The sequence below is a fragment of the Streptomyces sp. NPDC058231 genome, assembly GCF_042882275.1.
Classification (GTDB): Bacteria; Actinomycetota; Actinomycetes; order Streptomycetales; family Streptomycetaceae; genus Streptomyces.
Window position 1 is genome coordinate 57,672 of sequence record NZ_JBHVWN010000022.1, and the last position, 49,837, is coordinate 107,508.

A 49,837-nucleotide genomic window follows, 5' to 3' on the forward strand; every position below is an offset into this window, starting at 1 on the left:
CACACCGGCGCCACCACCGACACGGTGGCCGCGCTGGGGGAGGCCTGGGACAACGGTGCCACCACCGTGGCCATCACCAATTTCCCGCGTTCGCCGATCGCCGGCGTCGCCGACCACGTGCTGACCACCGCGGTGCGTGAGACCACCTTCAGATCCGGCGCGATGTCCAGCCGGATCGCCGCGCTGACCCTGGTGGACTGCCTGTTCGTCGGCGTGGCCCAGCGCAACCACAGCCGCACGACACGTGCCCTGGAACGCACGTACACGGCGGTGCACCGGCGGCGCGGCCCGCAGTGACCGCTCAGCCGCGACGAGGAAGCCCCGCGACCCGGAGGACCGGGTCGCGGGGCTTCCTCGTCCCGTCTCAGGCGAAAGTGCGCAGCGCCGCGCGGACGCTCCCGTCGCCGGCCTCCAGCGCCGCGCGCGACCGCTCCGGGGAGCAGTCGGCGAGCAGGCTGACCAGTGCGGTCTTCAACTCGCCCGCCGCGTCGGCGAGGGCGGCTCCGCAACGGTCCTCGTCCAGCCCGGTGGCCTCCACCAGGATGTTGAGGACCCGGCCGCGCAGCTTCTCGTTGGTCGCGGCCACATCGACCATCAGGTTCGAGTACGTACGGCCCTGCGCCACCATCACCGCGGTGGAGAGGCTGTTGAGGATCAGTTTGTGGGCGGTGGCGGCCTTCAGCCGGGTGGAGCCGGCGATCGCCTCCGGACCCGTGTCCACGCCCAGGTGGACATCGGCCTGATCCGCCAGCCCGGCCCGGGGGTTGGCGCTCACGAGCGCGGTGAAGGCACCAGCCGCCCGTGCAGTGCGCAGGGCGCCGCCGACGTAGGGGGTGCGTCCGCTGGCGGCGATGCCGACCGCGACGTCCCCCGCGCCCACCTCGGCCGCGGCGGCCGAGCCCGCGGACTCCTGGTCCTCGACCCCCTCCACCGGTTCGATCAGCGCCCGGGGGCCGCCCGCGTGATGCGCGACCACGATCCCGGGCGGGAGGCTGAAGGTGGGGATCAGCTCGGCGGCGTCCATCACCGCGAGGCGGCCCGATGTGCCCGCGCCGAAGTAGTGCAGTCGGCCGCCCGCCCGGATCCGGCGCGCCGTCTCGTCCACCAGCCGGGCCAGGTCGGGCAGTACCGCGGCAACGGCCTCGGCCGGGATCCGGTCCTCGGCGTTGAGCAGCCGCAGTACCTCCAGAGTGGGTACGTCGTCGATATCGCGGGTGCGAGGGTTCCGGCGTTCGGTGGGGGCGTCGATTCGTACCGGAAGCTGCGGGTGCATCACGGTTTCCTCTCGGTCGGAGGGCATCGGGGGGCAAGGGCGAACCAGCGCCCGTAACTTTGCCACATGCATAGGCTGTTGAGCGTAATTTGTTGCCTACCCGTGGTCGCCGTGCCGACTCGCGTGCCCTCACGAGGCGCAGGCGCGGCCGGTCGTCGGGGTCTGGCGAAAAATTACGAACTGGATTCGGCCAACGCAATTCATTGACACACCCCTCACGCCGCTCCTACGGTCTGCTCACCCCCCAGACCTTCTCCACCACTCCACTCCTGCCTGCCGATCGGAGACCACGCGCTATGGCACGGTTCAAGCACTTTGTCGCAGCGTCTGCCGCACTGGCGACGCTCGGCTCCCTCGCCGCGTGCGCACCGGATTCCGGTGCCAAGAACGATGCCAAGGGCGGTGGCGTCTTCACGACGGTCGACGCCAACAACCCGATCACGGCCGGCGCGCCGATGAACCCCTTCAACGCCGCGGGCAACACGTTCCTCGGCTACAACACGATGCACCTCGGGTTCGACAAGAAGAACGCCCTCGACCCGAACGACTACCTGCCCGGCCTGGCCAAGAGCTGGAAGGCCACCGACACTTCGCTGATCATCCAGCTCCAGGACGGCGCCAAGTGGTCGGACGGCACCCCGGTGACGGTGCAGGACGTGAAGACCTCGCTGGCCATCGCGCTCACCCAGGGCAACGCCACCGTCGGCGCGGGCACCCTGACCCAGGGCCTGAACGTGGCCTCGGTCGAGGCATCCGGTGAGCACGGCGTCGAGATCAAGCAGGTCGCCGGCACCCACAACCTGGGCTTCACCAAGCGCGTCCTCGACCAGACCATCGTCGCCGACAAGGTGTACGGCAAGCTGCTGCCCGCCGACATCTGGGACACCATCGCGGCCAGCCAGCAACTGGACGAGGCCAAGGCCAAGGACGCCCAGGCCGCGGTCGACAAGCTGACCGAGATCGGCAAGAAGGTCTCGTCCTTCGCCCCCGCCAAGGACGTCTCGGCCGGTCCGTTCGTGGTGGCCCGGGTGAACCCGGGTTCGGCCGTACTGGACCGCAACAAGAACTTCTACGGTGTGAAGAAGATCGGTCCGAGCCGGGTGGTCATCCGCCACTACTCCGGCAACGAGCAGATCTGGGGATTCATGAAGAGCGGCGAGCTCGACTCGGCGCCGTTCACCGCGATCCCGACCAACGTGCTCAACCAGATCGAGCGGGCCGGCTACAAGCGCGTCGACTCGGTCAGCTACGTGGACGCCTCCATCGCGTTCAACCAGAGCAAGGCGCCGTACGACAAGAAGGAGGTGCGCCAGGCTCTCGCGCACATCCTCGACCGCGTCGCGGCCACCAAGGTCGGTCAGCCCGTCGGCGGTATCGCGGCCACCGCCCCCACCGGCATGATCCGGACGGCCGCCGAGAAGTGGCTCACCCCCGATCAGCTGAAGGGGCTCGACCCGTACGCCCACGACGACGCCAAGGCCACCGAGCTGCTGGAGAGCGCGGGCCTGAAGAAGAAGGACGGGCAGTGGATCCTGCCCAACGGGAAGCCGTGGACGATCACGCTGCAGACCGTGAACGGGTTCAGCGACTGGATCTCCGCCTCCACCGTGGTCGCCAACCAGCTGACCGCCTTCGGCATCAAGACCAAGCCCGCCCTGACCGCCGACTTCGCCACCTACAAGACGGAGATGGCGGCCGGCAAGTACGACGTCGGCTGGTGGCTGACGGCACTGGGCCCGCACCCCTACAGCACCTTCCAGCGGCTGTACGGCGCGGACAACGGCTTCACCGCCGTCGGTGACAAGGCCACCCACAGCGACAAGAAGGGCTCCGGCAACTGGATGCACGGGCCGGTCACTTACAACGTGGGCGGCGAGACGATCAACCCCGGCAACCTCACCGCGCAGCTCAACAGCCTGACGATCGATCAGCAGAAGCCGCTGGTGCAGAAGCTGGCGATCGCCACCAACCAGGAAGTCCCCGTCGTTCCGATCTGGGACTACACCAACGTCAAGTTCAACGTCGAGAAGCGCTTCACGAACTTCCCGAAGCAGGGCCAGGACGACCTCCTGAGCAACTCGCCGGGCGTCTGGATGATGCAGGGCTACATCCAGAGCAAGTAAGCCCGACCCGCGGTCAGGGGCGGCGGCCTGCCGCCGCCCCTGACCGGTTCCCCCGACAGCAGATCAACCGTTCACGGAAGGAGGTGATGACGTGAAAGGACTCGCCCGCACCCTGCTGGTGAAGATCGTCGGCGGCGTGCTGATGGTCTGGGCCGTGGCCACGTTCACGTTCTTCCTCGTCCATGCGCTGCCCGGCAAGCCGGGCGACGCGCAGTACGAGGCATACCTCATGCAGGGCATGTCCCCGGAGCTGGCCAAGGCCAAGGTCGCCGCGGTCTACGGCTTCACCTCGCAGGACTCGCTGTTCCACCAGTACACCGGCTACATCGGCGAACTGCTCCACGGCCATCTCGGCACCTCCATCTCCTACAGCGGTGTGCCGGTCAGCGACGTCATCATGAACGCCCTGCCGTGGACCATCGTGCCGGTGCTCAGCGGACTCCTGATCAGCTTCCTGATCGGCGTCACCGCGGGCGTGGTGGCGGCGGTGCAGCGCTCCAGCCGCTGGGGCGGTGCGCTCAGCCTCACCGGTTCCGTCGTGGCCGGCGTGCCCTCGTTCGTACTCGCGCTGCTGCTCGGCTTCATCTTCCACACCCAGCTCCAGCTGCTGCCGTACGGCGAGACCAACGACCCGATGCTGGACCCCGGGTTCAACGGTCCGTACATCGCCTCGGTCATCCAGTACGCCGTGCTGCCGGTGGCCACGTACACCCTCATCAGCTACGGCGGCTGGCTGCTCACCATGCGCTCCAGCGTGGTGTCCGTGCTCGGCGACGACTTCATCCTCGCCTCGGAGCTGCGCGGCATCGCCCGCACGACCCGGATGCGCTACATCTCGCGCAACGCGATCCTGCCGCTGTTCACCGTCCTCGCGCTCTCCTTCGGTTTCATGTTCGGCGGCGCGATCCTGATCGAGAACTCCTTCAACTACCCGGGCCTGGGCAACCTGTTGCTGAAGAGCATCGGTTCGCGCGACTACCCCCTGATGACCGGTGCCTTCCTGCTGATCACCGTGGCGGTGGTGCTGGCCAACATCATCGCCGACCTCCTCTATTCCGTGATCGACCCCCGAGTGAGGCGCTGACCATGACCACCGCTGCCCTCCTCGAGACGCCGAAGCCCACCACGGGCCGGCGCAGCCGCTGGACCTCCGTACGCCGGGTGCTGCTGCGCAAGCCCGGCCGGGTCATCGGCCTGACCATCCTGGTGTTCTTCACCCTGATGGGGACCGTCGGGCCGATGTTCTACCCGTCCGAACTGACCGTGGACCCGGACGCCATCTACCAGGCGCCGAGCGCCGCCCACTGGCTCGGCACGGACTTCGCGGGCTCCGACGTCCTGCAGGCCACCGTGGTCGGCTCCCGCTACGTGCTCCTCACCTGCAGCATCGCGGCGCTGTTCGCCGCGGTCCTGGGCACCGTCGTCGGTCTGCTGTCCGGTTTCTACCGGGGCGCCACCGATTCGTTGCTCATGCGGATCACCGACTTCGTGCTGACCGTACCCGGACTTCCGCTGCTGGTGGTGCTCACCACCGTCTGGGAGTTCGGCAGTCCGTTCGAGATGGGCCTGGTCCTCGGAGTCGTCGGCTGGGGCGGGATCGCCCGAGCGGTCCGCTCCCAGGCGCTGACGTTGCGCGAACGCGGCTTCCTCGAGGCCGCCCGCGGACTCGGTCTGCCCGGCCGGCACATCATCTTCCGCGAGCTGCTGCCCAACATCGCGCCGTACGTGGCGATGCACCTGCTGCTGTCCGTGGTCGGTTTCGTGGAGGCGCAGGTCGGCCTGTTCTTCCTCGGCATCGTGCCGTTCACCAGCACCAACTGGGGCGTCATGATCAACCAGGCGGTGTTCTCCGGCGGTGCGATGCAGAGCCCCGAGGCCCTCACCTATCTGCTGTCCCCGCTGTTGTGCATCCTTCTGTTGATCATGGGCGTCGTGCTCTTCCTCGACGCGATCGACGAGCTCTTCAACCCGCGACTGAGGGAGCGGTCATGACGGACACCATCCAGCCGCCCCCGGCCGAACGCGCCCCCGCCGAGGTCCGGGTGCGCGACCTGTCCGTCCACTACCGGGTGGACGGACAGGAGTACCGCGCCGTCGCCAACGCCTCCATCGACCTGCGGCGCGGTGAGATCACCGGGCTCGTCGGCGAATCCGGCTCCGGCAAGTCCACCCTCGCCCTGGCCCTGATGAACGCCGTGCCGCAGCCCGGCCGGATCAGCAGCGGCAACGTCCACGTGGACGACATCGGCGATGTCACCCAGCTCAGCGGCAAGGAGCTGCGAGCGGTACGGGGTTCGGCGCTCGGCTACGTCTTCCAGGCGTCGCAGAACTCGATGAACCCGCTGAAGACCATCGGCAAGCAGATCCTCGACCTGGGCCGCTCGCACAACGTCAAGGATCTGCCCGCCCTGCTCGCCCGCGCCAAGCAACTCGCCATCCGGATGGGGCTGGACGGGGACCGGGTCCTCGACTCGTACCAGCACGAGCTCTCCGGCGGCATGCGCCAGCGGATAGGCATCGTGCTGGCGCTGGTCCTCAACGCCAAGGTACTCATCCTGGACGAGCCGACCACCGCCCTGGACGTACTGTCCCAGTCCGCGGTGCTGGAGATCATCCGGCAGGTCCACGACGAGAACAACCTCAGCACCCTGATCGTCACCCACGACATGGGCGTGGTCTCCGAGATCGCCGACAACCTCGCGGTGATGTACGGCGGCCGCGTCGTCGAGCACGGGCCGACCCTGGACCTGCTGCGCAACCCCACCCATCCGTACACCCGGGCCCTGATCGGCGCCACCGCCCGGATCACCGGCGACATCGCGGCGGCCCGCGCCCTGCCGGGCAGGCCGCCGGACCTCACCACCATCCCGCGGACCGGATGCGTGTTCCGCGAGCGCTGTGTGTTCGCCATGGACATCTGCGCCGAACAGGAGCCGCTGCTCACCGACTTCGCGGTCGGTCACCGCCGCGCCTGCCACGCGGACGCCGCTGCGGTGAGCCCCGCCCCGGCGACCGCTCCCGTCCCCGCGACCGCCGCCGCCCCTTCGGCCGGCGCGGGAGCAGTACCCCGGAAGGGAGACGCGTCGTGATCGAGGCGCGCGGCATCACCCGCATCTACCGCACCCGCGGAGCCTTCACCGGCGAGCGCACCGTGCACGCCCTGCGCGGAGTGGACTTCACCCTCCCCAAGGGCGGGGCGGTCTCCTTCATCGGTGAGTCGGGCTGCGGCAAGACCACCCTCGGCAAGATCCTCACGGGGATCGAGACCTTCGACGGCGGCGAACTCGTCATCGACGGCGTGGAGCTGTCGAAACTCAAGCCGCGCAAGCGAGCGCCGTACTTCCGGCGTATCCAGATGATCCATCAGGACCCGTACTCCGCGCTCAACCCGACCCGGACCATCGAGCAGATCCTCGGGGACCCGCTGCGGATGCGCGCCAAGGAGACCGGGGCGTCGGCCTCCGGGGTGCGGGAGCGCGCCGCGGAGCTCCTGGAACTTGTCGGGCTGGAGCCGGAGGGGGTGCTGCACAAGTACCCGCACCAGCTGTCCGGCGGCCAGCGGCAGCGCGTGGTCATCGCCCGCGCGCTGACCGTGGACCCGGAGGTGCTGATCGCCGACGAGGCCGTCTCGATGATCGACGTGTCGATGCGGCTGGGCATCCTCAGCCTGCTGCACGACCTGCGCGCACGCCTCGGCATCTCGCTGGTCTTCATCACCCACGACGTGGCCACCGCCCGTTACGTGGGAGAGGGCGGCGAACTGCACGTCATCTACCGGGGCCAGGTGATCGAGCGGGGACCCACCGACGACATCATCCAGGCACCCGTGCACCCGTACACCCAGTGCCTGCTGTCGGCCGTCCCGATCATGCGCGGCCTGGAGGAGCCCGGCCCCGACCGGCTGGCCCCGCTGGCCCCGCTGGACGAGAAGGTGGCCACCGAAGGCTGTCTGTTCGCGCCTCGCTGCCCCTTCGCCACCGACCGCTGCGCCACCGAACGGCCGGTCCTCGAAGCGGTGGGCGGTGCCGGTCAGCACCACGCCTGCTTCCACCCCGAGGCGCGGCGCGTGGTCGGCGTCGAGATCGAGCCGGCCGCGGTCTGACCGCGCCCCCGGCACCGGGCGGGTCCGCCCCCTCCACGGGGCGGACCCGCCCACACCCATGTTCAGGAAGGAACCCTGTGAGAGTCCTGGGACTCAGCTCCGGCACCTCGCACGACGCGATCGATGCCGCCGTCGTCGAATTCGGCCTCGACGGTGACACCCTGCACGGCACCCTGGTCCACTCGGCTGCCCATCCCTACCCGGCCGGGCTGCGCGCCGAGATCCTGGACGCGCTGCCCCCGCGGGCCGTGTCACTGGCCGCGGTCTGCCGCCTGGACACCTTGATCGGGCAGTCCTTCGCCGACACCGCGAGCGCCGTGGTGACCGCGGCCGGTCCGGTCGATCTGGTGTGTTCGCACGGTCAGACCCTCTATCACTGGGTGGACGACGGGACCGTGCGCGGCACCCTGCAACTGGGTCAGCCCGCCTGGATCGCCGAGCGCCTGGGCGTGCCGGTCGTCTCCGACGTCCGGACCGCGGACGTGGCGGCGGGCGGCCAGGGCGCGCCCCTGGTGTCGCTCCTGGACACACTGCTGCTCGGCGGACTGCCGGGCCCGGCGGGGGCGCTGAACCTCGGTGGGATCGCCAATCTGACAGCAGTCGGTCAGGGGGCGCCGGTCGCCTTCGACACCGGACCCGCAAACGCGCTGATGGACGCGGCCGCGCTGGCCGGGACCGGCCGCCCGTACGACGAGGACGGCCGGCTCGCCGCCGCCGGACGGGTGGACCCGGCACTGCTCGCCGCTCTGCTCGCCGAACCGTACTACCGGCGCGAGCCGCCGAAGAGCACCGGCAAGGAGCTCTTCCACGCCGACTACCTGGACGGGTACCTGGCCGGAGGTCCGCCGCTCCCGACCGAGGACCTCCTGGCCACCCTGGCCGAGCTGACCGCCCGCACGGTTGCGGACGCGGTACGGGAGCATGGCCTGCGGACCCTGGTGGTGTCCGGCGGCGGCGCGGACAACCCGGTGCTGACCGAGCGGATCGGGGCACTGCTGCCGGGGGTCGAGCTGCTGCGCTCCGACGCGCTCGGACTGCCCTCGGCCGCCAAGGAGGCGGTTGCCTTCGCGCTGCTCGGCTGGTTCACCGCGCACGGCCTGCCGGGCACCCTGCCCAGCTGCACCGGCGCGTCGGGAGGCCGGTTGCTGGGCCGGATCACCCCGGGCCACGGGCCGCTGCGGCTGCCGGAGCCACTCGCCGAGGCCCCGACCGCCGCCCGTTTCACCTGCTGATCCCGCTCACCGGAAGCGGGCGACGGCCCGGAACCGCGGGTCCGTGACGGATACTTCCGCGGTCCCGGGCCGCTGTCGGGCGCCGCCTGGGCGGACCGTTCGGGGCCGGCCCGAGCAGCCCCTCGTCGTCCCCGCACAGCCGGTGGGAGACGCCGGGCAGCGCTGCCTCGCCTCCCCCACGGCCGGTGCGAGGAGGCGGGACAGCGCTGCCCGTCCGACGGGCCGTCCGGCCGTGAACGCCCGCGCGCCTGCGGACCGGACGGCGGATCGGCCCTGCGTCAGCGACGCTCCGCCGAGAGGGTGTCCGAGAGGTCGACGCGGATGCCCATCGCATGTCCGTACAGTTCCGCCTCGGCGCGCAGTGAGGCGCTCACGCTGGACGCCTGGCGGAAGCCGTGCCCCTCGCCCTCGAAGAGCAGATAGCGGTGCCACAGCCCGCGTCGGGCCACCGCGTCGACGATGTGTTCGGCCTGGTCGGGGCGGCAGATGAAGTCGTCCGCTCCCTGCAGCATCACCAGCGGGCTGGTGATCTGCCCGGCCTTGCGGATCGGCGACACCCGGTCGAACCGCTCCTGGTCCTCGGGCAACTTCCCGACCAGATACTCCATGTAGCGGGACTCGAAGTCATGGGTCTGTCCGCAGATCCAGGTCTCCGGGTCACTGATCGGGTAATACACGGCCCCGCAGCAGAAGGCGTCGGTCGAGGTGAGCGCCGCGAGGGTGGTCCAGCCGCCCGCCGAGCCGCCACGGATCGCGGTACGCGCGGGATCGGCGAGTCCGGCGGCCGCCAGCTCCCCGGCGACCGTGACCGAGTCCTCCACGTCGGTGACGCCCCAGGTGTGCCGCAGCCGGTCGCGGTAGGCGCGGCCGTAGCCCGTGGAGCCCCCGTAGTCGACGGCGGCGACGGCGAAGCCCCGGCTGCAGAAGAGGGAGAACTCCCCGTCGGGCGCAGCGCCGTTGGAGCTGGTGGGCCCGCCGTGCACGTGGATCAGGAGCGGCGGTGCCTCGTCCGCCGGACCGGTGCAGTCCGGGTTGGTGGGCGGGTAGTAGACGTACTGCACCTCGCGGCCGTCCGCACCCTTGGCGATCCGTCGCTCCGGTACCGACCGCCAGGCGTCGTACGCGGTGTCGCGCTCACCGTCGCAGCGCACCGGGTCCCCGCCGTCCAGAGGTACGCGCAGTACGGCGCGCCCCAGTGTGGGCGAAGCCGAGAGCACCACCGCCGCACGGTCGTCGGCCCACAGATCGGCGCCGAACTCCGTCCATCCGGGCGCCAGGTCGCGCAGGGTGCCGTCCGTGGGATCCCACAGGGCGAGCCGCTGTTCGCCGACACCGTGCCGCAGCACCACTCCTGCCGCGGTGGCCGCGAACCAGCTCGCGCCGACCCGCCACAGGGCGCCCGCGCACTCCTGTTCCATGGGCAGCACGCACTCGGCGTGCCACGTCCCGTCCGGCGCAGGGGTGAGACGGAAGAGGTTCGCCCAGCCGTCCGGGTCGGCCATCGCGTAGAGCGTGCCGTCGGGCGCCCAGGCGGCCTGCGACACGGAGACCGCACCGCCGCCCAGTGCCCGTACCGGCTCGCCGGCGACGCCGTCATTCAGCGGCGCGACCATGAGGTCGGTGGTCTCCCACGGCATCCGCGGGTGGTCCCAGCCCAGCCAGGCCAGGTGCTGCCCGTCCGGGGAGATCCGGGGGGTGGACAGGAAGTGGTGGGAGCGGCCGACCACCCGCAGCCGGTCCGGTGCGGTGGCGGCCGAGCCGTCGAGCGGCACGGCGACGATGTCGCGGCCGGTGCGCGGCGCCGGGTCCTCGTCCGGTCGCCGGGCCGCCCGGGTGACCTCCCGGACGAGCCAGACCTCGGTGCCGTCGGGCGTGAACACCGGGTCCGCCCAGCAGGTCTCGTACCCGGGCTGGTCGGCGGGGGTCAGCGGGACCGGAACGCTCGTACCGCCCGTTCCCAGCGGGGCCGTTCCGGCCGAGTAGAGCCGCTGGTCGCGGTGGTCGGAGAAGACCAGCAGGTGCGGGGCTCCGTCGGAGCCTGGCCGGACCGCGTACGGGCGGCCGCCGTAGCCGAGCGAACGGTTGCGCACGCTGGCACCGACCGGCAGCACCGGCTCAGGGGCATGCCCGGGGGCGGTGCGCAGCAGCCTCACGGTGGCGGTCGCCGGGTCGTTGGCGCACCACCAGGTCTCCTCGCCGACGCCGGAGGGCCAGCTCTTGCCCCCGGAGCCCGTCGCGACGGATTCGGCGGTCAGCGGCGAGGGCCACTCACCGTGGGGGAGGACGCGCTGTTCGCTCATCGGAAGTCTCCTCACAGGTCTATGCCGGCGCCCGCGCCGTCGCGGAGCAACAGGTCGGCGGGGGTCTCGCGACGCACCATCAGGCGCGCGCGTCCGTCACGGACGGCGACCACGGCCGGGCGCGGCTGGAAGTTGTAGTTGCTGGCCATGACGTGGTGGTACGCGCCGGTCGCGGGCACCGCAAGAAGATCGCCGGCGGCCAGGTCGTCGGGGAGTGCGATGTCGGGGACGACGATGTCGCCGCTCTCGCAGTGCCTGCCGACGACGAGGGAGTGCACCGGCCGGCCGGTCGGCCTCCGGTTGGCCGTCCAGGCGGTGTACGTGGCCTGGTAGAGGGCGGGGCGCAGGGCGTCGCTCATGCCGCCGTCGACGGAGACGAAGCGGCGCTTGAGCCCCTGCTTGACCACTCCGACCTCGTAGAGCGTGACGCCGGCGGTGCCGATCAGCGAACGGCCCGGCTCCACGGCGAGCCGGACGGAGGCCGGATCGATCTCCTCGGCGACACCGGCGCGCAGCGCGGCCACGAAGTCGGCGGGCGCGAGCCTGCTGGAGCCGGGTACATACGCGATCCCGGCGCCGCCGCCGAGGTCGAGTTCGTCGATGCGGATACCGTGCCGTTCGGCCAGCAGGCGGACGAACGCGGCGACCCGCGAGGCCGCCTGCCGGATACCGGACGGGTCCAGGATCTGTGAGCCCAGGTGGGAGTGGATGCCGGCCAGGCGCAGCGAGGGAATGCCGGCGACGGTGAGCACCGCCCGTTCGGCGAAGCCGCCGTTGACCGGGAAGCCGAACTTCACGTCGTCGCTGCCGGTCGCCATGTAGTCGTGGGTGTCGGCGGCGACGCCCGGCGCGATCCGCAGATACACGTCCTGGACGTGGCCGGCGGCGGCCGCGAATCCGGCGAGCCGCTCGATCTCCTCGTCGCAGTCGACGACGACGACTCCGACGCGGTGGCCCACGGCCGAGCGGAGTTCCGAGGGGAGCTTGTTGTTGCCGTGCAGCACGATGTGAGCGGGGTCGAAGCCCGCGGCGACGGCGAGTTCGAGCTCGCCGAGGCTGCACACGTCCAGGTGCAGCTCCTCCTCGCCGACCCAGCGGACCATCTCGGGGCAGAGGAACGCCTTGGACGCGTAGTGCACCCGGTCGGCGCCGGACTCGCGCCACTGGCGGGCCCGTTCACGGAAGTCCGCCTCGTCCACGACGTAGAGGGGGGTGCCGCACGCCTGGGCGAGGTCCGCCATCGGCACGGAACCTATCTGCAGTTCACCATCGATGTCCTTGGCCGTGAGCGGCCAGACTTCCGGGGCTTCGTCGGGACCTGCGGCGCGGGTGAGCGGGGTGTCGGGCGCGTTGTCGGCGGGGGGAACCACCTGGGTCACTCCTTCGTGAGGACGACGAGCAGGAGCAAGTCGTCGCTGGTCTGCGAAATTTCGTGCTCTTCGGACGCGGCGAAGTGGCAGGCGTCGCCGGGATTCAGCACCCGCGCGGTGTCCGAGACACGGAGCCGGCACTGCCCGGCGAGCACCACCACGAGTTCCTCGCCGACGTGCCGGACCGGTCGGGCGTGATCGCCCGGCTCGCCCCTGATCAGGCGGGACCGGAGCGTGGTCACACCATGAGCCGTCGTGTCCCAGGTCCCTTGGCCGTCCGGCATCGCGGTCAGACCGGGCAGTGTCGTGAAACGTGCCGGAAACGGGCTGTTGTCGGTTATGTCGGCACGTCCGGCGCCGAGCAGCTCATGCAGTTCGAGGCCGAGCACACCGGCGAGTTGCGCCAGGCTGCGGACGGTCGGATTCGCCGATCCGGATTCGATCTGCGAAATGTACGCGGGTGAGAGACCCGACCCGGCCGCGGTGGCGGCCAGCGTCAGTTCTGCCGTCCGGCGCGCCGAGGCAACGGCCTTGGCCAGCTGGGCGGTTGCCCGATCGGCTGCGGACGCCTCGACCGGTGGGTCGACGACCGGCGGGGCGGGGGCTGAAGCATCCCTTGACTCAGGCATGCGGTGACAGTAATACTCGCGCCACCTTAGATCAATGTATCCGCCAGCAAGCGATACTCAGGGAAGAAATCCCTGGTAGCGGCGGTGGAGTTCCGGCATGGAGGGAGGTTTTGATGTCTGTCCTGACGCCCGACCCTGTGCTCCGGCTGTTGGAGCGCGCCGCTGCCCGGTGCGGTCCCGGGGCAGCTCGGCTGTATGCCGGGCTGGCCGCTGACTTTCCCGCGGCGCTGTCCCGGCGCCCCGCCCAGTTCATCCGAGCCGCCGACGCGAGCGCCGAGGACCTCGATCAGCTGCTCGCCATGGCGGGCTTCGCCGACACCGAGGACCTGCGCGCCTGCGCCGCCCGCGAGACGGGCCGCCGGCTGCCCGTCCCCGACCAGCGCATCGCCGACCGCGAGGGCCGGCCCGGTGAACGCACCGCGCTTCCTCGCATCCTCGCCCGCGAACAGGAGAACCTCGCCGGCACCCTCGATGCCCTGCATGCCAACGGCGCCCTGGAGCTCGCCGCGCGCGCCGTGGTCGCGGGCCGCCGCCGCTGGGTGTTCGGCGACATGAAATCCATCGGCTACGCGGCTCTGGTCGCCGCCGATCTCTCCGCCGCGCTCCGGGACGTCACCCTCGTCCAGCCGGGAATGGCGGCGGCCGTCACCGCCCTCGCCGACGCCGGCGACCAGGACGTACTGATCACCTTCAGCTTCCGCAGCTACAGCCGCCACACCGTGCGCGTGGCCCGTGAGTTCCACGCCCTGGGGGCCACCGTCGTGGCGATCACCGACGGCTACGACAGCCCGGTGTGCGCCTACGCCACCCACGTCCTCGCGGTGAACACCCGCAGCGAGTCACGCACCCACTCCCCGACCGCGGTCACGGCAACCGGCCATCTGCTCGCCTCACTCGCCGCGGCCGGCGCGAAGGGCGCGGCCCGCCGCGCCCAGCGCCGGCACGCACTCACCTGGGCGCTGAGCGACGGCGAGGGTGCCGCCCCCGCAGACCCGCCTGAAAGGACCGCTCCGTGATCCAGGAGCCCACTGCCCCTTCCGCCGGACAGCTCTCCCACCAAGAGGCGCTGACCAGCGACACGATCGACCACTGCTCGCGGCTGATCCGCTTCGACACCAGCAACTACGGCGGCGGCGATTCGCGCGGCGAGCGGGAAGCCGCCGAGTGGGTGGCCGGAGTCCTCACCGACGCCGGATACGCACCGCAGGTCCTGGAGTCGCAGCCTCGCCGCGCCTCGACCGTGGTCCGGATCCCCGGCGCCGACCCGCTGGCACCGGCGCTGCTGGTCCACGGCCACCTCGACGTGGTACCTGCCGAGCCCGCCGACTGGTCCTTCGATCCGTTCAGCGGCGAGATCACCGACGGCGCGGTACGCGGCCGGGGTGCCCTCGACATGAAGGACATGGACGCGATGATGCTGGCCTGTGCCACCGGCTTCGCCCGGACCGGTACCCGCCCGCCGCGCGACATCGTGATGGCGTTCGTCGCCGACGAGGAGGACACCGGTGCCTACGGGGCCGGGTTCCTGGTCGATCAGCACCCCGGGCTGTTCGAGGGGGTCACCGCCGCGATCAGCGAGTCGGGCGGCTACAGCGTCCACCTGCCCAACGGCCGCCGTCTCTATCCGGTGGCCACCGGCGAGCGCGGCAGTGCCTGGATGACGCTCACCGCGCGCGGCGCCGCCGGACACGGGTCCCGCCGGAACCCCGACAACGCTGTCGCCACCCTGGTGCGCACCGTCGCCGAACTCGCGGCGCTCCAATGGCCGGTGCACCTGATCCCGTCGGTCCGGGTACTGCTCGACGGACTCCGGGAGGAACTCGGCGTCACCGTCGACCCGGCCGACCCGGCGAGCGTCGCCCAGCTCGGTGCGGCTGCCCGGCTGGTGGAGTCGACCATGTCGAACTCCCTCAACCCCACGCGTCTGAACGCCGGTTACAAGCACAACGTGATTCCCAGCGAAGCCACCGCCGGCATCGACGGACGCGTACTGCCCGGCGCCGAGGACGCCTTCTTCGCCGCCGTGGACGCGGTGCTCGGTACCAAGGTGACCCGCGAGTTCGCCAGCTGGACCCAGCCGGTCGCCGCGGACCACACCTCGCCCGATTTCGCGGCCATGGCGGACGCCCTGCGCGCCCACGACCCGGATGCCCTGGTCCTGCCGTTCTGCATGTCCGGCGGCACGGACGCCAAGGCGTTCGCCCGGCTGGGGATCGCCGGCTACGGCTTCGCCCCCGGCACCACCCCGCCCGGTTTCAACTCCTGGGACTACGTACACGGCGTCGACGAGCACGTCCTCACCGACAGCCTCGCGTTCGGCGTCCGGGTCCTGGACACCTTCCTGCGGGCGGACCCCTTCAGCCCCGCGTCGGGCTGACCCGACGGCCGAACCCGGCCGCATGAAGGCGAGCCACGGCGTCGCAGCCCCGGCTCGCCACAGCAAGGCACCACCCAGCACGTTCACCGGTACGGAGTGGACCCCACGCGGTCCGTTCCGTACCCACCCCCTGGAGCAGCACGACATGAGACACACCATGGTCCGCGGCGCGATACGCCGACGTGGCACCGCACTGGCCGCCGCCTCCCTCGCCGGAGCGCTGGCCCTCGGTTCCGTGGCCCTGGCCCCGGCGGCCGACGCCGACAGCAAGGGCACCACCCTCCGCGCGGCGATGACCGGCAACGGCATCGACTCGCTGAACCCGTTCCTGGCGTACTTCGCGGGTTCGCTGGACGTCTTCAGCGCCGTCTACCCCTCGCTGAACTCCCTGAACACGGACGGCTCCGCCGCTCCGTACCTCGCCACCAAGTGGGAGCCGTCCGCCGACAAGCTCACCTGGACCTTCACCATCCGTGACGGTCTGAAGTGGAGTGACGGCAAGCCGATCACCGCCGACGACGCCGCCTGGACCCTGAACCTGATCCGCACCGACGAGGTCGCCGGCACCGCCAACGGCTCGCTCGTCGAGAACTTCGCCTCGGTCACCGCGCCCGACGCGACGACGCTGGTCATCAAGACCAAGAAGCCGCAGTCGAACGTGCCGTTCGTGTCCATCCCGTACAGCGGCGTGCCGATCGTTCCCCGGCACATCTGGGAGAAGCACGTCGACGGGCTGAAGGACTTCAAGAACGACTCCGGTGACATCGTCGGTTACGGTCCCTGGACGCTCACCGGCTACAAGCCCGAGCAGTACGTCAAGTACGACGCCACCAAGGACTTCGTCCTCGGCACGCCCAAGTTCGACCACCTGGTGCAGCAGCGTTACAAGGCCGTCGACGGCGCCGTGGCCGCCCTGCGCAGTGGTCAGCTCGACTACGTCTCCGACGTCAACTCCACCCAGTACAAGGCGCTGCAGGGCGACAAGCACCTCGACACGTTCCAGAACGCCGGCCGCCGCTGGATGAGTCTCGCGCTCAACTCCGGTGCCGAGACCCGTACCGGCAAGAAGATCGGCAACAGCAACCCGGCGCTCGGCGACGACGTCCTGCGCCGCGCCATCGCGCTGGGCACCGACAAGCAGACCCTGGTCGACAAGGTCCTCGACGGTTTCGGCCAGGTCGGCGCCGGCTACATCCCGCCCACCTGGAAGCAGTGGAGCTGGAAGCCCGCCGCCGGCCATGAGCAGTCGTACGACGTCGCCAAGGCCAACACCCTGCTCGACGACGCCGGTTACACCAAGGGCAAGGACGGGATCCGCGTCTCGCCCAAGACGAAGAAGCCGCTGAAGCTGCGCCTGGGCACGCACGCCGACGCCGCCGCCGACACCCAGATCGCCACCTACCTCACCGGGTGGATGAAGGAGATCGGCGTCGCGCTGACGGTTCAGCCGATGAGTTCCACCAAGCTCAACGACGATCTCGCCAAGGGCGACTGGGACCTGCTGATGGACGGCTGGGGCACCGGCCCCGACCCGACGTACCTGCTGTCCATCCAGAGCTGCGACGCCCTGCCGCTGGACGACGGCACCGGCGGTTCCACGGACTCCTTCCACTGCGACAAGGAGTTCGACAAGCTCTTCAAGCAGCAGGTCACCGAGTTCGACCCGGCGCAGCGCGCGGCGACCGTCGGCAAGATGCAGGACATCCTGTACGAGGCCGACAACAACGTGATCCTCTACTACGGCACGGGCATGACGGCGACGAACGCCCGCACCGTGAAGAACCTCGCGGTCGGCAAGCCCGACACCGCCGGCATCTACCCGATGCAGTACACCTTCGGCCAGTTCCGCAACGCCACCCCGGTCGCCGCCGAGAAGACGGACTCCTCCGGTTCCACCGTCATCTGGATCGGTGCCGGTGTCGCCGTGGTGGTCATCGCCGGAATCGCGTTCGGCATCAAGCGCCGCTCGTCGGCCGGCGAGCGCGAATAACCGCCGCATTCCTGCCGCGCACCCGGTGACAGCACCGGGTGCGCGGTCCACCAGACCGAGCAGATCGAGAAATCATGACCACTACGTCCGACAGCGTGAGCGCCGTCGGCCCCGTGCCCGGGAGCGACGCGTCCAGCGATGCCTCCCGCCCGGGCACGGGGCGCGCCGCCTTTCTCCGCTTCCTGGGAAGCAAGCTCGCCGCGGCAGCCGTGAGCTTCGTCATCGTCCTGGGCATCGGCTTCGTGATCTTCCAGCTGATGCCCGCGGACCCGGTCCAGACCATGACCCGCGGCCGCCCCACCAGCGACGCACAGATGGCTCATCTCCGTCAGTCGCTGGGCCTCGACAAGCCGGTGTGGGAGCGGTTCATCTCCTTCGTGAACGACACGCTCCACCTGGAGCTGGGCCGTTCCTGGCAGTACCAGCAGTCCGTCTCCTCGCTCATCGCGGAACGCGTCGGTCCGACCCTGCTCCTGATGGGTACGGCCACCGTGATATCCGTGGCGCTCGGCCTGTGGCTGGGCGTCCGCAGCGGGTGGCGGCACGGCAGCCTCTTCGACCGGATCACCTCCTCCGCCGCACTCACGTTCTGGTCGGTCCCCACCTACTGGCTGGGCATGATCCTGCTGATCTGGCTCAGCGTCGGCCTGAACCTGTTCCCGTCCGGCGGCATGTCCGACGCGGCGCTCGGCGCCACGGGCTTCGACCACGTGCTCGACGTGGCCCGCCACATGGTGCTGCCGTGTCTCACCATGGTGCTGGTCGTCTTCGCCCAGTACGTGTCGATCATGCGCTCGTCGATCATCGACGAGCTGGGCAGTCCGTACCTGCTGACCGCCCGGGCCAAGGGACTGGTCGACGACGCCGTGCGGCGCAAGCACGCCGTGCCCAACGCGCTCCTGCCCTCGGTCACCGTGATCTTCCTTCACCTGGGCACCATGGTCGGCGGCGCGATCACCGTCGAGACCGTCTTCAGCTGGCCGGGACTCGGCTCGCTCACCATCGAGGCCCTCAAGGTGCCCGACATCCCCGTCCTGCAGGGCACCTTCATCATCTTCAGCGCCAGCGTGATCCTGATGAACCTGCTCGCCGACGTGCTCTACCGCTTCCTCGACCCCCGGGTGCGTGTGCGATGACGACTACTGACACCACCATCACGACCGCGCCTGCCGGTTCCCCGCCGCGGCTGGCCGCCCTCACCCGCTTCGTGCGGGCCTACGCCAAGCGTCCGGCGGGACTCGTCGGGCTGGGCATCCTGCTCCTCAGCACGGTCCTCGCACTGGCCGCCCCGCTGTTCATCGGTCCCGAGCAGCTCGACGTCACCAAGGTCGACGGCCCGCTGCTCTCCCCGCCCAGCGCCGACTACCTGCTGGGTACCGATCAGGCCGGCCGCTCCGTGGTGGACCTGCTGATCTGGGGCGCCCGCTCCTCGCTGTCCATCGGCGTCATCGCGACCGTGCTCACCATGGTGCTCGGCTCCGCGATCGGACTGCTCGCCGGCCACTACCCGGGCAAGCTCGGCAAGGCCCTGATGCACCTCACCGACTGGTTCATCGCGCTGCCCAGCCTGCCGCTCGCCATCTCGCTGGCCGCGGTCCTCGGCCAGGGAACGGCGTCCATCACCATCGCCATCGCGGTGACCTCGTGGACGTCCACCGCCCGGCTGGTGCGTGCCCAGACCCTCGCCGTGGAGGCCCGTCCGTTCATCGAGCGCGCCAAGGTGCTCGGCGCCGGCAACCGTCAGGTGATGCTCCGTCACGTGCTGCCGAACGTCGCCCCGCTGGTCCTGGTCTCCGCGACGCTCACCGTCGCCTCGGCGATCCTCTCCGAAGCCACCCTGACCTTCCTCGGGCTCGGTGACCCGACCGGCGTCTCCTGGGGCTCCATGCTCAACGCCGCCTTCTACCAGGGCGCGATGACGTCCGGCGCGTGGTGGTACGTGGGCACCCCCGGCATCGCCATTCTCGTCGTCGTCCTCGGCTTCACCCTCACCGGGCGTGCCGTGGAGCACGTCCTCAACCCGCGGATGGTGGGCTGATCATGACCCTGCTCGACGTACGCGACCTCTCCGTCACCTACCGCGACGGCCAGCGCGACATCCCCGCCGTACGGGGCGTGAGCTTCACCCTCGACCGGGGCGAGACCCTCGGTGTGGCCGGCGAATCCGGCTCCGGCAAGACCACCATGGTGCTCAGCCTGCTGCGGCTGCTGCCCAAGAACGCGAAGGTCACCGGCCAGGTCCTGCTCGACGGTGAGGATCTGCTCACCGCCAAGTGGTCCACGCTCCGCGCGGTGCGCTGGAACGGCGCCTCCGTGGTCTTCCAGGGCGCCATGAGCGCCCTCAACCCGGTACGCCCCATCGGCGAGCAGATCTGTGAGCCGATCCTGCTGCACGAGAAGGTGTCCCAGCGCACCGCTCGTCAGCGCGCCGCGGAGCTGCTCGACAGCGTCGGCATATCCCGGCAGCGCATGGGCAGTTACCCGCACGAGTTCTCGGGTGGCCAGCGGCAGCGCATCATGATCGCCATGGCGCTCGCCTGCCGTCCCGACCTGATCATCGCCGACGAGCCCACCACGGCCCTCGACGTGATGGTCCAGGCACAGATCATGGAGCTGTTCACCGATCTGGTGAGGGACTTCGGCGTCGGCGTGATCATGATCAGCCACGACCTCTCGGTGCTCTCCGAGATGTGCGGCCGTCTCGCCGTGATGTACGCCGGCGAGATCGTCGAGACGGGCCCCTCCCAGCAGGTCATCGAAGCGCCCGAACACCCCTACACCGGCGCCCTGTCCAGGGCGTTCCCCACCATCGGCGACCCGGCCTCCAGGTTCGCGCCCTCCGGACTGCCGGGCGACCCGCCGGACGTCTCGGCGCTCGGCGCCGGCTGCGCCTTCGCCCCGCGCTGCGTGCACGCCGTCGACGACTGCCGCACCCGGACCATCGAGCTCTGGCCCGCAGGCGACCGGCGAACCGCCGCGTGCCTGCGCGTCCTGGACGCGCACACCCCCGCAACCGAAGGGAGCCGGTCGTGAGTACCGCTCCGACCCTGGAGGTCCGTGACCTCCACATCACCTACCCGGCGCGGGCAGGCCGTGGCCCCGCCCGCGCCGTGGACGGCGCCAACCTGACCGTCGGCCAGGGCGAGATCGTCGCCCTGATCGGCGAGTCCGGCTGCGGCAAGTCCACGCTGGCCCGCGCGCTCGTCGGTCTCATCAAGCCCACCAGCGGCGAGATCCGCTACCAGGGCAAGCCGCTCACGTACTCGGCGAAGGCCCTCAAGGCGTACCGCCGCCACGCCCAGCTGGTCCTCCAGGACCCGGGCGGTGCCCTCAACCCCCGGCAGAACGTGTACGACGCGGTCGCGGAAGGACCCCGGCTGCACGGCATCACCGACGAGCTCAACTCGCGGGTGCACACCGCTCTCCACCGCTCCGGACTGCGTCCGCCGGAGCGGTTCCTCCACCGCTTCCCGCACGGGATGTCCGGCGGCCAGCAGCAGCGTGTGGTCATCGCGGGTGCGCTTGCCCTCGACCCGTCGGTGATCGTCGCCGACGAGCCGGTCGCGTCCCTCGACGCCTCGGTCCGCGGCGAGATCCTCAAGCTGATCCTGGAACTGCGCGACAGCTTCGGCCTGTCCGCCCTGGTGGTCAGCCACGACCTGGGCCTGGCCTGGAACATCGCCGACCGGGTCGCCGTGATGTACCTCGGCCGGATCGTCGAGGTCGGCACGGTCGAGGAGGTACTGCTGCGCCCCCAGCACCCGTACACCAAGGCACTGCTCTCGGTGCTGCCCGAGACGGGCCGCGATCAGCCGCGGACCGTCCTGACCGGTGAGCCGCCGGACCCGACCCGTATCCCGGGCGGCTGCCGCTTCCACCCGCGCTGCCCGCGCCTGGCCGCACTCGGCGCCGACGAGCGTGCCGCCGCGGGCTGCGAGACGCGAGAGCTGCCCGTGCTGACCGCCGACCGCACGACCGCCCAGGCGGCCTGCCACCTCGCCGATGCCCGCTGAGACCCGCCCGGGCACGCCTGCCGGTACGGACGGCAGCGGTTGGGCCGACGCACCCGCACGGCCCCCGGGAGCCGGCGACGCCGCCGGGGGCTCCGCCGCCGGTCCGCTCTGCGTACGCGATGTCGAAGGGCCCGCCGCCATGGCGGCCTGCGTCGGCCTGTACACCGAGGTGATGGGGCTGCGGCCGAGCGACGGCGGCCTCAACCCCCGCCTGCTGGCGGCGCTCCAGGCCAACGGCGGCATCCTCGTCGCGGCGTACGAGGGAGCCGACCGGACGCGGCCCATCGGATTCGCGTACAGCTTCCTGGCCCGCGAGACGGACGGCGAGCTGTTCCAGTACTCGCAGCTCGCCGTCGTCGCAGGCAGCCGCCAGGGCCAGGGAGTGGGCCGCCTCCTGAAACACGCCCAACGCGACCGGACCCTGGCCGCGGGACTCACCCGCATCCGCTGGGCGTACGACCCGGTCAAGACCCGCAACGCGCATTTCAACCTGGACGTTCTCGGCGGACGCGTCACCGTGCTCAAACCGTCCATGTACGGCGACGAGGGCTTCGGCGACGACACGGGCGAACCCACCGACCGGTTCCTGGTCGACTGGGACCTGACGCGCACCGCCACCGCCACCCCCGAGCCCCCTGTCCGTGCCTGGAGCCCCGGCGAGTCCTGTGCCGACGGCGACGACCTGATGATCGCCGTGCCCGCCCGCTGGGACCTGTATCGCGCAGCGACCGGGATGCGGGCCGCCGCCGCGCTGCGCGGCTCGCTCCGGGAAGCCTTCGCCGAGGCCCTGACCACCCACGTCGGGGTCTCCTGTCGCCGCGTCACCGACGACCTCGCCGTCTACCGGTTCTCGCCGCGCCCCGAATAGGAGCACACCACCACATGCCGATCACCATCGCCGAGATCGAGCTCTCGCTGGTACGCCTGGACTTGATCCACGAGTTCGAGACCAGCTCACACCGCAAGTCCCACCTGGACCACATCGTGGTCAGGGCCACCGCGTCCGACGGCACCGTCGGCTGGGGCGAGTGCGCCTCGCCCAGCGACCCGTACTACTGCAGCGAGTCCACCGAGAGCTGCTGGTACGTCATGTCCGAACACCTCGCCCCCATGGTGCTGGGCCGCCCCTGGGAGCACCCCGACGACGCGGCAGCCCTCACCAGCAGGCTGTCCGGAAACCACTTCGCCCGCGCCGGCATCGACATGGCCTGCTGGGATCTCTACGGGCAGGCCCGCGGGGAGACGCTCGGCACCGTCCTCGGCGGTACCACGGACCGGATCAGCGCGGGCGTCAGCCTCGGCATCGAACCGACCGTGGACGCGCTGCTCGCCCAGGTCGCCCGCCATGTCGACGACGGCTACCGCCGGGTCAAGCTCAAGTGCCGCCCGGGCTGGGACGTCGAACCGGTAAGGGCGGTGCGCGCGGCCTTCCCCGACATCGCCCTCCAGGTCGACGCGAACACCGGCTACCGGGCCGACTCCGCCGAGCACCTGGCGACGCTGGCCGCCCTCGACGACCAGGGTCTGCTGATGATCGAACAGCCCTTCGCCGAGGACGATCTGCTGGGTCACGCCGACCTCGCCGCCCGCCTCGACACGCCTGTCTGCCTCGACGAGTCCATCACTTCGCCCGCCGTGCTGGCCACCGCCCTGCGGCTGGGCGCCGCCGACATCGTGAACATCAAGGTGTCCCGGCTCGGCGGCATCGGACCGTCCGTCGCGGTGCACGACCTGTGTCACGAGGCCGGCATCCCGGTCTGGTGCGGCGGCATGCACGAGTTCGGCATCGGACGCGCCGCGAACCTCGCCGTCGCCTCGCTGCCCGGCTTCACCCTGCCCTCGGACGTCTCCGGATCCGACAAGTACTACCGCCAGGACATCGTCACCCCGCCGATCCGCGCCACCGACGGCCTGGTCCCGGTACCCGACGCCCGCCCCGGCCTCGGCGTCCATGTCGACGAGTCACTGGTCCGGGCCAACCGGCTGCGGCACACCGTACTGAAGGAAGGCTGAACGCGTGCGATTCGATGCCGAGCATCTGCGGGGGAGGGCGCTCACCCGCCTGGAGACCCTGGTCATGGCCGAGAGCCCGTCCGGGGAACCCGAACTGCTCCAGATCGTCAACGCCGATCTGGAGCAGGCATACCGAGCCCTCGGTGCCCGCATCAGCCGGGACGCCGGACCGCACGGTGACCATCTGATCTGCGAGTGGCCCGGCGACGGCGCGCCGTCCGACGGGCACATCCTCCTCATCGGCCACAGCGACACCGTCCTGCCCGTCGGAACCACCGCCGAGCGGCCCTTCCGGCTGCACGACGACAAGGACACGGTCACCGGCCCCGGTGTGTACGACATGAAGGGCTCCCTGGTCGCCATCGAGCTGGCCTTCGCCCTGCTGCGCGAACACGGTCTCGCGCCGCGCCGCCCGGTGCGCCTGGTCGTCGTCAACGACGAGGAGATCGGCTCCCCGGACGGCCGCCGCGTCATCGCCGCTCAGGCCGAGGGGGCAGTCGCCGCCCTCGGATTCGAACCGCCCCTTCCCGGCGGTGCGTTGAAGACCGGACGGCGTGGCGTGGCCCGCGTCCGCATCGACGTCCGGGGCGTGGAGGCGCACGCCGGACTGGACGCCTCGCTCGGAACCTCCGCGATCGACGAGCTCATCGACCAGATCGCCGCCGTGCGCGGTGCCGTCCCGGCCCCGCCCGCGGCCGAGTTCAACATCGGCACCATCAGCGGCGGTACCCGCGCCAACGTCGTCGCGGGTGCCGCCCGGGCCGAACTCGGCCTGCGCTTCGCCACCCCGGTCGCCGAGGCCGCCGTACTCGGCGCCCTCGACGCGCTCGCCCCCGTCCGCGCGGGTGCGGAGGTCACCGTCACCCGGCTCTCGTACCGCCCCGCATGGGAACGCGACCCGGCCAACCCGTTGGCCGCGCACCTTGCGTCGCTCGCCGCCGAGCTGGGCCTGGACCTGGCCACCGGCACATCCGGTGGCGCCGGGGACACCAATCTCACCGGTGCGCTCGGGATCCCCACCGTCGACGGCCTCGGCCCGGACGGTGCGGGCGCCCACTCCATGTCCGAACGTGCCTCGATCAACTCACTGCTGGCCCGCGCCGCCCTGCTCGCCGCCTACCTCACCACACCCGAGGAGTCCGCATGACCACCGACCAGATCGCCGCACTGACCCGCCCGCCGGCCCTCGGCCCCGGCGACCGGGTGGCCGTCACCGCCGCCTCCGGCCCCCCGCGCGCCGCGGAACTGGAGAAGGCCGTTGCGGCCCTGGAGACGCTCGGCCTGATCGTCGACGTGCTGCCCTCGGCCCGCGCCGCCGGCATCCCGCTCGACTATCTCGCCGGCGACGACGCCCTCCGTGCCGCCGACCTCACCACCGCCCTCACCGACCCGCGCTACCGCGCCGTCTTCATGGCGCGCGGCGGCTACGGCGCCCAACGCACCCTGGAGGGCGTCGACTTCGCCGCCATGGGTACCCCCGCCCCGCGTACCCTCATCGGCTACTCGGACGTCACCGCGCTCATCGAGGCGGTCGCCACACACCTCGGCTGGGTCTCGCTGTTCGGACCCATGCCGGTCTCGGACGACTTCGCCCCCGGCGCGTACGCCTTCGATTCCATGACCCGGATGCTGTTCACTCCGGCAGAGGTCACCGGTCTGACGTTCCCTGCGGCCCGCACCCTGGTCCCCGGCGCAGCCGAAGGCATCACCCTCGGCGGCACCGCGAGCCTGCTCTGCTCCTCGCTGTCCACGCCCACCTCGCGTCCGGCCCGCGGCGGCATCCTCTTCCTGGAGGACGTCGACGAGGAGCCGTACCGGCTGGACCGCATCCTCACCCAGCTGCGCCGCTCCGGTTACCTCGACGGCGTCGCGGGCATCCTCTGCGGCACCTTCACCGGCTGCGGCGACCCGGCCGAGATCGACGCCCTGCTCGTCGACCGGCTCGGCGACCTCGGCGCCCCGGTCCTGGCCGGCGCCGACATCGGCCACGGTGTTCCGATGCAGACCTTCCCGGTCGGTGTCCGGGCCCGTCTCGACGCCGACGCGGGCACGCTCACCTTCGACGGACCGGTGCTCGCCTGACCGATCGGCCGGTCCGGGGGCCGCGTCCTGCCGACGCGGTGGCCGAGAACACCCGGGACGAGAAACGCCGGCGCGGCGGGGAGAAGTTCCCCGCCGCGCCGGCGCGTGTGCCGGCCGGATGCCAGGACTACTCGCGCTCACCCGCGGTGGACCTGCGACGCCGGATCAGCAGACCGGCGAGGACGACGACCAGCGCCGCTCCACCGCCGACGGCCACCCAGGTCCCGGTCGACGTGGAGGAGCCGGCCGCTGCGTCCTTGGTGGGCGGAGCGGCCTTGGCGTAGTTCCAGAAGGCCAGCTGGGTGGGCATCACACCTGTCGAGTCCGCCTTGCCGGAGACGAGCCCCTTCACGGTGTCGGTCCGGGACGCGTAGAGACCGTTGTCGTAGTACAGGATCATGTCCTGGTTGTGCCGGTAGAGGATGTCCTGCATCTCGCCGACGATGCGCGTACGTTCGGCCGGGTCGAACGCCTTGATCTGCTCCTGGAAGAGCTTGTCGTACTCCTTGTCGCAGTGGAAGGCGTCGGTGGAGCCGCTGGTGCCGTCGCTCTGCGGCCGGGTGTCGCACGTCTGAATGCCGAGCATGTAACTCGGGTCGGGGCCGGTGCCCCAGCTGTCCATCAGCATGTCCCAGTCGCCCTTGGCGAGGTTGTCGTTCAGCTTGGTCATCGCGAACGGCTGGATCGTGATCTCGATGCCGATGTCCTTGAGCCAGCCCTTGACGTAGGAGGAAATCTGCGCGTCGCCGGTGCTGTCGGAGTGGATACCCAGGCGCAGATTCAGCTTCTTGCCGGACTTCGGCGCCGTGCGTATGCCGTCCTTGCCCTTCTTGTAACCCGCCTGGTCGAGCAGCGCGTTGGCCTTGGCCAGGTCGAAGTCGACCGTGTCCGCAGGCTTCGGCGTCCACGCCCACTGGCTCCAGGCGGGCGGCAGGTAACCCACGCCCGGCGCGCCCAGATTGTTGAGGACCTTCTTGACGAGGGTCTTCTTGTCCGTCGCGTAGGCGATGGCGGTGCGCACGGCCTGGTCGGCGAGCACGGGGTTCGCCGTGCCGATCGGCTTCTCGTCACGGGTCCTGGCCCCGGCGTTGATCTCGATGGCGGACCAGTGGTGGCCGGGCGTCTGGAACGCCTTGACGTTCTTCTCGTCCTGCAGGGCATTGAACTGGGTGGAGTTCATCGAGGTGACGTAGTCGATCTGGCCGCTGCGCAGGGCGGCCACCGCGGCATCGGTCGTCTTGTACTGCTGCTCGAGCAAGTGGTCGAACTTGGGGGCGCCGAGGAAGAAGTCCTTGTTCGCGTCGAGCTTGGCGTACTGCTCGGTCTTGTACGTGGTCAGCTTCCAGGGGCCGTAACCCACCACCGGGAAGCTGTTGTTCTTGAAGCTCTTGAGATCGCCGGTGTGCTTCTCCCAGATGTGCTTGGGCACGATCGGGATGCTGCTGGGGGTGGAGACGTACAGCATGTTCGACTGCGGTTCCTTGGTGGTGATCACCAGGGTGTTCGCATCGGTCGCCTCGACCTTGGCGAAGTTCCGGACCAGCGAGCCGTTGGCGGTGGCCGCGGTCTCGTTCGTCATGATCAGGTTCAGCGTCCAGGCCGCGTCCTCGGCCGTGATCGGCTGGCCGTCGGACCACTTCAGACCCTGGTGCAGCTTGAAGGTCCAGCTCAGCTTGTCGGCGGAGGTGGTCCAGGAGTCCGCGAGGTACGGAGCCGCGCTGCCGTCCGGCTTGAGGGAGTTCAGCGAGGGATACACCTGGCCGAAGATGTCCAGGGCACCGTCGAAGTAGGCGAGGAACGGGTTGAGTGTGTCCACTCCGGAGGTGTTCATGGTCACGCGGAGCGTGGTGCCGCCGGACGCGGCCGCCGGAGTGGGCAGCGCGACGAGTGGCAGTGCCAGCGCGGCGAGTGCCGCGGCGGTCCTGCGAAGAATGCGCACGTTCAACGGGGACAACTCCCTTGTATATGGGTGGTGGAGGTCGAGAAGGAGGAGCGCCTGAGGGCACCGTAGTCAGTAAAATTCGCCACACTCGGCTTCGACGTCAAAAATTTACAAAGACCGGGTGGTCGGCCCCGCGGACGGAGCCGGCCACCGTCACCGAGACGTGGTCAGCTGCTGAGGTGGTAGTAGCCGAGCAGGTCCGTGTGCGAGGCGACCGTGTCCTGCCGGACATAGGTGCCGGTGTGCGAGGCGTTGATCATCATCCCGTTGCCGATGTAGACCCCCACGTGGTGCACCGTCGACGCCGAGCCGCCGAAGTACACCAGGTCACCGGGGATCGCGGTGGCTGCGGTGACCTGCGTGAGGCGCGGGTTGACGACCTGGTCACGGGTGGTCTGACCGATGTCGCCGGCCCCCGCCCGCCAGTACAGCCAGCGGGTGAAGCCCGAGCAGTCCAGGCCCACTTCCTTGTCCGCCGGGCACGGTGTGATCGATCCGCTGTAGTCGTCGCAGATGCCGATCGACGGGCCGAAGTCCGTCTCGTGGCCGCCGCCCCAGACGTACTGGATGTTCTGACCGGTGGCCTGCTGCGCGAAGTTCACGACCGCCGCGTAGCGCCCGGAGCCGAGGTCCGTGGGCTGCTGCGGCGCAGGGTCGCCGTAGAGCTTCGCCTTGGTCGCCGGGTTCACCTCACCGGTGGCCGACAGGCCCACCGACGACTGGTACGTGCGCACCGCGGCGGTGGTGGTGGAACCGAGGACGTGGTCCACCGTCAGCCCTGCGCCATGGGCGTTGAGCTTGTTCTGCAGCTCGGTGACGCAGCCGTCGCTCTCGTTCTGCTCCAGGTCGACCGGGCAGCTCAGGGAGCGCAGGTCGATCGCCACCGCAGGGTCCTCGTAGTACAGCGCGGCCTTGGTGGCCGGACCGACCAGACCGTCCGAGGTGAGGCCGTGGGACGTCTGGTAGGCCTGCACCGCGGCGGTGGTTGCCGGGCCGAAGTCGCCGTCCACGGTCAGTCCGGCCCCGCCGGAGTTCAGCAGTGTCTGAAGCTCCGTCACGCACCCGCTGGCCTGGCCCTGCTTGATGGTGCTGGGGCAGTCGGAGGACAGCAGGTTGGTCCGCGCGGGTACCGTCGCCGCCATCGAGGGGGCGGCGGCGCTCAGCGCGAGCAGTCCGGCCGCGACCGCGACCGCCAGACCGCGGCCGGCCCGCAGCCGCATTCCGTACGCAGGCATGATTCTCCTTCGATTCGCCATCAGTCGCGGGTCACTTGCCGGCTTGCAGGGCGGTCCAGGTCAGGCTGCCGACGATGCCGTCGGCGGTGAGCCCCTGGGAGGTCTGGTACGCCTTCACGGCGGTGGTGGTGGCCGGGCCGAAGTCGCCGTCGATGCTGAGCGTCTGGCCGCGGGCCGCGATCAGCGCCCGCTGGAGACGCATGACATCCACCCCGGAGGCGCCGGACTGGAGGGTCGGCTTGGTTCCGGCGGAGAGCAGTGCGGTCCAGGTGTGGGAGTCCACGGTGCCGGTGACCGGCAGCGCCTTGGCGCTCTGGTACGACCGGACCGCGGTGGTGGTGCTCGCACCGAACACGCCGTCCACCGCACCGCTGTAGTGGCCCTGGCGCAGCAGCAGGCACTGGGCCGCGCTGACGGCGCCGCCGGAGGCACCGGCCGTGATCGAGCCGTACAGCGAGAAGTCCAGGCTCGCGGAGCAGGTGGAGTTGCCGAACGGCCCCGTGCCCACGTCCAGGTAGTCCCGGTCGATGTTCATGGTCACGCCGCCCCAGGTCTCGTCGGTGTCCCCGGTGAGCTGGTGGATGCGCTGGTGGCCGGCCCAGTAGTCGTTCGGCACATACGGTGTGGCGTCGGTGTCGGCCGCGCTGTTCCAGCGGGCGAACCAGATGTGGTCGGGCATCGTGTAGGTGCCCGCGGTGTACTCACCGGCCAGGTCGACCATGCCCGAACCGGCGGAGGAGTAGACCCCCGACAGGTAGCCGTTGGCGTGCAGTTCGTCGGTCCAGGCGCTCAGGAAGGTCATCACCGCGTCACTGCACGTGGCGCTGGTCTGGTCGTACGCCTCCATGTCGTTGTAGAGCACGCTGCCCTGGGGAAGTCCGAGCGCCTGGGCGGCGGCGATGGACTCCTGGGCCTCGGAGTGACCCTGGCTCGCGGCGGTGGACAGCGTGTACGACACCTTGTGGCTGAAGGAGTTGCACGGCGCCTGGAGGCCGACGTGGATCGGGATGATGTGCCAGCCGGCCTGGGTCTGGGTCTGGATCCACGGCGCGGTCAGGTTCGGCTGGTCGCACGCGGCGCTGATGCCGCTGATGTACACCCCGACGGCCCGGAACGGCGAGGCGGACCAGGCGGACATCTGGGCGTTGGACGGTGCGGCGCACGGGTCGAAACCGAGACCCGTGTAGGTGCCGGGCTGCGGAGCCACGGCGGACGCGGACGCGGACGCGGCCGCCTCGGTCGCGGCGGTGCCTGACAGGGTCACGGCCTTCGCGCCGGTGTCCAGGGCGGCGCTGTCCAGGATCGTCTGGGCGGCGGAGTCGTCCGTGCCGACCGAGGCGGTGACCAGCACTCCGGCCGCGGGTACCGCCTGGCGTATCCGCCCTGACGACGCGTCGGCGGTGCGCGGAACCGCGGCTCTGGCGGTGCCCTTCGGCGCGATCCGGGTGGAGCCGTCCATCGACTTCCGGCCCGTCGCGTCCAGCGGCTCGATCACCAGAGCTTCGGTGCGCCCGACCAGACCGGCCGGACAGGTGGCCTGTCCGGCCGGTGTGGCGTGGCCGAGGTAGACCGCGTGATGGTCGAAGCGGACACAGGTGTCGGGGGCGGCGGCCAGGTCGATGACAGGCCAACTGCTGGGCACGCGTACGTGATAGCCCCGGTAGGAGACGTCCTTGGCGCCGTCGGCTGCTCCGGCCGGCGCCGCGGCTCCGGCCAGCGCGGTGGCGGTCAGTGCGGCCAGCGCGGTGAGCATGGTGGTGGCGCGCAGACGGACTCTCGGCGGTCTGGGCAGTGTCATGGCACTCCAGGTCGGCATCTGGGATGGACAGGACTGTGCACCTTTCACCCGGACCACGGGTCGGCGCGCACTGTCGTGCGACGCCGCCGCGGCTGGGCAGCCGAAAGGTAGCGCGTCATTGAGTTGCGTCGCACTACCTCTTGCCGAAAATTTCTTACCAACGAGTTCCGGCCACCGGGAAGTTCTGAGCGCGAGGGCGACCGTGATCCGGTCGTCGGGCGGGACCGGCGATGAAAGCTCGTTCGCGGCAGTGAATTGTTCGCCCGCCGGTTTCCGGCGCGGCTCGATCGGTCCCACGGGGAGGACGATGAGTGGTGTTGTTCATGAAACTGCCCCTGGACAACAACGGGACCGACCGGTAAGGGCGTTCGTGGTCCCCGTAGCTGATCCGGGTGGCCGGGTCCGGGGCGATGCACGATGGCGAAGCTGTGACGACCGGCCGGGCAGAACACCGGAGCGCCTCCGCCGAGCACCTCGACGGCCAGGCCGCCGGGGCGCGACGCTCAGGATCCGCGGTGGCGCCTTTTGCGGAGATCGGCACGCGCGGATCCCGGGGCGGGGTGCAGGACCGGCCCGCCGACGCCGGGCGCTGCGCGGCGGGGGGGCCACGGGGGGGATGAAGGGATTGGCGGCGATGTTGCGATGTCCATGACCTTCTTTGTTGACGTGACGGTGCGCGGCTATGAGCTCGATACGCAGGGACATCTGAACCAGGCCGTCTACCTGCAGTACGCCGAGCACGCACGGTGGGAGCTGCTGCGTGCCGCCGGTCTGCCGCAGGAGAAGCTGCTGGCCAGCGGCGTGGGCCCGGTCGCGCTCGAGACCACGGTGAAGTTCCGGCGGGAGCTGCGTGGTGGCGAGCGGGTACGGGTGACCTGTCAGTTCGTATACGGCGCCGGCAAGACCTTCGAGGTCGTCCAGCGGATCCTCAAGGAGGACGGCAAGGTCGCGGCGGAGGTCACGGGCGTGGCGGGCATGCTCGATCTGACGGCTCGCAGGCTCATCGCCGATCCGGCCGGCCATCTCGCTTCGCTCGCCGAGAATCCGGACCTGCTCAGCGGGTGACCGGGGGCCTGGCCGGCGTGCGGGGGCCTCCCGTGTCCCGCCGTGCTCCGGGCGGTGCCCAGCCAGGACCGACCGGTCCGAATACGATGAACCTCGTACGATGGGGTGCCCCGACGAAGCGATGAAGTGGAGCCGACGTGACAGCCCCCAGCGCCACCGCCGCCACGGTCACCGGCTCCCGGGTGCTCGCCCACCCGGCCCGCGAGGAGATCCGGATCGAGGGGGTCCTCCACGCGCTCTCCGACCCGATGCGGCTGAGGGTGGTCCGCGAGCTGGCTGCCGCCGACGGCGAACTCACCTGTTCCCGCATCGAACTGCCGGTGTCCAAGTCCACCTCCACGCACCACTTCCGGGTGCTGCGCGAGAGCGGAGTGGTCCGGCAGAGCTATCGGGGGACCGCCAAGATGAACGGGCTCCGCCGAGACGATCTGGACACGCTCTTCCCCGGGCTGCTCGACGCCGTTCTCGACGCGGCGAACCGGCAGGCGGACCGGTTCGGAGGGGCCTGACGCCCCGGCCGCCCACGGCGGCGCTTCGGCTTCAGCCCCGTTCGGCGTGGGCGGCATCCAGCAGCCCTGCCCAGTCCGGGATCTTCACCGGCCCGCGGCCGAGCGACCGCCCGAGATCTGCTTCCGCCCGCTCGATCGACAGCCAGCCGTCCCATTCGACCGGCCGGATACCGCACGCCCGCAGCGCGGCCACCGGATCGGGCGCCGATGTCCGCTCCATGAGCAGCGGGGCGTCGTCCAGCAGCGACCCGACTGTCTCCTTCGCGCACGACCGGTTCGAGCCGATCACCCCGGTCGGCCCCCGCTTGATCCACCCCGCGACGTACTCCCCGGGCGAGGGCGCCCCGTCACGCAGCACCCGGCCCGCCAGATGCGGCACCGTGCCGAGCGCCGGATCGAACGGCAGACCGGGCAGCGGCAGCCCGCGGTAGCCGACGGCCCGCAGGACGAGCTGGGCGTCGATCTCCTCGTACGCACCCGTGTCCCGTACGCCGCCGCTGCCGTCCGGTGCGGTACGGGCGAAGCGCACCCCAGCCACCCGGCCGTCCCGTTCCAGCAGCTCGACCGGGCGCAGGAAGAACCGCAGGTGGATGGCGCGCTCCTGGTCGGACCCGGTGTCGTGGGCGCCCGCCTCGGCCCAGCCGCGCAGCACCTCGATGTTGCGTCGCGCCGCCGCTGACAGGGGCGCCGCCGATCCCGCCGGTGCCGCGCCGGTGGCGTACGCCGGATCGAGGGCGAGTTCGGCACCGTCCACGACGACCCGGGCCCCGGGCAGCCCGCCGAGCTCGCGCAGTTCCTTGGTGGTGAACCTGGCCTGGGACGGCCCGCGCCTGCCGGCCATGTGCACCTCCCGCACCCGGCTGCCGGCCAGCGCGCCGAGCGCCGGGTGGGGCACGTCGGTGGGCCTCAGCTCCTCGGCGCTCCGCGCGAGGATCCGTGCCACGTCGACCGCCACATTGCCGACCCCGATCACCACGACCGAACGGGCCCGCAGGGCGAAACCTCCGGCCACGGCGTCGGGGTGCGCGCTGTACCAGGAGACGAACTCGGTGGCCGAGTGGCTGCCGGGCAGCTCCTCACCCGGAACGGCGAGGCTGCGGTCCGTAGCAGCTCCGACGCAGTACACCACCGCGTGGTAGAGCTCGCCGAGCCGCTCGGGCGGGATCCCGTCCCCGCCCACCTCGACATTGCCGAGGAAGGTGATCCGCTCGTGCTGCAGAACGGTACGCAGACTGTTCTGCAGCGACTTGATCTTCTCGTGGTCGGGGGCCACCCCGTAGCGTACGAGTCCGTACGGACAGGGGAGCCGGTCCAGCACGTCCACCCGGATGCCGGGCACCCGGTCCTGCTCGACCAGAGCCTGGGCGGTGTAGACCCCGCTGGGACCGGAGCCGACGACGGCGACACGGAGCACGGCGCACCCCTTCCCGGAGGATGCCTCCAGCATCGCACCGGCGGGGCGGGGCGGGGGAGAGGCGCGTCCTCGCCGCCTCCGGAACTCCCCGAACGGCTGTCACGGGCCCCGCATCCTTCATCAGGAGGACAACGAACGCATCCGGTCGATCTCGGCCGTCTGCTGGGCGACGACATCGTCGGCCATCTCCTCGACCTGCACGTTGTTCCCCTCCGAAAGGGCCTCCGTCGCCATCGTGATAGCTCCCCGGTGGTGGGTGATCATCAGCTTCAGGAAGAGTTCGTCGAAGGCGGTGCCGTGCGCCGCCCGCAAGTGCTTCAGCTGCGACGGTGTCGCCATCCCGGGCATGCCGGAGTGGTCATGACCGGTCTCCCGCTTCTCGCCGTCGTGGTGCTCGAGCCATCCCTCCATGGCGCCGATCTCCGGACCCTGCGCCGCGGCGATGCGTTCGGCGAGGCGTTTGACCCGGCTGGAGGCGGAACGGGACGGCACCAGAGCAGTCAACTCCACTGCCTGGGTGTGGTGCTGGATCATGCGTTGTACGTAGCGGAAGTCGGCAGAGTTGGGGGTGTCGTCCCCGGCGGCCTCTGCGGCCTCCGCTGCGGAAAGTGTCTGTGCGGGCTCGCCGGGCTTCCCTGGCGCGAGCACCGAACGGCCTCCGTCCGCATGCTTGTTCGCCTGAGGGGCGTCACTGTCCACATCGCATGCGACGAGCGTGAGCACGGCCGCCGAAAGGGCCGCGACGAGGATCGATACGCGCAGGCGCGCAGTCCGACGGCGGATCAACAAAGCTGCCTCCATTGCCACATGAGGTGGTTGCGGGCGGTTTCTGCTCGCATCCGAACAGTGCCCGGCAGAAACTTTCATTACGTCTCTGTTGCCATCTGTTGGGATACCCATGGGAAGGAAGATACTGCCGGGGTCCGTCAACTCTTCAACCACGTACGGATACTTGGGAGGAATCAGTGACCTCGTTGCACACCGTCCCGGCAGGTCTCGGACGCCTGGGTGTGGCGGCCGCCGCCGCCGGACTCCTTGCCACGGTGCTGGCGGCCGGACCCGCGGCCGCGACGCCCGATCCCGGTGACTTACCCGCCGTCCGTTCCGGCGTCTCCGCCGGCCGGCAGGCCGCTGCCGCGGCCGCCATCGAGGCCGGCGAGGTGCCGGGCGTGGACGAGATCGTCCACAGCGACAACATCACCCATCTCACCAACGTCCCTAAGGACGCGCTGCAGGGTCTCAACACGGACCTGGCGTTCCAGGGCAGGTACGCCTTTGCCGGAAACTACGACGGCTTCCGGATCTACGACATCAGCAACCCGAAGGTCCCGAGGACCGTCGCCCAGGTCCTCTGCCCGGGATCGCAGAACGACATCTCGGTCTCCGGGAACCTGCTGTTCCTGTCCACCGACTCGTCGCGCAGCGACAACTCGTGCACCAGCACCACTCAGCCCGCCACGGAGAAGTCCTCCTGGGAGGGCATGAAGATCTTCGACATCAGCGACAAGCGCAACCCGAAGTACGTCGCCGCCGTCGAGACCGCGTGCGGTTCGCACACCCACACGCTGGTTCCCCGGCGCAGCAGTGTGTACGTGTACGTCTCCTCGTACTCACCGAGCGACACCTTCCCCGACTGCAGGCCGCCGCACGACGGCATTTCCGTCATCAAGGTGCCGCGCAAGGCGCCCGAGGAGGCCGCGGTCGTGAACTTCCCGGTGCTCTTCCCGGACGGCGGCAACCCGGGCGCGCCCACCAACCCGGGTGTCTCGAAGACGACCGGATGCCACGACATCACCGTGCTGCCGTCGAAGAACCTGGCCGCCGGTGCCTGCATGGGCGACGGCCTGCTGTTCTCCATCGAGGACCCGGAGAACCCCCGGATCATCGACCGGGTGCAGGACAACGTGAACTTCGCGTTCTGGCACTCGGCGACGTTCAACCAGAAGGCGGACAAGGTCGTCTTCACCGATGAGCTCGGCGGCGGCGGCGCCGCCACCTGCAACGAGGAGATCGGGCCCAAGCGGGGTGCCGACGGCATCTACGACATCGTCGGCAGGGGCGACCACCGCAAGCTGGTCTTCCGCAGCTACTTCAAGATCGACCGCCCGCAGGCCGCCACCGAGGTCTGTGTCGCCCACAACGGTTCGATCATCCCGGTCAAGGGCCGTGACCTGATGGTTCAGGCCTGGTACCAAGGCGGGGTCTCGGTATGGGACTTCACCGACTCCTCGGCGCCGAAGGAGATCGCGTACTTCGAGCGCGGCCCCGTCAACCTCGATGCCGTCACCACAGCCGGCCCCTGGTCGGCGTACTACTACAACGGCTACATCTACTCCAACGACATCGCCAAGGGCTTCGACGTCCTGCGGCTCGACGACCGGCGGACCGACCCGGCGAAGCGGGTACGGATACCGGAGCTCAACGTGCAGACCCAGCCGGACTACTTCGACCACTGATCCGGCCGCACCACGGCGTGTTCCTCCGGGCGGATCCTCGCCGGGCGGAACACGCCCACGCGGCCGCGCCGCGAACACCCCCGGGCCGCCGGACACGTCCGCGAGCGCGGCCACGCCGGGGCATCCGTTCCCTACGCGGCTTCGTACCGGTGGGCCCGGCCGCCACGCCACTCGACCCATTCGGGGATGTCGAGGAGCCGCTCGGGGTCGTCGAGCCCCGCACCCTCCAGGAAGACGATCACATCGTGATCGGAGTGGGCGAGACCCAGGATCCGGGCCCGCCCGTCACGCTGGACGGTGACACGTCGCCCGCCGGAGGGCGACGGCCGGAAAATCACGATCGGGGCAGAAGTCATGACTCCAGGGTGCTGGGCATCGTGCCACGGCGCACAGTGAATGACCGACCCGGCCGACGGGATCCCGGGGCGCATGGCCGAGGATCTTCTCCACGTCCGGGCGGTCCGACGCTCGTCGGAGGTGGCATCACCGCCGGTCACCGTGGACGGCGAGGGTGAATCCGGGTCACGGTCCGGCCGCGTGACCGGCTGATTCAGGGGCTCAGGCCCAGGGGAGTCCTTCCGGACCCGGCCGGACTGTCAGGCGGCGGACCTCGCGCTGCCGCCCGTCACCGCTGCCCACTCCACCAGCAGGCGCTGGTACTGGTCCTCGTCGTCCGGGGACAGGCACCCGCCCGAATGCTGCCACAGGTCGCGAATCTCTTCATTCACCACTGCGGCGGAGCGCACGGAATCAGATGAGTATGGAGGACGGGACATGCCTCCAGGCTAAGGCCACGGTGTGACAATCAGACCCATTGGGCGTCAGGGACATCTCTCACATGTTCGCCCTCCCGATCATGGAACCAGTCCGAGGGCCCGCAGCGCGTCCGGCCTCTCCTCCACCGGCAGATGTTCCACGAAGCGCACGTCGCAGCCCAGCGCCGCCGCTCCACCGTCCGCGTGCCGGTCGTCTCCGACCATCACCACATCCGTCGGATCCTGCTGGATGAGTGTGCAGGCGGTGTGAAAAAGCTGTGGATCCGGCTTCTGCACGCCGTGCTCGTACGACAGGACATAGGCATCGACCCGGGCGTCCAGTCCATGGGCCCGGAAGACCGGTCGCAGGTCCCAGCCGATGTTGCTGACCACGCAGACCCGGATCCCGCTCGCGCGCAGCGACCCCAGAACCTCCTCCGCATCGGGATACGGCCGCCACGCCGCCGGTGATCGGTGCCGGTCGTACAGCGCGTCGTACAGCCCTGGATCCGGCAGGGCCACCTGACGGGCCAGACCGACGTACGCCTCCCGGTGCCGTTCCGCGCTCTCGTCGCGTGTGGCCCACACCTCGGCGAGCCGGTCGGGGACGTGCTGCGGAGCCGGGCCGCCCGGCAGCGCCCCTGCGGCCGTCAGACCCTCCGCGTATCGCTCGAAGGCGGCGGCGTCCACGCGCATCTCCTGCTCGGCGAGGACCGCGGCGAGCCAGGACCGCACCGATTCGACGCGGAACAGGGTCCCGGAGAAGTCGAAGAGCACACCTTTGATCATCATGGCCCGATCCTTGCCGGTTCAGGGAGCGCGCGGCAAGCCCGCCCGCCCGCGCCCCTCGTACCGGGCGAATCCGGCGATCGAGAACGCGACCAGCGCTGCTCCTGTCAGCCAGCCGCCCAGGACATCGCTCATCCAGTGCACCCCCAGATAGAGCCGGGTGACCCCCACCCCGATCACCGAGATCCACGCCACCGCGAGTGCGCCCGCCCACACCCGCCTTCCCACCCCGTGCCGGTGCAGCAGCCACAGGAGCAGGCCGCAGCTCACCATCGCGGTCATGGCGTGACCCGACGGGAACGCCGAATACTGTGCGGAGTCGACCGGGTCCGGCCACCGCGGGCGTGCCCGTCCGATCGCCGCCTTGAGCCCCTGCTGCAGCACCGCGGCGATCAGGCTCGTCGCCGCCACCCACCCCGCGAGCACCCGTTCCCCGCGCCACCACAGCAGGACCACCGCCACCGCGACGAGAAGACGCATCGTCCAGGGGTCCCACACCCAGTCCGTCAGGATCCGGTTGACGTGCACGAGCCCCGGCTCCGTCACCGCCCGCCGGTGCAGTGTCCCGGCGACCGTACGGTCCAGAGCCATCAGCGGGGACCAGCGCACGGCAACCAGGACCAGCAGCGCCAGGGCCGGTACGGCGCACGCGATGCCGGCCCCGAGAGCGGACGACCAGCTGGGCGCACGGTCCGGCGGGAGCGGGCGCGCGGAAGGGGAGATCATGGGGGTGATCCTGGCCGACGGACCGCGGGTCCGCCTACCTCAGCGCGCTGAGTCCCGGCACGAAGGCCACCAGCAGCGGCACCACCGGCACCAGTGCGGCGGCCGCGGTCAACCGCAGCCGCCGTGCGGCGGTCAGCCGTTCCACCGGGGACAGGAGCCGGTTCACCCGCAGCGGCAGCTGTGCGTCAGGCGCCTGGGAAGGTCCGAAGACGCCCCGGTCCTCGTTCAGTTCGACCAGTGCGAGAGCGATCGTCAGCCGGCCGAAGCGCCGAGACGCCACATCGTCCGCGGCCAGCTCGACGAGTCGGTGCATCTCGTCACGGAACGCGGCGAACACCGGAACCTGCGGGAATCCGGTCGCCAGCGCCGTGGAACAGTGCAGCAGCCAGTCGTGCCGTGCCTGCGCGTGCCCCTGCTCATGGGCGAGCACCGCATCCAGCTGACGGCCTTTCAGTCGGCCAAGTGCCGCTGTGGTGATGACCAGTTGGGGCGCAGCTCCTGGAAGCCACCAGGCATCAGGGCGCTCACCCTCCAGCACCACGAGCCGGCTGCCGGACTCCTCGCCGGGCATCAACGGGGAACGGACCAGTAGTTCGGCCCGGCGCTGCTTGCGCCGCAGCCGCGCCCGGCGGATCTCCCGGGTCAGCATCGCCACGGTCCAGACGCCGCCCAGCGCCAACAGCACGGCGATGACGGCGGACCACGGCCCGTACGCGGCCAGCGCGTAGGCCTCCACCACGGCGTGCGGCGCGGGCGCGAACACCTGCCCACGCACCGCCTGCCAGGCGGCGGCCGCGCTGAAGGTCATGGAGAGGCCGAAGGACAGCAGCACCCCGGCCACCACGCACTGCCACACCCACAGCGCCACGACGGGCTCGCGCTCCGGCCATTCGGCCCGCGCCATCAGCCGCGGGGTCACGACGGCGGCCAGTGCACCGAGCAGCAGCAGCACGAGGGAGACCAACATGACGTCAGCCTATGAGGGGTGCGGTACCCACGGGTATGGCCGCGCGCGGCAAGTGACGTACGCCACCGTCGGCTCCGCCCCTCGTCTCACAGCGTGAGCAGCATCGCGAGCATCGCGATCCCCATCGTCAGCCGGCAGGCCAGTGCCAGCTCCGGCCGTGCCCCCCAGGCACCCCCCGCCTGCTCACCGCCCGCACCCGCGGTGACGGCGACGGGTATCAGCCGGGCCCCGGACCGCAGCACGTAGGCCGTGTAGTAGACCAGCAGCAGCCCGGTCAGCAGCGGCACACCACCGGCGACGTGGGCCATCTGATGCATGCCGTGCCCACTGGCTCCGCCGTGCCCCGCCCCGCCGTTGCCCGGTGCCATCGCCACGGCCATGTAGACCATCGCCAGCGAGCCGACCAGATGGTGCAGATGGTGGCCCCTGTGCCGGGCGAACCAGAGGGCGCGCAACGCGGCACCGCCGAACAGCGCCACGTACACCGCCCATCCCCAGGCGGGCGCGGGGACCGCCGCGGCGGGTAACGCCATCGCGGCCATGCCGAAGCCCATCACCGCCTCCGCGCGCGCTGTCCTGCGCTCCTCCTCCGTCCCGCTGCGCATCCGCAGCAGGCAGTAGGCGCCCGTCACCCCGCACAACGCCATCAGCAGCCAGCCGGACATCGCCGGTCCGTGCACAGCGCACCTCCCCAGGACGTACGACGTCGGTGTCGACTAGTCGATGCCCAGGTCCGGCAGATCGTACGCAGCGCACTGATGTACAAGGGGAGCGCGTGGGAGGAGCTCACCGAAGGGGCGAGGTGCCTCGGGTTCCGACGGCGGCGGCGCGGACCTCCGTCGTCAGGGCCGGTGGCGCAGCGGATGGTCCTCCGGAACCTCGACGACGGCGATCCGCACCCCGTCCGGATCGGAGATCCACATCTCCACGAGCCCCCACGGCTCGCGCACCGGCGGCCGCTCCACGTGGACGCCGCGGGCCGACAGCTCCTCGTGTGCCGCCCGGACGTCAGCGACCTGCATCCACAGCTGCAGACCGGGCGACGGCGACGCGGCGGAGCGCCCGGAGACCTCCAGGAAGCCGCCGCCCAGGAAGTAGACCGTGCCCCGCTCGGGCCCCGTGCCGAACTCCCGGTACACCGGCAGTCCGAGGGACTCCCCGTAGAACGTCCGCGATCGCTCGGGGTCCGTCGGGCGCAGCAGGACGCGGCTGCTCAGCACATGCACCATGCGCCAGACCCTAAGGGCTGTGCCGCGATCCGCGGGGGATCGGCGCACGGCGACGGATGCGGTGCGCCGCAAGGTGGAGGGGCACCCTCGCAACCGGTTGGGTGCGGTCGGACCGACAGTGCGGCGAGGCGCCGTGGCCGTCACCGTGTGCATGCCGTGGATCACGGGACAGTCCTTGGGCGTGAGCCGCCGGGTTACGCTGCTGCGGCACGGCCTCAGCAGCGAACGGAGAGCTTCACCATGGACACCGCCCCGCCCCGCGAATCGACACAGCTGACCTTCCGCGACGCCACGGAGGCCGATGTGCCCGCGCTCGTGACGCTGATCGAATCGGCGTACCGGGGGGACTCCAGCCGGGCGGGCTGGACGACCGAGGCGGACATCCTGCAGGGGCAGCGGACCGACCCGGAAGGTGTCCGCGCAGTCGTCGAGTCTCCCGGCAGCCGCCTGCTGGTGGTCGAGCGGGACGGCGGACTGATCGCCTGCTGCCAGCTCGAACACCGTGGTGAGGCCGCCTACTTCGGGATGTTCGCGGTCCGCCCGGAACTGCAGGGCGGCGGGCTCGGCAAGGCGATCATCGCCGAGGCCGAGCGCACCGTCAGGGAGAGCTGGGGAGCGACCGAGATGCACATGACCGTGATCTCGGTGCGCGAGGAGCTGATCGCCTACTACGAGCGCCGCGGTTACCGCCGCACCGGGGAACTGAGCCCGTTCCCGTACGGCGACGAGCGCTTCGGGATTCCGCAGCGCGACGACCTCGCCTTCGAGCTGCTGATCAAGGATCTGAAGAACTAGGGTCTTTCGTTCGGATCACGCCCGGCGCGGGTGCCCCGGACGGCCCCCCTGGCCGCCCACCGCTGGAAGCGGCCGTCGGTGTGGACATCGACCCGGATCCGTAACGGGACCGCGGGCCTCACGTTGTGGGGGTGGAAACCCGCCTCGGGCTCTCGGTACGAAAGTGGTCGCTCATGGGAACCGTTCGACATCTGCAGACGGAGGACGCGGACATCGCGTTCTGGGACGAGGGAAGCGGGGAGCCGGTCCTCCTGGTCCACGCCTCCTTCTGTGCCGACTGGTTCGCCCCGCTTGCCCAGTTGCTGCCGGGCTGCCGGGTCGTGCGCACGCACCGTGCGGGTTACGGCCTCAGCCGTGACCTGAGCGGCGGGCTGAGCCTCGTCGATCACGCCCGGCACCTCGCCGACGTCCTTCAGGCCCGGGGGATCGAGCGGGCCCATGTGGTCGGCCACTCAAGCGGTGGCAGCGTGGCCCTGCAATTGGCGGCCGCACACCCCGGACTGGTGGGGTCGATGGTGCTCATGGAACCGGCATTTCCGCATGTCGCGGGCGAGTCGAAGAGCGATGCGATGCGCAACGCGGTCGCCGCCGCCAAGGAAGGCGATCTGGAGCGGGCGTTCGACTTCTTCCCCGGGCACGTCTGCAGCCCCGGCTACCGGGACGTCTTCGTGCGGACGCTGGGCGCGGCAGGCCTCGAGGAGGCGGTCCGCGGCGGCCGGTACTTCTTCGAGCACGAGATGGCCGCGCTGGGCGGCTGGGACTCGGACGCGGCCGGTCTCGACGGCCTCGGGCAGCCGACGCTGCTGGTTGCGGGAGCGGAGGGGGAGCGTCTCGGCACTCCCTACCGCGTGCGGAACCGCGCCCTGGCCGGGCGTCTCGCGCACGCCGAAGAGATTCTCCTCCCGGGCGTCAGCCACGCGATGCCGTTGGAGGATCCGTCACTCGTCGCGCAGACCGTCCTCGAATTCGTCGGCCGGCACCCCCTGGACGTGGTCCGCGGCGGACAACGCGCTCGGGTCGGTGAACCCGGCGCGTGACGGACGACGGGCCGCGGGCCCGGCTGCGCGTGTGGTCCGCGCGGGCGGCAGCGGCAGCCGGGCCGCCCGTGCGGACAAGGGATCACACCGTGGCGGGCGCCCCGGCCAGGGCCTGCGCGGCTATGCGGTGAAGCGGCCTGCGCGACGGATCTCCGGGAAGTCGGTGGTGGCGCCGTCCAGCCGCAGGGCGCGTACCAGCCGCAGATGATCCTGGGTGTTCACCACCCACCCGATGACCCGCAGGTTTTCGGCGTGCGCCTGCTCGACCACCTCCAGGGTGAGGCGGCGGATGTTCAGCGCGAGAGTCGCCGCGCCCACCGCCTTCGCCCGGTCCACGATGTCGCTCTTCCAGCGGCTGGCGATGAGCACGGTCCTCACCCCCGGCACGAGCTGGGCGATCTCGGCGACCGCCTCGTCGTGGAAGGACGACACCTCGACCCGGTCGGTGAGATCGCGGCGTCGCATCACCTCGGCCAGGGCCCGGGCGGCGGCCACATCCTTGATCTCCGCCTGTACGGGGGAGCGCACGGCGTCGAGCACCTCCTCGAAGACGGGCACCCGCTCGCCCTGCCCGGCATCGAGCTCACGCAGTTCCGCGAGGGTCTTCTCGGCGATCGGCCCGGTGCCGTCGGTCGTCCGGTCCACGTCGGCGTCGTGCATGACGGCCAGCGCGCCGTCCTTGCTCAGATGAAGGTCCAGCTCGATGGCGTCCATGCCGGCCTGTTCGGCGTGGACGAACGACCGCAGGGTGTTCTCCGGCTCGACCCCCATTACCCCGCGATGGCCGATGGTGAGAAAAGTCAAGGCAGTCTCGCTTCCGTCGACGGTGTCTCCCGCGTGCTGCTCCTGCCCACGCGGCACTGCGGCATTCGGCCCTCGGCAGCCTAGTGGCCCGGCCCGGAGACGGAGCCGGTCACGCGAGAGGGAGTGGCGCCGTGTCCCTGGACGGCGGTGGCACCGAGCAGGAATCCGGTGATGACGGCAGCGACAAGGACGGCACGGATACTCACGCGTCGGTCTCCAGGGGCGGTGGGGCGGAGGTGTGTTCCGCACCGTCCTACCGGCAGCGGCGGCGGCCCTCGGGCCGCGTCCCCCATGCGTGGGCGCGTCGTGCACGAAGTGAACGCTCGCCTGTGCGACCACGGCTGCCCGCGAAGGGGCCCCGCAAGCCTATGAATCGACGGAAGAAGCCGCCGCGGCGGCTCACGACAGGAAAAATGGCGGTGACCATGGGGGTGCGGCAGGATAATTTTCTGGGCCCCACTTGTCTGGAAGAACCGCACACGGATACGGTTGTTTGACGCGAGGTTCTCCCGTGGAGGAAGTGTGATGACGGAAATTCTTGTGCACGAGGCTGCCCTCGGCGCCATGTCTACTGCCCAGCGGGTGGTCGAGCACCCTGCTTGGCCCGCGCTCAAGAATGCCGTGGAGGAGATCCGTCCCTGGCAGTCGAAGGACGGCTCGATCGATTTCGAGGCCGAGGGCGCCCCCTCGCCCGCCGTCGTGCCGGCGGCGCTGGAGCGGGTGACCGCCGCGGTCGAGGAGCTCGCCCCGCTGCTCCCGCACGACGCCGCCTACCACCGCGCTCTAGTCGCGGATCTGCGCCGCTGGGAGGAGGGCGGCTTCGGCGTCCCGGACTTCCTCGACTCGCTGCTCGCCTTCCAGCCCGCCGGCGACCGGATCGACGGGCTGCAGCACCTGGTCGTCTTCCCCATGTACACGCAGAACGGCAATCCGGACCGCAACCTGGAAGCCGTCGTGCTCAGGATGGTCTGGCCGGAGTGGCTCGCCGAGCTCGAAGCCACGCGGTACGACAACCCGCTGTTCTGCGGCATCACGTTCGAGGACTTCACCTCCGGATACGACACCAACTCCGCGGTGCTCTTCCCGGAGACGATCGCCGTGCGCGAAGCCCCCGAGCGGTTCAGCTGGGGCGGCATCTTCTGCGACCGTGAGGCCGCGCGCTTCCGTCGTGTCACCGAGGCGTCCGTCGAGCTTCTCGGCGTCCAGCTGCCCGAGGACATCCGTGAGATGGTCGGCGACCAGGCGCGCTGCGAGCAGGCCTTCGTGCTCTGGGACATGGTCCACGACCGCACCCACAGCCACGGCGACCTGCCGTTCGACCCGTTCATGATCAAGCAGCGCCAGCCGTTCTGGATGTACGGCCTGGAGGAGCTGCGCTGCGACCTCACCGCCTTCAAGGAGGCGGTGAAGCTGGAGGCGGACGGCTTCCCGCAGGGCCGCGACGTGCAGTACGCCGTACTCTTCGACCGGATGTTCCGCTTCCCGGTCACCGGCGAGCGCGTCCGCAACTACGACGGCCTCGGCGGCCAGCTGCTCTTCGCGTACCTGCACAAGCACGACGTGATCCGTTGGACCGACAACACCCTGAAGATCGACTGGGACCGCGCTCCGCAGGTCACCAACCAGCTCTGCGGTGAGATCGAGAAGCTCTACCGCGACGGCATCGACCGGCCCAAGCTGGTCCACTGGTTCGCCGCGTACGACCTCGTCGCCACCTACCTCGCCCCGCACCCCGGCTCCCGCTGGGCCAAGGGACCGGACGCTCTGGACCTCACGCAGCCGCCGCGTAAGCTCGTCGACGACGTGCTGCCGGACGAGTTTCCCCTGAGCATGTTCTATGAGGCGCTCTCCAAGAAGCTGAAGAACGTGATCGCCTCCACCAAGGGGATCACCGCGGCGGACGCCGGGCAGGCAGCAGCATGAGCGCTCGTCCCAAGGAGGCGGTGGCCATGAACGGAAACGGCAACGGGAACGGTGCCCTCGAAGGTGCTGTTGTCGCAGTCGCCGGAGCCGCCGGACCGGCGGGGCGCGCGACGCTGCTCAGGCTCGCCGAGGCAGGTGCGATCGTCGTCGCCTCGGACGCTGACGCCACCCGGCTCGCGGAGGCCGTGGACGCCGCGCGGTACGCCCACGGCGGCGCCACCGTCACCGGCGACACCGTCGATCTCCTCGATCTCGCCGCCGCCCGTGAGTGGGCGGACAAGACCGAGAAGGAATTCGGCCGGATCGACGGTCTGGTCCACCTCGTCGGCGGCTGGCGCGGCAGCGCCACCTTCGCCGAGACCGACCTCGCCGACTGGGATCTGCTGGAGAAGCTGCTGATCCGTACCGTCCAGCACACCTCGCTCGCCTTCCAGGGAGGGCTGCAGCGCAGCGACCGCGGCCGGTACCTGCTGACCAGCGCGGCCGGAGCGAGCAAGCCCACCGAGGGCAACGCGGCCTACGCGGCGTCGAAGGCGGCCGCCGAGGCATGGACCCTCGCGCTCGCCGACGCCTTCCGCAAGGCGGGGGGCGAGGACGGCCCGAAGTCCGCGGCTGCGATCCTGGTCGTCAAGGCACTGGTGCACGACGCGATGCGCGCCGAGCGCCCCAATGCGAAGTTCGCGGGCTTCACCGACGTCAAGGAACTGGCCGATGCCATCGCCGGCGTCTGGGACCGGCCCGCCCCCGAAGTGAACGGAAAGCGTCTGTGGCTGACTCCGCAACCATGACGACCGACGCAGGGCGTCACCACGATCCGCAGGTACGCGGTTTCGCCAGCGACAACTACGCGGGCGTCCACCCGGAGATACTCGCGGCCATCGCCCTCGCCAACGGCGGTCACCAGATCGCCTACGGTGAGGACGACTACACCGAGAACCTCCAGCAGGTCATCCGGGGGCATTTCGGCCCCGCCGCCGAGGCGTTCCCGGTCTTCAACGGCACAGGCGCGAACGTCGTCTCCCTGCAGGCACTGACGGACCGCTGGGGCGCGGTCATCTGCGCCGAGTCCGCACACATCAACGTGGACGAGGGCGGTGCGCCGGAGCGGGTCGGCGCCCTGAAGCTGCTCACCGTGCCGACCCCGGACGGCAAGCTCACCCCCGAGCTCATCGACCGGCAGGCGTACGGCTGGGACGACGAGCACCGGGCCATGCCCCAGGTCGTGTCGATCACTCAGAACACCGAGCTCGGCACGGTCTACACCCCCGACGAGATCCGGGCCATCTGCGACCACTCCCACGAGCGGGGCATGAAGGTCCACCTCGACGGGGCCCGGCTCGCCAACGCCGCTGCGTCGCTGGACGTGCCCGTGCGGACCTTCACCAGCGACGCCGGCGTCGACGTCGTCTCGTTCGGCGCCACCAAGAACGGGGCGCTCTTCGGTGAGGCCGTCGTGGTCCTGAACCCCGAAGCCGTGCGGGCCATGAAGCACGTGCGGAAGCTGTCGATGCAGCTCGCGTCGAAGATGCGCTTCGTGTCGGTGCAGCTGGAGGCGCTGCTCGCCGGCGACCTCTGGCTGCGCAACGGCCGGCACGCCAACGCGATGGCGCAACGACTGGCCGAGGGCGTCCGAGCGGTGGACGGCGTGGAGATCCTCCACCCGGTTCAGGCCAACGCCGTTTTCGCCCGGCTGCCGCACGACGTGACCCAGCGGCTCCAGAAGCGCTTCCGCTTCTACTTCTGGGACGAGGCCGCCGGCGACGTGCGCTGGATGTGTTCGTACGACACCACGGAGGACGACGTCGACGCGTTCGTCCTCGCGCTGAAGGAAGAGCTCGCCAGGTAATACCAGGCGTATGAATATGCGACCGGCCGGAAAATTATTGGTTTCCGGCCGGTCGCTTCCGTACGCTCGCTGTGCATGGAGCTGATTCAGCAAAAAGCTGACATTTCTGACTATCTCGCTGCCGACGAGGCCATCGATCACGGACACCCGGTGGTACGGGAGACCGTCGACCGGCTCCGGGCCGAGACCGCCGACCCCCATACGTATGCGGTCGCCGCCTATGAGCTCGTGCGCGACACCATTCCGCACTCCGCCGACTCGGGTGATCTGCGGGTCGCCTGGCGCGCCTCCGACGTCCTCGCCACCCGCAACGGCATCTGTCATGCCAAGTCGCACGCGCTCGCGGCTCTGCTGCGCGCGGCGGGCATCCCGACGGCCTTCTGCTACCAGAGCTTCCGGGGCGAGAACGGGGAGCCCGGTGTCCTGCACGGGCTGATCGCCCTGCGCCTGCCCGGCAGGGAACGCTGGGACCGTCAGGACCCGCGCGGCAACAAACCCGGAGTCGATGCCCAGTTCTCCCTGGACGGGGAGCGGCTGGCCTGGCCCATCGGGCACGAGTCCGAAGGAGTGGACCATCCGATCCTTTACGCGGCACCGCATCCGGCAGTGCTGAGCGCTCTGCGGGGTGCCGAGGACCGCCCGCAGTTGTGGCGCACTCTCCCGACCGCGCTCTGAACCGTCCCGAGGCGGGGCGGCCGGGCGCCCTCGTCCGGGCTCCGGCGGCGCGGACCACGGCCCGTGCCCCCGGAGTGACGTCTCGACCGGGGTTCCGGCGCCGCAGGGCCCGCCGGTCAGCTGGTCTCGCGCACCTCGGCAGCGGTCGGAGCCGTACCGCCGAGATGGGTGGGCACCCACCAGGTGTCAGCCGCGTCCTTCGGCCGCACCGGGTAGGCGCGCTGCGCGGCCTCGAGCAGCTCCTGTACCCGCTCCCGCAGCCGCCGGGTGATCGCACCCGCGTACTGGCCGGTGGGGGCCTCCACCGGCTCACCGACCCGGATCGTCACCGGGATGTGGCTGCGTCCGAAGTTGCGCGGCCGTCCCTTGGTCCAGATCCGCTGCGTGCCCCACAGGGCCATCGGGATGAGCGGCACCCCGGCCTCCTGGGCCAGCCGCGCGGCGCCCGACTTGAAGCTCTTCAGGGTGAACGACTGCGAGATGGTCGCCTCGGGGAAGACGCCGATGATCTCACCGGAACGCAACGAGGCGAGCGCGTGGGCGTACGCGTCCTCGCCCTGCTTCCGGTCGACCGGGATGTGCTTCATGCCCCGCATGAGGGGCCCGGAGACCTTGTGCCGGAAGACCGATTCCTTCGCCATGAAGCGGACCAGCCGCTTCTGCGGCAGCGCCGTGAGCCCGGAGAAGATGAAGTCGAGGTAGCTGATGTGGTTGCTGACCAGTACCGCACCGCCGGTCTTCGGGATGTGCTCCGAACCCTGAGTGTCGATCTTCAGGTCCAGCGCCTTGAACATGGTGCGAGCGGCGCCGATGACCGGCCGATAGACGAGTTCTGCCATCTGGAGAAGACCCTTCTTCAGCGCCTGGGGAGGGTTCTCCCGGCGGAAGTTACGCAGCCGTAGGTTTTCGGCATTGCGCCGATCGTGCCCCATGTGGGTCGCGGTGGCCAGTCTCGGGGGGCTCGGGGCGCGAGATTCTCGTCACGTGGAACCGGGGGGAATGTCCTCACGGCCGATGGTGCTGACGTCTTGCGAAGAACTCTGACAGGAGGCCGAAGGTGGACGGGCGGACACGTGCGAGCAGGCTGGACGCGGCTCAACTCGGCGCGGAACTGGGGGAGCGGGCCACCCTGGTGCAGTTCTCCAGCGCCTTCTGCCAGCCCTGCCGGGCCACCCGGCGCACCCTCGTGGAAGTGGCGGGAATGGTCGAAGGCGTCGCCCATGTGGAGATCGACGCCGAGGCGCATCTCACTCTCGTACGTGAGCTCGGCATCAGCCGCACGCCGACGGTGCTGGTGCTCGACGCCACCGGCCGGATCGTCCGCCGCGCGACCGGACAGCCACGAACCGTCGACGTCGTGGCCGCGCTGGGGTCCGCGATGTGACAGACCGTGATGCATCTCCCACATTGCGGAACCCTCTTGACTGCACCCACCACGCATCGTCAGTCTGACGCTATGCCGCCAGAACTCCTTCTCTACGGCCGGGCCCATGTGGATCTCGCCCGCAACGCGAGTGCGCGCTGTCCGGGTGCCTGAGCGTCCACGGCCCCGTACGCCTCCCCCGCAGAAGGACACCTCCATGACGGCTTCGCCCGAGCTCTCCACCGCCCGCGCGGCATCGCCCGATCTCCTGCGCTCCGTCTTCCGGCGGCACGCCGCCGGGGTCGCCGTGATCACCGCCGCAGGTGACCGGCCGGTCGGCTTCACCGCCACCTCTCTGAACTCCGTCGCCGCCGAGCCGCCGCTGATCTCCTTCGGTGTGGGGACCGCGTCCTCCTCCTGGCCGGTCCTTGCGGAGGCGGAGCACGTCGGCGTACACATACTCGGTGAGCACCAGCAGGATCTTGCCGCCACATTCGCGCGCAGTGGCGCCGACCGGTTCGGTCCGTCCACCTATTGGAGCAGTGGGCCGGAAGGCGTACCGGTGCTCGACGGTGTGCTCGCATGGCTGGTCTGCCGCGTGGTGGCGCGGGTCCCGGCGGGGGACCACCGGATCGTGATCGCGGAGGCCGTGGTCGGCGACCCGGCCGGAGGGGGTCGTCCGCTCCTCTATCACCAGGGGCGTTTCACCGGGCTGCGGGACTGAGAAGTCCCAAGGGGCACCTGGGCTCGGGCGTCGGCTAGGTCACAGTGCAAAGCGCTTGCTTATGGGTACGGTACTGGGTGTACTGACGAGTAATATTTCGGTCGGAGCGTCGGTCGCCCCGACCGCAAACCGCCCCATCAGGCGCCTATGCTGCGTGCAACAAGGCAGCCCGGAAATGACGATGCAGTAGGAGAGCCGGCGTGAGCTTGAGGATCGTTGTCTGTGTGAAGTACGTGCCCGACGCCACCGGCGACCGGCATTTCGCCGATGATCTGACGTTG

The 49,837-nt window shown here is 70.4% G+C and carries 48 protein-coding genes and 1 pseudogene (1 of these 49 running past the window's edge); 30 read left to right on the forward strand and 19 right to left on the reverse strand.

The window, feature by feature from the left end; genetic code table 11:
* A protein-coding gene (locus ACFVXE_RS17405; protein ID WP_389671996.1) for a MurR/RpiR family transcriptional regulator crosses the window boundary here: on the forward strand, nucleotides 1-297 show its 3' portion. It extends 642 nt beyond the left edge of the window; the window shows 297 of its 939 coding nt (coding positions 643-939); its start codon lies off the left edge, out of view; its stop codon occupies nucleotides 295-297.
* Nucleotides 298-364: 67 nt separating this feature from the next.
* On the opposite strand, the gene murQ is transcribed toward ACFVXE_RS17405, so the two are convergent.
* Nucleotides 365-1,273 (reverse strand): N-acetylmuramic acid 6-phosphate etherase, encoded by a 909-nt coding sequence (murQ, locus tag ACFVXE_RS17410; protein WP_389671997.1) that lies wholly within the window; start codon nucleotides 1,271-1,273, stop codon nucleotides 365-367.
* Between the two features lie 296 nt (nucleotides 1,274-1,569).
* Between murQ and ACFVXE_RS17415 the strand changes: the two genes are divergently transcribed.
* The 6 genes from ACFVXE_RS17415 to ACFVXE_RS17440 all read left to right on the forward strand — a co-directional run bounded on the left by ACFVXE_RS17415 (nucleotide 1,570) and on the right by ACFVXE_RS17440 (nucleotide 8,730).
* Nucleotides 1,570-3,396, forward strand: coding sequence for an ABC transporter substrate-binding protein (locus tag ACFVXE_RS17415; RefSeq protein ID WP_389671998.1), 1,827 nt, complete (start codon nucleotides 1,570-1,572; stop codon nucleotides 3,394-3,396).
* A gap of 91 nt (nucleotides 3,397-3,487) precedes the next feature.
* Nucleotides 3,488-4,480 carry an ABC transporter permease gene (locus ACFVXE_RS17420; RefSeq protein ID WP_389671999.1) on the forward strand — a complete coding sequence of 331 codons (993 nt, stop codon included), beginning with the start codon at nucleotides 3,488-3,490 and terminating at the stop codon, nucleotides 4,478-4,480.
* 2 nt (nucleotides 4,481-4,482) lie between these two features.
* Nucleotides 4,483-5,388, forward strand: a complete 906-nt coding sequence (locus tag ACFVXE_RS17425; protein WP_389672000.1) for an ABC transporter permease — start codon at nucleotides 4,483-4,485, stop codon at nucleotides 5,386-5,388.
* Nucleotides 5,385-6,485 (forward strand): ABC transporter ATP-binding protein, encoded by a 1,101-nt coding sequence (locus ACFVXE_RS17430; protein ID WP_389672001.1) that lies wholly within the window; start codon nucleotides 5,385-5,387, stop codon nucleotides 6,483-6,485. The genes ACFVXE_RS17425 and ACFVXE_RS17430 overlap by 4 nt, the downstream gene beginning before the upstream one ends.
* The gene (locus tag ACFVXE_RS17435; protein ID WP_389672002.1) at nucleotides 6,482-7,498 is read left to right on the forward strand and encodes an ABC transporter ATP-binding protein; all 1,017 of its coding nucleotides are present in this window, start codon (nucleotides 6,482-6,484) and stop codon (nucleotides 7,496-7,498) included. The genes ACFVXE_RS17430 and ACFVXE_RS17435 overlap by 4 nt, the downstream gene beginning before the upstream one ends.
* Nucleotides 7,499-7,575: 77 nt before the next feature.
* Nucleotides 7,576-8,730: an anhydro-N-acetylmuramic acid kinase gene (locus ACFVXE_RS17440; protein ID WP_389672003.1), complete on the forward strand. Its 1,155-nt coding sequence runs from the start codon at nucleotides 7,576-7,578 to the stop codon at nucleotides 8,728-8,730.
* Nucleotides 8,731-9,008: 278 nt separating this feature from the next.
* Here the strand turns inward: ACFVXE_RS17440 and ACFVXE_RS17445 are convergent, their stop codons facing one another.
* The 3 genes from ACFVXE_RS17445 to ACFVXE_RS17455 are packed head-to-tail and all read right to left on the reverse strand — an operon-like array spanning nucleotide 9,009 to nucleotide 13,029.
* The gene (locus tag ACFVXE_RS17445; RefSeq protein WP_389672004.1) at nucleotides 9,009-11,030 is read right to left on the reverse strand and encodes a prolyl oligopeptidase family serine peptidase; all 2,022 of its coding nucleotides are present in this window, start codon (nucleotides 11,028-11,030) and stop codon (nucleotides 9,009-9,011) included.
* A gap of 11 nt (nucleotides 11,031-11,041) precedes the next feature.
* Entirely contained in the window at nucleotides 11,042-12,400 is a 1,359-nt protein-coding gene (gene lysA, locus ACFVXE_RS17450) for a diaminopimelate decarboxylase (protein WP_389672005.1), read from the reverse strand.
* A gap of 5 nt (nucleotides 12,401-12,405) precedes the next feature.
* Complete coding sequence (locus ACFVXE_RS17455) at nucleotides 12,406-13,029, reverse strand: helix-turn-helix domain-containing protein (RefSeq protein ID WP_389672006.1); 624 nt, start codon at nucleotides 13,027-13,029, stop codon at nucleotides 12,406-12,408.
* A gap of 113 nt (nucleotides 13,030-13,142) precedes the next feature.
* Here ACFVXE_RS17455 and ACFVXE_RS17460 point away from each other — a divergent pair, with 113 nt between their 5' ends.
* The 11 genes from ACFVXE_RS17460 (at nucleotide 13,143) to ACFVXE_RS17510 (ending at nucleotide 25,504) form a co-directional block, all read left to right on the forward strand.
* On the forward strand, nucleotides 13,143-14,045 hold the full coding sequence (locus ACFVXE_RS17460) for a MurR/RpiR family transcriptional regulator (protein ID WP_389672007.1): 903 nt from the start codon (nucleotides 13,143-13,145) through the stop codon (nucleotides 14,043-14,045).
* Nucleotides 14,045-15,406, forward strand: coding sequence for a M20/M25/M40 family metallo-hydrolase (locus ACFVXE_RS17465; protein WP_389672040.1), 1,362 nt, complete (start codon nucleotides 14,045-14,047; stop codon nucleotides 15,404-15,406). The genes ACFVXE_RS17460 and ACFVXE_RS17465 overlap by 1 nt, the downstream gene beginning before the upstream one ends.
* A 145-nt stretch (nucleotides 15,407-15,551) precedes the next feature.
* On the forward strand, nucleotides 15,552-17,396 hold the full coding sequence (locus ACFVXE_RS17470; protein ID WP_389672008.1) for an ABC transporter substrate-binding protein: 1,845 nt from the start codon (nucleotides 15,552-15,554) through the stop codon (nucleotides 17,394-17,396).
* A gap of 74 nt (nucleotides 17,397-17,470) precedes the next feature.
* Nucleotides 17,471-18,532, forward strand: a complete 1,062-nt coding sequence (locus ACFVXE_RS17475) for an ABC transporter permease (protein ID WP_389672009.1) — start codon at nucleotides 17,471-17,473, stop codon at nucleotides 18,530-18,532.
* Complete coding sequence (locus ACFVXE_RS17480) at nucleotides 18,529-19,434, forward strand: ABC transporter permease (protein WP_389672010.1); 906 nt, start codon at nucleotides 18,529-18,531, stop codon at nucleotides 19,432-19,434. The genes ACFVXE_RS17475 and ACFVXE_RS17480 overlap by 4 nt, the downstream gene beginning before the upstream one ends.
* Nucleotides 19,435-19,436: 2 nt before the next feature.
* Nucleotides 19,437-20,429: an ABC transporter ATP-binding protein gene (locus tag ACFVXE_RS17485; RefSeq protein ID WP_389672011.1), complete on the forward strand. Its 993-nt coding sequence runs from the start codon at nucleotides 19,437-19,439 to the stop codon at nucleotides 20,427-20,429.
* Complete coding sequence (locus ACFVXE_RS17490) at nucleotides 20,426-21,409, forward strand: ABC transporter ATP-binding protein (RefSeq protein WP_389672012.1); 984 nt, start codon at nucleotides 20,426-20,428, stop codon at nucleotides 21,407-21,409. The genes ACFVXE_RS17485 and ACFVXE_RS17490 overlap by 4 nt, the downstream gene beginning before the upstream one ends.
* Entirely contained in the window at nucleotides 21,399-22,277 is an 879-nt protein-coding gene (locus ACFVXE_RS17495; RefSeq protein ID WP_389672013.1) for a hypothetical protein, read from the forward strand. The genes ACFVXE_RS17490 and ACFVXE_RS17495 overlap by 11 nt, the downstream gene beginning before the upstream one ends.
* 14 nt (nucleotides 22,278-22,291) lie before the next feature.
* Nucleotides 22,292-23,422 (forward strand): o-succinylbenzoate synthase, encoded by a 1,131-nt coding sequence (menC, locus tag ACFVXE_RS17500; protein WP_389672014.1) that lies wholly within the window; start codon nucleotides 22,292-22,294, stop codon nucleotides 23,420-23,422.
* A 4-nt stretch (nucleotides 23,423-23,426) separates the two neighbouring features.
* A complete protein-coding gene (locus tag ACFVXE_RS17505; protein WP_389672015.1) occupies nucleotides 23,427-24,569 on the forward strand; it encodes a M20/M25/M40 family metallo-hydrolase in 1,143 nt (380 codons plus the stop codon).
* A complete protein-coding gene (locus ACFVXE_RS17510) occupies nucleotides 24,566-25,504 on the forward strand; it encodes an LD-carboxypeptidase (RefSeq protein ID WP_389672016.1) in 939 nt (312 codons plus the stop codon). The genes ACFVXE_RS17505 and ACFVXE_RS17510 overlap by 4 nt, the downstream gene beginning before the upstream one ends.
* A gap of 127 nt (nucleotides 25,505-25,631) precedes the next feature.
* Here the strand turns inward: ACFVXE_RS17510 and ACFVXE_RS17515 are convergent, their stop codons facing one another.
* The 3 genes from ACFVXE_RS17515 to ACFVXE_RS17525 all read right to left on the reverse strand — a co-directional run bounded on the left by ACFVXE_RS17515 (nucleotide 25,632) and on the right by ACFVXE_RS17525 (nucleotide 30,479).
* Nucleotides 25,632-27,443, reverse strand: coding sequence for an ABC transporter substrate-binding protein (locus tag ACFVXE_RS17515; RefSeq protein WP_389672041.1), 1,812 nt, complete (start codon nucleotides 27,441-27,443; stop codon nucleotides 25,632-25,634).
* 170 nt (nucleotides 27,444-27,613) lie between these two features.
* A complete protein-coding gene (locus ACFVXE_RS17520) occupies nucleotides 27,614-28,681 on the reverse strand; it encodes a peptidoglycan-binding protein (protein WP_389672017.1) in 1,068 nt (355 codons plus the stop codon).
* A 31-nt stretch (nucleotides 28,682-28,712) separates the two neighbouring features.
* Nucleotides 28,713-30,479 (reverse strand): glycoside hydrolase domain-containing protein, encoded by a 1,767-nt coding sequence (locus ACFVXE_RS17525; protein ID WP_389672018.1) that lies wholly within the window; start codon nucleotides 30,477-30,479, stop codon nucleotides 28,713-28,715.
* A 648-nt stretch (nucleotides 30,480-31,127) separates the two neighbouring features.
* On the opposite strand from ACFVXE_RS17525, the gene ACFVXE_RS17530 reads away from it, so the two are divergent.
* The gene (locus tag ACFVXE_RS17530; protein WP_389672019.1) at nucleotides 31,128-31,544 is read left to right on the forward strand and encodes an acyl-CoA thioesterase; all 417 of its coding nucleotides are present in this window, start codon (nucleotides 31,128-31,130) and stop codon (nucleotides 31,542-31,544) included.
* Between the two features lie 137 nt (nucleotides 31,545-31,681).
* Nucleotides 31,682-32,053 carry an ArsR/SmtB family transcription factor gene (locus ACFVXE_RS17535; protein ID WP_389672020.1) on the forward strand — a complete coding sequence of 124 codons (372 nt, stop codon included), beginning with the start codon at nucleotides 31,682-31,684 and terminating at the stop codon, nucleotides 32,051-32,053.
* A 31-nt stretch (nucleotides 32,054-32,084) separates the two neighbouring features.
* Here the strand turns inward: ACFVXE_RS17535 and ACFVXE_RS17540 are convergent, their stop codons facing one another.
* Together ACFVXE_RS17540 and ACFVXE_RS17545 are read right to left on the reverse strand one after the other, a co-directional pair.
* Nucleotides 32,085-33,467, reverse strand: coding sequence for an FAD-dependent oxidoreductase (locus ACFVXE_RS17540; protein WP_389672021.1), 1,383 nt, complete (start codon nucleotides 33,465-33,467; stop codon nucleotides 32,085-32,087).
* A gap of 120 nt (nucleotides 33,468-33,587) precedes the next feature.
* Entirely contained in the window at nucleotides 33,588-34,274 is a 687-nt protein-coding gene (locus ACFVXE_RS17545; RefSeq protein WP_389672042.1) for a DUF305 domain-containing protein, read from the reverse strand.
* 158 nt (nucleotides 34,275-34,432) lie between these two features.
* Between ACFVXE_RS17545 and ACFVXE_RS17550 the strand changes: the two genes are divergently transcribed.
* Nucleotides 34,433-35,923 (forward strand): LVIVD repeat-containing protein, encoded by a 1,491-nt coding sequence (locus ACFVXE_RS17550; protein WP_389672022.1) that lies wholly within the window; start codon nucleotides 34,433-34,435, stop codon nucleotides 35,921-35,923.
* A gap of 131 nt (nucleotides 35,924-36,054) precedes the next feature.
* Here ACFVXE_RS17550 and ACFVXE_RS17555 read toward each other — a convergent pair whose 3' ends face one another.
* The 7 genes from ACFVXE_RS17555 to ACFVXE_RS17585 all read right to left on the reverse strand — a co-directional run bounded on the left by ACFVXE_RS17555 (nucleotide 36,055) and on the right by ACFVXE_RS17585 (nucleotide 40,389).
* A complete protein-coding gene (locus ACFVXE_RS17555; RefSeq protein WP_389672023.1) occupies nucleotides 36,055-36,279 on the reverse strand; it encodes a hypothetical protein in 225 nt (74 codons plus the stop codon).
* A gap of 240 nt (nucleotides 36,280-36,519) precedes the next feature.
* Entirely contained in the window at nucleotides 36,520-36,699 is a 180-nt protein-coding gene (locus ACFVXE_RS17560; protein ID WP_389672024.1) for a hypothetical protein, read from the reverse strand.
* A 78-nt stretch (nucleotides 36,700-36,777) separates the two neighbouring features.
* A complete protein-coding gene (locus ACFVXE_RS17565) occupies nucleotides 36,778-37,470 on the reverse strand; it encodes an HAD family hydrolase (protein ID WP_389672025.1) in 693 nt (230 codons plus the stop codon).
* Between the two features lie 18 nt (nucleotides 37,471-37,488).
* On the reverse strand, nucleotides 37,489-38,193 hold the full coding sequence (locus ACFVXE_RS17570; RefSeq protein WP_389672026.1) for a phosphatase PAP2 family protein: 705 nt from the start codon (nucleotides 38,191-38,193) through the stop codon (nucleotides 37,489-37,491).
* A 34-nt stretch (nucleotides 38,194-38,227) separates the two neighbouring features.
* The gene (locus ACFVXE_RS17575; RefSeq protein WP_389672027.1) at nucleotides 38,228-39,160 is read right to left on the reverse strand and encodes a M56 family metallopeptidase; all 933 of its coding nucleotides are present in this window, start codon (nucleotides 39,158-39,160) and stop codon (nucleotides 38,228-38,230) included.
* 86 nt (nucleotides 39,161-39,246) lie between these two features.
* Nucleotides 39,247-39,840: a DUF5134 domain-containing protein gene (locus tag ACFVXE_RS17580; RefSeq protein WP_389672028.1), complete on the reverse strand. Its 594-nt coding sequence runs from the start codon at nucleotides 39,838-39,840 to the stop codon at nucleotides 39,247-39,249.
* Between the two features lie 162 nt (nucleotides 39,841-40,002).
* The gene (locus ACFVXE_RS17585) at nucleotides 40,003-40,389 is read right to left on the reverse strand and encodes a VOC family protein (RefSeq protein WP_389672029.1); all 387 of its coding nucleotides are present in this window, start codon (nucleotides 40,387-40,389) and stop codon (nucleotides 40,003-40,005) included.
* A 240-nt stretch (nucleotides 40,390-40,629) separates the two neighbouring features.
* Between ACFVXE_RS17585 and ACFVXE_RS17590 the strand changes: the two genes are divergently transcribed.
* A complete protein-coding gene (locus tag ACFVXE_RS17590) occupies nucleotides 40,630-41,184 on the forward strand; it encodes a GNAT family N-acetyltransferase (RefSeq protein WP_389672030.1) in 555 nt (184 codons plus the stop codon).
* A gap of 173 nt (nucleotides 41,185-41,357) precedes the next feature.
* Entirely contained in the window at nucleotides 41,358-42,221 is an 864-nt protein-coding gene (locus ACFVXE_RS17595; RefSeq protein ID WP_389672031.1) for an alpha/beta fold hydrolase, read from the forward strand.
* Between the two features lie 120 nt (nucleotides 42,222-42,341).
* Here the strand turns inward: ACFVXE_RS17595 and ACFVXE_RS17600 are convergent, their stop codons facing one another.
* Nucleotides 42,342-42,992: a glycerophosphodiester phosphodiesterase gene (locus tag ACFVXE_RS17600; RefSeq protein ID WP_389672043.1), complete on the reverse strand. Its 651-nt coding sequence runs from the start codon at nucleotides 42,990-42,992 to the stop codon at nucleotides 42,342-42,344.
* Between the two features lie 113 nt (nucleotides 42,993-43,105).
* The gene (locus ACFVXE_RS17605) at nucleotides 43,106-43,231 is read right to left on the reverse strand and encodes a hypothetical protein (RefSeq protein WP_389672032.1); all 126 of its coding nucleotides are present in this window, start codon (nucleotides 43,229-43,231) and stop codon (nucleotides 43,106-43,108) included.
* A 319-nt stretch (nucleotides 43,232-43,550) separates the two neighbouring features.
* On the opposite strand from ACFVXE_RS17605, the gene ACFVXE_RS17610 reads away from it, so the two are divergent.
* From ACFVXE_RS17610 to ACFVXE_RS17625, 4 genes are all read left to right on the forward strand, one after another.
* A complete protein-coding gene (locus ACFVXE_RS17610) occupies nucleotides 43,551-44,948 on the forward strand; it encodes a DUF6421 family protein (RefSeq protein WP_389672033.1) in 1,398 nt (465 codons plus the stop codon).
* A complete protein-coding gene (locus ACFVXE_RS17615; RefSeq protein ID WP_389672034.1) occupies nucleotides 44,945-45,736 on the forward strand; it encodes an SDR family NAD(P)-dependent oxidoreductase in 792 nt (263 codons plus the stop codon). Before ACFVXE_RS17610 ends, ACFVXE_RS17615 begins: the two co-directional genes overlap by 4 nt.
* Nucleotides 45,733-46,794: a threonine aldolase family protein gene (locus ACFVXE_RS17620; protein WP_389672035.1), complete on the forward strand. Its 1,062-nt coding sequence runs from the start codon at nucleotides 45,733-45,735 to the stop codon at nucleotides 46,792-46,794. The genes ACFVXE_RS17615 and ACFVXE_RS17620 overlap by 4 nt, the downstream gene beginning before the upstream one ends.
* A 75-nt stretch (nucleotides 46,795-46,869) precedes the next feature.
* Nucleotides 46,870-47,469: a transglutaminase domain-containing protein gene (locus ACFVXE_RS17625; RefSeq protein WP_389672036.1), complete on the forward strand. Its 600-nt coding sequence runs from the start codon at nucleotides 46,870-46,872 to the stop codon at nucleotides 47,467-47,469.
* Nucleotides 47,470-47,585: 116 nt separating this feature from the next.
* Here the strand turns inward: ACFVXE_RS17625 and ACFVXE_RS17630 are convergent, their stop codons facing one another.
* Nucleotides 47,586-48,308 carry a lysophospholipid acyltransferase family protein gene (locus ACFVXE_RS17630; RefSeq protein WP_389672044.1) on the reverse strand — a complete coding sequence of 241 codons (723 nt, stop codon included), beginning with the start codon at nucleotides 48,306-48,308 and terminating at the stop codon, nucleotides 47,586-47,588.
* A gap of 218 nt (nucleotides 48,309-48,526) precedes the next feature.
* On the opposite strand from ACFVXE_RS17630, the gene ACFVXE_RS17635 reads away from it, so the two are divergent.
* The 3 genes and pseudogenes from ACFVXE_RS17635 to ACFVXE_RS17645 form a co-directional block, all read left to right on the forward strand.
* Nucleotides 48,527-48,853: a TlpA family protein disulfide reductase gene (locus tag ACFVXE_RS17635; protein ID WP_389672037.1), complete on the forward strand. Its 327-nt coding sequence runs from the start codon at nucleotides 48,527-48,529 to the stop codon at nucleotides 48,851-48,853.
* Between the two features lie 196 nt (nucleotides 48,854-49,049).
* On the forward strand, nucleotides 49,050-49,556 hold the full coding sequence (locus ACFVXE_RS17640) for a flavin reductase family protein (protein ID WP_389672038.1): 507 nt from the start codon (nucleotides 49,050-49,052) through the stop codon (nucleotides 49,554-49,556).
* A gap of 200 nt (nucleotides 49,557-49,756) precedes the next feature.
* Nucleotides 49,757-49,837, forward strand: a pseudogene (locus ACFVXE_RS17645) (electron transfer flavoprotein subunit beta); the annotation flags it as partial.

What these genes read in the sequence shown, in the direction of transcription:
- murQ (WP_389671997.1), bottom strand. Translation starts at nt 1,273, where the DNA reads ATGCACCCGCAGCTTCCGGTACGAATCGACGCCCCCACCGAACGCCGG.
- ACFVXE_RS17415 (WP_389671998.1), top strand. Translation starts at nt 1,570, where the DNA reads ATGGCACGGTTCAAGCACTTTGTCGCAGCGTCTGCCGCACTGGCGACG.
- ACFVXE_RS17425 (WP_389672000.1), top strand. Translation starts at nt 4,483, where the DNA reads ATGACCACCGCTGCCCTCCTCGAGACGCCGAAGCCCACCACGGGCCGG.
- ACFVXE_RS17430 (WP_389672001.1), top strand. Translation starts at nt 5,385, where the DNA reads ATGACGGACACCATCCAGCCGCCCCCGGCCGAACGCGCCCCCGCCGAG.
- ACFVXE_RS17445 (WP_389672004.1), bottom strand. Translation starts at nt 11,030, where the DNA reads ATGAGCGAACAGCGCGTCCTCCCCCACGGTGAGTGGCCCTCGCCGCTG.
- ACFVXE_RS17455 (WP_389672006.1), bottom strand. Translation starts at nt 13,029, where the DNA reads ATGCCTGAGTCAAGGGATGCTTCAGCCCCCGCCCCGCCGGTCGTCGAC.
- ACFVXE_RS17460 (WP_389672007.1), top strand. Translation starts at nt 13,143, where the DNA reads ATGTCTGTCCTGACGCCCGACCCTGTGCTCCGGCTGTTGGAGCGCGCC.
- ACFVXE_RS17470 (WP_389672008.1), top strand. Translation starts at nt 15,552, where the DNA reads ATGAGACACACCATGGTCCGCGGCGCGATACGCCGACGTGGCACCGCA.
- ACFVXE_RS17475 (WP_389672009.1), top strand. Translation starts at nt 17,471, where the DNA reads ATGACCACTACGTCCGACAGCGTGAGCGCCGTCGGCCCCGTGCCCGGG.
- ACFVXE_RS17480 (WP_389672010.1), top strand. Translation starts at nt 18,529, where the DNA reads ATGACGACTACTGACACCACCATCACGACCGCGCCTGCCGGTTCCCCG.
- ACFVXE_RS17485 (WP_389672011.1), top strand. Translation starts at nt 19,437, where the DNA reads ATGACCCTGCTCGACGTACGCGACCTCTCCGTCACCTACCGCGACGGC.
- ACFVXE_RS17495 (WP_389672013.1), top strand. Translation starts at nt 21,399, where the DNA reads ATGCCCGCTGAGACCCGCCCGGGCACGCCTGCCGGTACGGACGGCAGC.
- menC (WP_389672014.1), top strand. Translation starts at nt 22,292, where the DNA reads ATGCCGATCACCATCGCCGAGATCGAGCTCTCGCTGGTACGCCTGGAC.
- ACFVXE_RS17510 (WP_389672016.1), top strand. Translation starts at nt 24,566, where the DNA reads ATGACCACCGACCAGATCGCCGCACTGACCCGCCCGCCGGCCCTCGGC.
- ACFVXE_RS17520 (WP_389672017.1), bottom strand. Translation starts at nt 28,681, where the DNA reads ATGCCTGCGTACGGAATGCGGCTGCGGGCCGGCCGCGGTCTGGCGGTC.
- ACFVXE_RS17525 (WP_389672018.1), bottom strand. Translation starts at nt 30,479, where the DNA reads ATGACACTGCCCAGACCGCCGAGAGTCCGTCTGCGCGCCACCACCATG.
- ACFVXE_RS17530 (WP_389672019.1), top strand. Translation starts at nt 31,128, where the DNA reads ATGACCTTCTTTGTTGACGTGACGGTGCGCGGCTATGAGCTCGATACG.
- ACFVXE_RS17555 (WP_389672023.1), bottom strand. Translation starts at nt 36,279, where the DNA reads ATGACTTCTGCCCCGATCGTGATTTTCCGGCCGTCGCCCTCCGGCGGG.
- ACFVXE_RS17560 (WP_389672024.1), bottom strand. Translation starts at nt 36,699, where the DNA reads ATGTCCCGTCCTCCATACTCATCTGATTCCGTGCGCTCCGCCGCAGTG.
- ACFVXE_RS17565 (WP_389672025.1), bottom strand. Translation starts at nt 37,470, where the DNA reads ATGATGATCAAAGGTGTGCTCTTCGACTTCTCCGGGACCCTGTTCCGC.
- ACFVXE_RS17570 (WP_389672026.1), bottom strand. Translation starts at nt 38,193, where the DNA reads ATGATCTCCCCTTCCGCGCGCCCGCTCCCGCCGGACCGTGCGCCCAGC.
- ACFVXE_RS17575 (WP_389672027.1), bottom strand. Translation starts at nt 39,160, where the DNA reads ATGTTGGTCTCCCTCGTGCTGCTGCTGCTCGGTGCACTGGCCGCCGTC.
- ACFVXE_RS17585 (WP_389672029.1), bottom strand. Translation starts at nt 40,389, where the DNA reads ATGGTGCATGTGCTGAGCAGCCGCGTCCTGCTGCGCCCGACGGACCCC.
- ACFVXE_RS17590 (WP_389672030.1), top strand. Translation starts at nt 40,630, where the DNA reads ATGGACACCGCCCCGCCCCGCGAATCGACACAGCTGACCTTCCGCGAC.
- ACFVXE_RS17595 (WP_389672031.1), top strand. Translation starts at nt 41,358, where the DNA reads ATGGGAACCGTTCGACATCTGCAGACGGAGGACGCGGACATCGCGTTC.
- ACFVXE_RS17600 (WP_389672043.1), bottom strand. Translation starts at nt 42,992, where the DNA reads ATGGGGGTCGAGCCGGAGAACACCCTGCGGTCGTTCGTCCACGCCGAA.
- ACFVXE_RS17610 (WP_389672033.1), top strand. Translation starts at nt 43,551, where the DNA reads ATGACGGAAATTCTTGTGCACGAGGCTGCCCTCGGCGCCATGTCTACT.
- ACFVXE_RS17615 (WP_389672034.1), top strand. Translation starts at nt 44,945, where the DNA reads ATGAGCGCTCGTCCCAAGGAGGCGGTGGCCATGAACGGAAACGGCAAC.
- ACFVXE_RS17620 (WP_389672035.1), top strand. Translation starts at nt 45,733, where the DNA reads ATGACGACCGACGCAGGGCGTCACCACGATCCGCAGGTACGCGGTTTC.
- ACFVXE_RS17625 (WP_389672036.1), top strand. Translation starts at nt 46,870, where the DNA reads ATGGAGCTGATTCAGCAAAAAGCTGACATTTCTGACTATCTCGCTGCC.
- ACFVXE_RS17630 (WP_389672044.1), bottom strand. Translation starts at nt 48,308, where the DNA reads ATGGCAGAACTCGTCTATCGGCCGGTCATCGGCGCCGCTCGCACCATG.
- ACFVXE_RS17640 (WP_389672038.1), top strand. Translation starts at nt 49,050, where the DNA reads ATGACGGCTTCGCCCGAGCTCTCCACCGCCCGCGCGGCATCGCCCGAT.